Here is a 57,671-nt window from a genome sequence, read left to right as displayed (position 1 = left end):
GATCCGCACCGGCGGGCCACTCCCCGGCGACACCCGCACCGACGACGAACTCATCACCTCCTTCGCCGCTGACATCACCGACTTCACACGCCGTCACCACCTGGCCCGCACGGTCGTGGTGAACGTGGCCTCCACCGAACCGGCCCCCGCGCCGCACGACCCGCGCCTGCCGGCCAGCTCCCTGTACGCCGCCGCCGCGCTGCGGGCCGGCTGCCCCTACGTGAACTTCACCCCCTCCACCGGGCTGCGCACCACGGCCCTCACCGAGGCGGCCACCGCCTGCGGACTTCCCCACGCCGGGCGGGACGGCAAGACGGGCCAGACGCTTCTCCGCTCCGTCCTCGCCCCGATGTTCACGCAGCGCGCTCTCACCGTCCGCGCGTGGTCCGGCACCAATCTGCTCGGCGGCGGGGACGGAGCCGCCCTCGCCGACCCGGCCGCCGCCGCGGCGAAGAACGCCGGCAAGGAACGGGTCCTGGCGGACGTGCTCGGCCACGTCCCCGAGGGGCAGGTCCACATCGACGACGTCCCGGCGCTCGGCGACTGGAAGACCGCCTGGGACCACGTCGCCTTCGACGGCTTCCTCGGCTCCCGGATGGTCCTCCAGACGATCTGGCAGGGCTGCGACTCGGCGCTCGCCGCCCCGCTGGTCCTGGACCTCGCCCGCCTCCTGGCCCGCGCCCACGAGACCGGACTCTCCGGCCCCCTTCCCGAACTCGGCTTCTACTTCAAGGACCCGGACTCCGGCCCCGCCGCCCTGCCCGACCAGTACGCCGCCCTCCTCTCCTTCGCCACCCGCCTCCAGGGCCCCCGATGACACCGGGCACCTCCGGAACCCGCCGTCGCGCCTGGGCGGAACTCCTGCGCGTCTCAGCCCTGTTCACCGTCCCCGGTGACGCACTCGCCGGCGCGGCAGCCGCCGGGCTGCGGCCGAACCGGCGCACCGCCCTCGCGATCGGCTCGTCGCTGTGCCTGTACGAGGCGGGCATGGCGCTCAACGACTGGGCCGACCGCGACGAGGACGCGGCCGACCGCCCGCACCGCCCCATCCCCTCGGGCCGTGTCACCCCGCCCGCCGCCCTGGCCGCCGCGACCGCCCTGACCGCCACGGGCCTGACGCTCGCCGCACGGGCGGGCCGCGCACCCCTGGCGGTGGCCACCGCCCTGGCCGGCACGGTCTGGGCCTACGACCTCCACCTGAAGCACACCCGCGCGGCCCCCGCCACCATGGCCACGGCCCGCGCCCTGGACCTCCTGCTGGGCGCCGCGGCCACGGCGCACGCCGCGCCGCGCCGCGCCGGTGACCCCAAGCGCGGCGCACACCGAGCGGCGGGGGCAGCCGCACCCGCCCCGGTGCGTGGCACCACGGCGCCCACCGCCGGACACGCGGGGCTCTCCGCGCTGCCGTCCGCCGCCATGCTCGCGGCGCACACGTACGCGGTGACAGCGGTCTCCCGCCACGAGGCGCACGGCGGCTCGACGGCCGTCCCCCTCGCCGCCCTCGCGGCCACCGCCGCCCTCGGCGCCCTGGTGACCCGGGCACGCCCGGCCGAACGGCAGGCAACCGCCCGCCCGGCAACCGCCCGCCCGGCAACCGGCACCGGGGGGAGCACCGGCACGTGGGGCGTCCGGGGGACGGCGGGCACCCGGGGGAGCACCGGCACGGGGGGCGCCATCGGTGTGCCACCGTCCGCCGGGCGCCGCAGCCGGCGCGCCCGTGGTGTCCCGGCCCGTCCCGCGCGCCGCGCCCGTGGTGGCCCGGTCCGCCCCGCGCACCGCTCACCGGTTCGGCTTGCCGAGGGCGCGGGGCGCGCGGTGACCGCCCTCGCCGCGACCGCCTACCTCCGTACCGCCGGCGTTCCGTTCCTGCACGCAGCCCTCAACCCCTCCGCGCCGCTCACCCAGCGCGCCGTCGGCGGCGGTATCCGCGCCATGATCCCGCTCCAGGCCGCCCTCGCCGCCCGTGGCGGAGCCCCTGCCACCGGGCTCGCCGTCATGGGGCTCGCCCCGCTCGCCCGTACGCTCGCACGAAAGGTGAGCCCCACATGACCACCGCCTCCATGTCCACACCCACTTCCGGTCTCCGTTTCGGCTACGGCACCAACGGCCTCACCGACCTCCGCCTCGATGACGCCCTCGCCCTGCTCGCCGACCTCGGGTACGACGGCGTCGGCCTGACCCTCGACCACATGCACCTCGACCCCCTCGCCGCGGACCTGGCCGCCCGCACCGGCAAGGTCGCCCGCCGCCTGGACGAACTGGGCCTGGGTGTCACCGTCGAGACCGGCGCCCGCTACGTCCTGGACCCCCGGCGCAAACACGGCCCGTCCCTCCTGGACCCCGACCCGGACGGCCGAACCGCCCGCGCCCGGCTGCTGCTGCGCGCCGTGCGGGTCGCCGCGGACCTCGGCGCCCACGCCGTGCACTGCTTCAGCGGCGTCACCCCCGACGGCACGACCACGTCCACCGCGTGGAAGCTGCTCGCGGAATCACTCACCCCCGTCCTGGACGCCGCGGCCGCCGCCCGCGTCCCTCTCGCCATCGAACCCGAACCCGGTCACCTCCTCGCCACCCTCGACGACTTCCACCACCTTCGCCACACCCTCGGAGACCCCGCCCCCCACCTCCTCGGTCTCACCCTCGACATCGGCCACTGCCAGTGTCTTGAGCCCGCACCGCCGGCCGACTGCGTGCGCGCCGCCGCCCCCTGGCTGCACCACGTCCAGATCGAGGACATGCGCCGCGGCGTCCACGAACACCTCCCGTTCGGCGATGGTGAGATCGACTTCCCGCCCGTCCTGGAAGCCCTCACCACCATCGGCTACCAGGGCCTGACCGTCGTCGAACTGCCCCGTCACTCCCACGCGGGCCCCGAACTCGCCCGCGCCTCCATCGAGTTCCTCCGCGCGAAGGGAGCCCCGGCCCGGTGACCACAACCCGCGAGGAACTGGACGACCGGCTCGGCGGCGCCGCCCGCGCCTGGCTCCACGAGGCCCTCGCCGAAGCCGCGCACGCCGCCGGCACCATGCCCGTCGGCACCACCCCCTACGCCGCACCACCCTCCTGGGAGACACGGTTCGCCTCCGCCGGCCGCCACTGCGGCCAGGAACACGCCGATTCCGTGCGCACCCTCCTCCTCCACGAGGCCCGCGCCGACACGGACACCCTCACCCGCCTCTACCACCACGGCACCGCCGCCGAGCGCCGCGCGGTCCTGCTCGCCCTCCCCTCCCTCGTACCGGGACCACAGGCCCTGCCCCTGGTCGAGGACGCCCTGCGCAGCAACGACACCCGACTGGTCGCCGCCGCCGTCGGCCCGTACGCCGCCGCCCACCTCGGCCCGCACGCGTGGCGCCACGCCGTCCTCAAGTGCCTCTTCACCGGCGTCCCGCTGGACGCCGTCGCCGCCCTGCCCGAGCGGGCGCAGGGGGACACGGAACTGGCACGGATGCTCGGCGACTACGCGGCCGAACGCACAGCCGCCGGCCGCCCGGTCCCCGCCGACCTCCACCGCGCCCTCGCCCTGACCGTCCCCCCGGAGGAGTCCTGATGCGCATCTTCGACCCGCACATCCACATGACCTCCCGCACCACGGACGACTACCAGGCCATGCACGACGCCGGGGTCCGCGCCGTCGTCGAGCCCTCCTTCTGGCTCGGCCAGCCCCGCACCTCGCCCGCCAGCTTCTTCGACTACTTCGACGCGCTGCTCGGCTGGGAACCCTTCCGCGCCGGCCAGTACGGCATCACCCACCACTGCGCCCTCGCGCTCAATCCCAAAGAGGCCAACGATCCCCGCTGCACCCCCGTCCTGGACGCCCTGCCCCGCTATCTCGTCAAGGACTCCGTCGTCGCCGTCGGCGAGATCGGCTACGACTCCATGACCCCCGCCGAGGACACCGCCCTCGCCGCCCAGCTCCAGCTCGCCGCCGACCACGACCTGCCCGCGCTCGTCCACACCCCGCACCGCGACAAGCTCGCCGGGCTGCGCCGCACCATCGACGTCGTCCGCGAATCCCACGTCCCTCCGGAGCGGGTCCTGCTCGACCACCTCAACGAGACCACCGTGAAGGAGGCCACGGACAGCGGCGCCTGGCTCGGCTTCTCCATCTACCCCGACACCAAGATGGACGAGGACCGCATGGTCACGATCCTGAAGGAGTACGGGACAGAGCGCGCACTGGTGAACTCCGCCGCCGACTGGGGGCGCAGCGACCCGCTCAAGACCCGCAAGGTCGGTGACGCCATGCTCGCCGCCGGATTCACCGACGACGACGTCGACCAGGTCCTGTGGCGCAACCCCGTCGCCTTCTACGGCCTCAGCGGACGCCTCCAACTCGGCCTTCCCGCCCCCGGCACCCTCCACGAGGGCAACTCCGTCCTCCGCGGCGGAGAGTGAGAGGAGCCGGCCATGCGCTTCCGCCACCCGGACGGCACCACCGTCCACCTCGCCTACTGCACCAACGTCCACCCCGCCGAAACACTCGACGGAGTACTCACCCAGCTCCGCGACCACTGCGAACCCGTCCGCAGACGCCTCGGCCGTGACCGCCTCGGCATCGGCCTCTGGCTCGCCAGGACCGCCGCCCACGCCCTGATCACCGACCCCGCCGCACTGCGCCGGCTCCGCGCCGAACTCGACCGCCGCGGCCTCGAAGTGGTCACCCTCAACGGCTTCCCCTACGAAGGCTTCGGCGCCGAAGAGGTCAAGTACCGCGTCTACCAGCCGGACTGGACCCGCCCCGAACGTCTCACCCACACCACCGACCTGGCCCGCCTCCTCGCCACGCTCCTCCCCGACGACGTCACCGAAGGGTCCGTCTCCACCCTCCCCATCGCCTGGCGCACCCCCTTCGACGACTACGCCGCCACCACCGCCCGCACCGCGCTGACCACCCTCGCCGAGCGGCTCGACGCCCTGGAGGAACTCACCGGCAAGTCCGTCCGCATCGCCCTCGAACCCGAGCCCGGCTGCACCGTGGAGACCACCGCCGACGCGATCGGCCCGCTCACCGCCATCGCGAGCCCCCGCATCGGCATCTGTGTCGACACCTGCCACCTCGCCACCTCCTTCGAAAACCCCGGCACCGCCCTGGACGCCCTCGTCGCCGCCCGCGTCCCCATCCCCAAGGCACAACTCTCCGCGGCCCTCCACGCCGAACACCCACACCTCCCCGAAGTGCGCCGAGCCCTCGCCGCCTTCGCCGAACCCCGCTTCCTCCACCAGACCCGCACCAGCACCGCCGCCGGCCTGCGCGGCACCGACGACCTCGCCGAGGCCCTCGCCGGTGACACGCTCCCCGACGGCGCCCCCTGGCGCGCCCACTTCCACGTCCCGCTGCACAGCCCGCCCGCCCCGCCGCTCACCTCCACCCTGCCCGTACTCCGCGACGCCCTGGCCGGCCTCGTCGGCCGCCCCGCCCCGCTCACCCGACACCTCGAGGTCGAGACCTACACCTGGCAGGCGCTCCCGCCCGAACTGCGCCCCCGCACCCGCGCCCGGCTCGCCGACGGCATCGCCGCCGAGCTCGCCCTCGCCCGCGACCTCCTGACCGACCTCGGCCTCAAGGAACTGCCATGACCCACCCCACCCCCCTCCTGGTCCTGGACGTCGTCGGCCTCACCCCCCGCCTCCTCGACCACATGCCGCACCTGAAGAGCCTCGCCCTGTCCGGCTCCCACGCCCCGCTCGGCACCGTCCTCCCGGCCGTGACCTGCACCGCCCAGTCCACGTTCCTCACCGGCACCCTCCCTTCCGAGCACGGCATCGTCGGCAACGGCTGGTACTTCCGCGAACTCGGCGACGTCCTCCTGTGGCGCCAGCACAACGGACTCGTCTCCGGCGACAAACTGTGGGACGCGGCCCGCCGCGCCCACCCCGGCTACACCGTCGCCAACATCTGCTGGTGGTACGCGATGGGAGCGGACACCGACATCACCGTCACCCCCCGCCCCGTCTACTACGCCGACGGCCGCAAGGAACCCGACTGCTACACCCGGCCCCCGGAACTCCACGACGAACTCACCGACACACTCGGGACCTTCCCCCTCTTCCACTTCTGGGGCCCCGGCGCCGACATCGTCTCCAGCCGGTGGATCGTCGACGCGACCCGCCACATCCTCCGCACCCGCACCCCCGACCTCGCCCTCTGCTATCTCCCGCACCTGGACTACGACCTCCAGCGCTACGGCCCCGACGACCCGCGGGCCCACCGGGCCGCCGCCGACCTCGACGCCGTCATGGCCCCCCTCCTCGACGACGCCATCACCGAGGGCCGCATCGTCGTCGCCCTGTCCGAATACGGCATCACCCGCGTGAACCGCCCCGTCGACATCAACCGCGCCCTGCGCCGCGCCGGACTGCTCGAGGTCCACACCCAGGACGGCATGGAGTACCTCGACACCATGGCCTCCAGGGCGTTCGCCGTCTCCGACCACCAGATCGCCCACGTCTACGTGCGCCACGCCGAGGATCTCGACGCCACCCGCGCGGCCCTCGCCGACCTCCCGGGCATCGACCAGCTCCTCGACGACGAGGGCAAGAAGGCGCACGGCCTCGACCATCCCCGCTCCGGTGAGCTCGTGGCCGTCGCCGAGCCCGACGCCTGGTTCACGTACTACTACTGGCTCGACGACGCCCGCGCCCCCGACTTCGCCCAGCTCGTCGAGATCCACCGCAAACCCGGCTACGACCCCGCCGAGCTGTTCATGGACCCGCTCGACCCCTACGTACGGCTCAAGGCGGCCACGGCGATCGCCCGCAAGAAACTGGGCATGCGCTACCGCCTGGCGGTCGTGCCCCTCGACCCCTCACCTATTCGAGGCAGCCATGGCCGCCTCCCCGCGAGCGATGACACCGATACCGGGCCGCTCATCCTGTGCTCCACCCCCCGCGCCGACCTCTCCGGATCTCCCGGTGGCCGCGTCGCGGCCACCGAGGTGAAGTCCCTGCTGCTGCACCTCGCCGGTCTCCACTGACTCACCTCAGTGAAGCAGACGCCACTGACAACGAGGAGTTATCCACATGCCCCGCACGACCAGGACCACCGACCCCGAACTCGCGCACAGGCTCAGCAGACGCGACATGCTCGGCGTAGCCGCCGGCGCCACCGCCGCCGCCCTCCTCGGCGGCCCGGCCACCGCCGCCTCGGCCGCGGAAGCCACGAACCGGGGCCACGGCCGTCCCGTCCTGCCCCCCGGCCGCCTCGGCATCCAGCTCTACTCCCTGCGCGACAAGGTCTCCACGCTCGGCTTCGGACCGGTCTTCGAGGAGCTCCGGCGCCACGGCTACGACGAGGTCGAGTACGCCGGCTACACCCAGGGCTCGGCGGGCCCGATCACCCTCGCCCAGCTGCGCAGACTGACCCGCGACCACGGCCTGCGGGCCATCGGCAGCCACGTCGGCCACTACTCCTCCGACTCCGGGGCGTACACCTTCGCGCAGAACCTCACGCAGGTCCTCGACGACGCCCAGGCCCTCGGCCTCGCCCACATAGGCACCGCCTCCGGTCCCTGGCGCTACGGCGCGACCGTCGACGGCTGGAAGCGGTGCGCCGAGGAGTTCAACCACTACGGCGCCGAGGCGAAGAAGCGCGGCATGAAGTTCTACCAGCACAACCACGCCGAGGAGTTCTCCTTCGCCACCGACCGGCCCGACGTGCGCCTCTACGACGTCCTGCTCGCCGAGACCGATCCCGACCTGGTCTACCTGGAGATGGACATCTACTGGGCGTACGCCGGACAGTTCCGGTTCGGCAAGCGCCCCGACGGCACGCCCGCGCCCTTCGACCCGCTCGACTACGTGCTCAGGCAGCCGGACCGGTACCCGCTCTTCCACGTCAAGGACGGCGACCGTGACGACTCCGCCCGCGACGGTTACCGGATGGTGGACGTCGGGGACGGGGACATCGACTACCAGCGCTTCATCTCGGCGGTGACCCGTACCCGCGGTGGCCGCCGCGACCACCACTGGCAGGCCGAACACGACAACCCCGCCGAGTCGTTCACCTTCGCCCGCAAGTCGAGTGCGCACCTGCACGCGCTGCGTGAGAAGGGCTGCTGAGGCCCGTCCGGAACGGACGAGGGCCCCGCCCGCCCCCGCCACCGCGGGCGGGGCCGTCCCGCGTCCAGCACACCGAAACTTCCCGCTACTCACCAGTAGATGGAATGTGGCCTTCCGTACATCATTGAGCGCGAGCATGCCAAAGCCGTTCGCCCCTCGGGCGCGGCTGCCCTGAGTCACACCCACACCCAGGAGACCCCCCATGCATGCACGCATCCGCAGAACGGCCACGGCCGCGATCCTCACCGCGGCGGTTCTGACGACGGCCGCCCCGGTGGCCTCCGCCACCACCGCGCCCACGGTGGCCGGGGAGTACCGGCCCACGGAGGCCGTGCGGACCACGGCCTCCGTCGACTACCGCACCTGGCAGCGTGATGTGGCCGCCGTGATCGGCGTCGCCCGCCCCTACCTCGAGCAGCGGACCTCCCAGCCCTCCGGCGAGAAGCGCGCGATCGTCCTCGACATCGACAACACCTCGCTCGAAACGGACTTCCACCCCTTCTGGGAGTACCCGACGCCCGCCGTCAAACCGGTGCTCGACCTCGCTCGGTTCGCCGACTCCCGCGGCGTGGACGTCTTCTTCGTCACCGCCCGCCCCGGGATCATCCACTCCCTCACCGACTACAACCTGAGGAAGGCCGGCTACCCGGTCGACGGTCTGCACGTGCGGGACCTTCCCGACCTCTTCGAAGAGGTGAGCGTCTACAAGACCGCCCAGCGGGCCGCGATCGAGGCCAAGGGCTACACGATCATCGCCAACATCGGAAACAAGGAGAGCGACCTCGTGGGCGGCCACGCGGAGAAGACGTTCAAGCTGCCCGACTACGGTCAGCTGTCCTGACGACGGCGATGGCCGCGGAGCCCGTGCCGTGGGCTCCGCGGCCACGCCGCCGACCGAACGCCACCCTCCCGTGGCGCCCCATGCCTCGAAGCGCCGGAGCCCCGCCGGGCCCGCCCGGTACGGACCGTACCGGAGCGAAAACGGTCCGTAGAGGGTCGGTCGCCGGTCCCGTGCGGCCCGCCTCACGGGCGTCTGACCACGGGATATACGGGTGAGGGCCACCTCGAACCCCTGGTAGAGTTATCCATGTCGCCGCGGGGAACACGCCCGCGAGACGACAGACACCTTGTCCGGGTGGCGGAATGGCAGACGCGCTAGCTTGAGGTGCTAGTGCCCTTTATCGGGCGTGGGGGTTCAAGTCCCCCCTCGGACACCACGGAGCGGTCCTGGACTGCTCGCGAGTGCCGGTTGAGATTCCTCTCAACCGGCACTTTTCGTTGCCCCGTCCATCCACCCCGGACCGGCTCATCCACCCCAGACCGGACCGGACCCGTCCGGGCGGGGTGGGTGGGACCCGCCGGGGCGAGAGCGCAGGGGCCTCGCTCCCGGTGGCTTCCCGGGCGGCATGCGGAGCCAGGGGTTCGTCCCGGCCCGTGCACCGGTGCGCGCGGCGTGGAGACGCCCCCTTTCGAGGGCGGCCCGGTCAGCTCATCTGACGATGTACCAATTCGTACAGATGGCCCCTCGGGTCCGCCAGGAGGGTGGCCGGCGGACCCTGCTCGACGATGCGACCTCCGGACATGACGATCACCCGGTCGGCGTCCATCACCGTGGAGAGGCGGTGGGCGATCACCAGGCGGGTGGCTTTCAGCCGGCGGGTGGAGTCGATCACGGTGCGCTGCGCCTCGTTGTCCAGCGCGCTCGTCGCCTCGTCGAAGAACAGGATCCGCGGGCGGCGGATCAGGGCCTGCGCGATCATCAGGCGCTGGCGCTGGCCGCCCGAGATCGCACCACCGCCCGCGATCATCGTGTGCAGGCCCATCGGCATGCGCCTGATGTCCTCCGCCAGGCCCGCCATCTCGGCGGCGGCCCACACCTCCTCCTGGGAGAACGCCTCGGCGCCGCAGATGCAGTCCATGATCGAACCCGTCAGCGGCTGCGCGTTCTGCAGGACGACGCCGCACTGGCGCCGCACCGCCGCCTGGTCGAGGGCGGCCAGGTCCTGACCGTCGTACAGCACGCTGCCCGAGGCGGGCCGGTCGAAGCCGATGAGGAGGCGCAGCAGTGTGGACTTGCCGCAGCCACTCGGCCCGACGATCGCCACGAACTCGCCCGGCCGGATGGCGAGCGACACGTCGTCGAGGACGAGCGGCGCGTCGTCGGCGTACCGGAAGGAGAGGCCGCGGGCCTCCACGGCCCCGGACAGGACCCCGGGCTGCGCCGTGGAACCGCGGACCTCCGGAGCCTCGTCCAGCACCGGTTTGATCTGTTCGAACAGCGGCAGCGCGGCCGCGGCCGACACCAGCGCCCCGGTGAGCTGGGTGACCGATGTCAGCAGCATCGTCACCGACGTGCTGAACGTCAGGAACGCACCCGCCGACATGGACCCCCGCGCCGGGCCCGCCAGCAGCATGAACATGATCAAGGTGCAGAGCGGGAGGTACACGGCGTCGAGGACCGTGGTGATGTTCCTGATACGGCCCGCCCGCTGCTGCAACTCCCGCGAGCGGGCGAACTCGCGCGCCCACGCCGCGTACGCGAAGCTCTCCGCCGCCGCCACCCGCAGCTTCGGCAGTCCGCGCAGGGTCTGGAAGGCCTGGTTGTTCAGCTTGTTGTTCAGCTCGACGAGCCGCCGCTGCCAGCGCACCTGCCACAGCCCCAGGCCGAGGAAGACGGCCCCGATCACCAGCAGCATGACGATCGCGGCCAGCGCGAGCGGCACGCTGTAGCAGAGCAGCAGGACCAGGTTCATGGCGCCGATGGTGGTCGCCTGGAGAGCCACCGGCCCGACACCCGTCATCACCCGGCGGATCGCGCTGACGCCCATGGCGGCGCTCGCCAGCTCACCGGTCGACCGCTCGGCGAAGAACCTCGTGGGCAGCCGCAGCAGCCTGTCCCACACGGCCGGCTGCAACACGCTCTCGATCCGCCCCTCCATCCGCAGCAGCGTGAGGTTCTGCAACAGCATGAAAGCCGCGGAGACGATGCTGGTGACCATGACGGCCAGCGACACCTGCGCGATCAGGCTCGTCTCGGCCGCCGGTACGTACGAGCCGAGGATCCGCCCGGTCGCGACCGGCACCAGCGCGCCGAGGCAGACGGTCACCAGCCCGGCCAGGACCAGGTTGCGTACGTCGTCGGCGGTGCCGCGCAGGCTGAAGCGCAGCAGCCGCCACGCGGTCATGGGCCGCTCAGGCAGCGGACGGTAGAACATCACGGCCCGCGGCTCCAGTTCGGCCGCCTTCTCCGCGTCGAGCCGGATCCGCAGCCCGCTGGCCGGGTTCACCGCCTCGTACCGGCCGCGCCGCCACAGCAGGGCCACCGGTGCCCCGGATCTCGCCCAGTGGCCGACCAGGGGGCCGGAGTCGGTACGCCACCAGCGCCCGTCGAGCCGGACCGCGCGGGTGCGGATCCGGGAGGCGACCGCGATGCGCTCGACCGGGCCGATCCGCTCGTCGACCGCGTCGCCGCTCCTCACCGGCTCGGTGAGCGTGACACCGGCCGCCCGCGCCACCCGGCGGCACACGGCGAACGTCGCGTCGTCGCTCTCCGCACTCCGGCCGCCGCCCTTGCGGCCCACGCGGTCCGGCCCGCCGATGGACGCCAGCAGCGCCTGGTCCGCCCTGGCGCGCACGGCCTCGCCCGCCTTGATGCCGGCCGCGGCCCGGTCCTCGTGCGCCCGCTCCAACTGCTCGATCCAGCGGTCCACCGCCGACAGCAGCCGGAACTGCTGGTTGACCATCCGCTGCCACAGCGCGCCGTCCACCAGCAGATCGGCAGCCGCGTCCGCGCCGTAGGCCGCGCCGTACCGCACGCTGCCCGCGGGGACCGGCATCCACAGCATGTCGTCGTCGGCGACCGCTCCCGTCTCGTCGGCGCCGGGGCGGCCGTCCAGCGGCGCCTCGAACAGCACGCCGAGGCTGCGCGCCGTACCGAGCGCCACCGCGTGCTCCAAGGGCGTCGGCTCACCCGGGTTGGTGTACGGGTCGTACGGGTCATACGTGCCCTGTCCGCCGTACGCGCCGTATGCGTCGTACCCCGTGCCCTGCTCCGGGTACAGCTGACGCAGCGCGATCCGGCGCAGCGCGCAGTCCTGCGTCGGCCTGCCCACCAGGGTGTGCTGCGGGCCCTCGACCGGCCCCAGGAGGAGGGTGCCCGCCTCCAGCCTGCCCAGGAAGTGCCAGTTGCCCTGGTGCGCCGCGTCGACCGCGAAGAGGTCCAGTCCGCCGCCGACGACGAGCCACAGCACGTGCGGCCCCTCCAGGTGGACGCTGCGCAGTCCGGCGCAGTCGACGGGTGTGCCGAGTCCGCCGAGGGCGTGGGTGACGGGGTCGTGGGTGACGGGGCCGTGGCCGACCGTGGGGGGCTGGGTCATGTCAGCGCTCCCGTACCAGCTCGGCGTACGCGCCCCCGGCGGCGATCAGGTCCTCGTGCCGGCCGCGTTCGACGACCGTGCCATGGTCCAGGACCACGATCTCGTCGCTGTCGCGCACCGTGGACAGCCGGTGGGCGATGACGACGCACGCGCACCCGCGTCGGCGGAGGTTGTCGATGATGATCTGTTCGGTCTGCGCGTCGAGGGCGCTCGTCACCTCGTCCAGGACGAGGATGGACGGCCGCCGCACCAGGGCGCGGGCGATCTCCAGCCGCTGGCGCTGCCCGCCCGAGAAGTTGCGCCCGTCCTGCTCGACGCGGCTGTGGATACCCTCCGGCCGCCGCGCGATCACGTCGTCGTACAGCGCGGCGTCACGCAGCGCGGCCACGATCGCCTCGTCCGGTATGGACGGGTCCCACAGCGCGACGTTGTCGCGGACGGTGCCCTCGAAGAGGAAGACGTCCTGGTCGACGAAGGAGACGGAGGCGGCCAGCGCGCTGCGCGGTATGTCCTCCAGCCGCTGCCCGTCGATGCGGATGGTTCCCTCCCAGGGCGCGTAGAGCCCGGATATGAGCCGTGAGACGGTGGATTTCCCGCTGCCGGACCCGCCGACGAGCGCCACCTGCTGCCCGGGACCGACGGTGAGGGAGAAGCCGGTCAGCAGCGGCTCGTCGAGCGGGCTGTAGCCGAAGGTGATGTCGTCCAGCTCCACATGGCCGGTGAGTCGCCGGGTGCTCGCATCGGCCTCCACGCGCGCGTAGAGCGTGTCGGCGGGGAAGTTCTCGACGTCCTTCAGCCGGGCCACATCGGCCGCGAAGTCCTGGATGCGCCCCGCCACTCCGTTCAGCCGGGTGATGGGGGCCGTGAAGCGTGTCACGAGTGCCTGGAACGCCACGAGCAGGCCGATGGAGATGTGTCCCTCCACCGCGCGCAGTCCGCCGATCCACAGGATGAGCGCGCTGTTGAGTGTGGCGAGGGTGGGCGCGACGACGGCGAGGGCCGCGGTCGGCACGCCGAGTCGCTGCTGCACCTCCAGGGTGGTCGCGTGCTGGCCGGCCCAGCGCCGGAAGTAACCGTTCTCCCCACCGGTGGCCTTCATGGTCTCGATCAGCTGCAGACCGGTGTACGAGGTGTTCGTCAGCCGTGCGCTGTCGGCGCGCAGCTTCTGCGTGTGGGTCGACCGCAGGCGGACGACGATCCGCATCGCGACCACGTTGAGCAGGGCGATGAGCACGCCCACGACCGTCAGTTGGGGGTCGTACGTCCACAGCAGGAGCGCGTACAGGACGACGACGACGCCGTCCACCCCGGCGGCGGCGAGGTCACGGGCGAGGATCTCGGCGACCGCGTCGTTGGACTGCAGCCGCTGCACCAGGTCGGCCGGGCTGCGCTGCGCGAAGAACGTGACCGGCAACCGCATCAGGTGCCGGAAGAAGCGGGCACTGCCGAGCGTGGACGAGATGATCCGCCCGCGCAGCAGGTTGGCCTGTTGAAGCCCGGTCAGTACGGCGGTGAGCGCGACCATAGCGGCCATCGACGCGAACAGCGGCCCCAGCACCGACGTCTGCCCGCCGATCAGGAACATGTCGATGTACGTACGGCTCAGCGCGGGCACCGCCGCACCGACCGCCACCAGCATGAGGCTGGCGAGCAGCGCGGCCAGCAGGGTGCCGGTCGTGCCGCGCAGCCGCGCGGGCACGGAGCGCAGCACGCCGGGCTTGCGCCCGCCCGGGCGGAAGGATTCACCCGGCTCGAAGACCAGGGCGACACCGGTGAAGCTGGTGTCGAACTCCTCCATCGGCACGAAGCGGCGGCCTTTGGCGGGATCGTTGATGTGTACACCGCGCCGGCCGAAGCGGCGTCCCATGCCGTCGTGGACGACGTAGTGGTTGAACTCCCAGAAGAGGATGGCGGGCGCCCGCACCTCGGCGAGCGCCGCCGGTTCCATCTGCATGCCCTTGGCCCGCAGACCGTAACCGCGCGCCGCCTTCAGGACGTTGCTCGCGCGCGAGCCGTCCCGGGAGACGCCGCACGCGATCCGGAGCTCCTCCAGCGGTACGTGCCGTCCGTAGTGGGCGAGCACCATGGCCAGGCAGGCGGCACCGCACTCGACGGCCTCCATCTGGAGCACCGTCGGGGTGCGCACGGCCTTCGGCTTCTTCGGCCGGGCCGGGGGCGGGGCGGCGCGGCGGCGTCCGCCCGGCGCGTCGGCCCCGGCCCGGCGGCGTCCGCTCGGCGCGCTCACGGCAGCAGCCAATCGACCGGGCGCTGTTCGGCCAGGTGGATGGAGCCGGACGCGAGGGTCATGGAGTCGATGGAGAACGCCGGGCCGTCCGAGGTCGACCAGGCGTAACCGGTCTTCGTCGATGACGACCGTTCCAGGCGGACGAGCACGTTCACCGGCGGGCCGTGCTGCGAGAACTGCTCGGCGAGCTGGGTGCTGCCGAGGAAGGCGCCGATCCGCTGCCGGGTCTGCGCCGTGCGGCCGACCGCCTTGACCCGGCCGCGCAACACGCCGTACCGCTGGGCGGGCACGGACTGGACGGTGAGGTCCACCGAGGCGCCGACGGGAATCTCCGCTCCACGGTCGGCGGGCACGTACAACATCGCCATCAGGGGGGCGTCCTCCTTGTCGGCCCGCTCCACGGCCGCCACGTCGGCGCCCGTCGTCACCACGGAACCGATCGTGGCGACGAGGGTGGTCAGCCGGCCGGCGGCGATGGTGCGGACGACGGTGGTGCCCTGAGGAGTGCTGACCCTCACCAGCGGTGCGTCGGCGGGAACGTGGTCGCCCTCGTCGGCGAGTACGTCGACGACCTGGCCGGTGACGGGGCTCTGCAGGATGTAGCTGCCCTGGGCGTGGGTGAGGACACCGGGCGCGGAGAGCGAGGAGGAGACGGTGCCGGTCACCGCCCACACGGACGCGGCGAGCACGGCGAGAACCGTGACGGTCAGGACGAGAAGGCCCTGCGGCCGGGCGAAACGCACCGGCAGGTCTATTTCCTCGGGGGATTGCAGCTTGGAAAGGGCCTTTTGGCGGAACTGCACGTAACTCTTCCCTCGGCTGCGAATGTCCGGGTTTCCGGATCCCGGGGTGTTCCAGGGGTGTTCGGACGGTGCGCGGGCGTCTTCCCGAATGGCTCGGGGATGCTTTCGTCCCGGCTTCGGAGGCTGTTTCCCGGGAAAGTTGAGCGGATGCCGGGCGGATGCGGACGGATGCCGGGCGGGCGCCGGGCGGGTGGCGCGGTCAGCGTGGCGAGCCCCGGAACGCGTACGTCCCGGGGCTCACGCGAGCGGTCTCAGAGACCGGCGACGAAACCGGTGACGGCCGAGGTGTTGAGGCCGGCGAACGACTCGACAGCGCCGACGGCCGAGGTGGCGACGCCGGTGACCGGGGCGATGGAGTCGAGGGTGGCGGTCGCGCTGCCGACCACACCGCTGGCGACGGCGCTGTGCAGACCACCCGACACGTTGTCGAGGTCGCTGTCGGAGATTTCCTGGGTCTGGATCTCGGGGGTCATGCGGAGGTTCCCTTCACACGGATAACTCGAAAGAACTGCGGACCGAGCCTTTGTGCGACGCGTCGCAGTGCGAAGGATCAAAGCACGCGGGTGTGTTGGTCAGCCAATCGGTCAACTGCCTTCAGGGGCACGATCGCGGGTCCGAATTACCTTTGCGTGCAGGGGCATTCATGAATTGGTGCCAGCTTCTTCACAGGTCTCGTCCCACCGGTCCGCCCGCGCCGCGGCCTTCCCGGATGCGGAACGGGACATTCCGGCATCAACGGGTGGGCCTGCCCGGCAGCGTGGTGCACGGCCGTGGGAGAAGGTGTGACGCCTGTACATTCGCTGTGCAGATTCGCTGGCATCGCGCCAAAAGGGACGCGGCGGCATCCTTCGGAAGGGTCCCGCCGCGCGCCGGTGCGGTGAGCCGGTCGCCGCCCTGGGTGTCCCCGGAAGCCCGGGGTGACCGTGTGCCCCAGGGAGGCCAGGGACGAACCGGAGGGGCGGTGCCCGCGCCCGGCGACCGCTGGAAGGCCGGCCGCGCGGCGGCGGAGCCCGGACCGGTGGGGCCCGGACCGGTGGGGCCGGTGGGCAGCCCCGACGCCTTCGGCGCCCCCCGCAGAGGAGGGGCGAGGCGGCTACGCGCGCACGGACTTCGACGTTCTCGTCGATGCCGATGGCATCGGGGACCATGATCGCGGCCGAGTAATAGGTGCTGACCGGGTACGAGATGATCGCCTTCTCGTCGATCCCCATGCAGCGGAGGTTCAGCCCGGGCTCGTACTCGTCGGGGGGGCGGTCCGGAGGATGCCGATGACGCCCTCGTTGTCCTCACCGGTACGCGTCGCGATGATCGACGACGTGTGGTGCCCGGTGACCGGGATCCTGCCGCACGGGAGGATCGGGACACCGCGCCACGCGGGGATCCGGTGTCCGCCGACATCGACGCTGCCGATGTACAGGCCCCGCTTGTCGCACTCCTTGCCGAACGCCGCGATCGTCCGCGGCGCCCGGATGAAGGCAGCGGGCAGCAGCAGTGCCCCGCCGAGGCATGGTCGAGCCCTCCGCCCGTGCGGACGTGCCACACCCGCGCCCGGCCACCCGGCAGGTGCGGCGCCTACCGGCCGTCGTGCGGGGCGGTGACGAGGATGACGTGGAGCGTGCGCGGGCCGTGGACGCCTTCCACCCGGTCGAGTTCGATGTCGCTGGTGGCGGAGGGTCCGGAGATCCACGTCAGCGGCCGGGTCGGGTCCAGGCGGGGCAGGGCCAGGGGGAGGGAGGCGACCACCTGGCCGGGCGCGCGGACGACGCAGAGGTGAAGGTCGGGCACCAGGGTCAGGGCGCGGCGGCCCTGGCCCTCGGTGCCGTCGAGGACTAGGGTGCCGGTCTCGGCGATGGCCAGGGCGCAGCCGGTGACCACGGCGTCCGTGTCGTCGAGCCGACGGGGCGGGAGCGGGGCCTCCGGGGTGTCGTGGCGCTGCTCGGCGTCGACGGCGGCCAGCCACGCGGCGGGCAGACCGGGTGGTACGGCGACGGAACGCACCTTGTGACGGGCGCACAACTCCGCGATGACCGACGGCAGGCGCGTCTCCGTCGTGCGGTGGACATGGGCGCGGTAGTCGGTGAGGTTGTGGTCGAGGAGGTCCAGGAGCGCGGCCGGGTCGTCGGAGGGGGTGTGGGCGGTGAGGTAGCCGCGGGCGGGCTCCGGCGCTTCGGGCGCGTCGGCGACGGCCGCGCGGACGCGGGCGAGGATCCGGTCGCGGGCGCTCACGCCTGGTTCTCCTTCCACCAGTCACGGAAGGACCGTTCGGGTACGTCGGGCAGGTCGCGGCTGTCGGTCCAGGCCCCCGCGCCGGGTGGCCTCGACGGGTGCGCCCGGCGTGTCGCGCCGGCGACGCGCTCCGCGGCGGCGAGCGCGGAAGGGTGGTCGAGCAGCCAGGTCGCCGCCTTGACGGCCGCCTTCTCCAGGCGGTGCCCTTTGCCGCCCTGGCCGGCGACGCGCTCCCGGAGGTGGACCAGCACCTCCGGGATGTCGATGGCCACCGGGCACACCTCGTAACACGCGCCGCACAGCGAGGACGCGTACGGCAGCGAGGCGTCGACCGCGCTCGCCGTGCCGCGCAGTTGGGGGGTGAGGATCGCGCCGATCGGGCCCGGGTAGACCGAGCCGTACGCGTGGCCGCCGGCCCGCTCGTACACCGGGCAGACGTTGAGGCACGCCGAGCAGCGGATGCAGCGCAGCGCCTGACGGCCCACCTCGTCGGCGAGCGCGTCGGTGCGGCCGTTGTCGAGGAGCACGAGATGGAACGTCCTCGGGCCGTCCCCGTCGCTCGTGCCGGTCCACATCGAGGTGTACGGGTTCATGCGCTCCGCCGTCGACGAACGCGGCAGCGTCTGGAGGAAGACCTCCAGGTCGCGCCAGGTCGGCACGAGCTTCTCGATGCCGACGACCGAGATCAGTGTCTCGGGCAGCGTCAGACACATGCGCCCATTGCCCTCCGATTCCACCACGACCAGCGTGCCGGTCTCGGCGACCATGAAGTTCGCCCCGGAGATCCCGACCTTCGCGCGCAGGAACTTCTCCCGCAGGTGCAGCCGGGCCGCTTCGGCCAGCTCCGCCGGCGTGTCCGTCAGGTCCTCCGGCGCGGGCCGCCCCCAGGCCGCCATCCGGTCACGGAAGATGTCGCGGATCTCGGCGCGGTTGCGGTGGATCGCCGGGACCAGGATGTGGCTGGGCCGGTCGTCGCCCAACTGCACGATCAACTCGGCGAGATCCGTCTCGTACGCCGCGATGCCCTCCGCCTCCAGGGCCTCGTTGAGCCCGATCTCCTGCGTGGCCATCGACTTGACCTTCACGACCTCGCGCTCGCCGGTCGCCCGGACCAGCGCGGTCACGATCCGGTTCGCCTCGGCGGCGTCCGACGCCCAGTGGACCGTGCCGCCCGCCGCCGTGACGGCCTCCTCCAACCGCACCAGATACGTGTCCAGATGGCGCAGCGTACGGTCCTTGATCCGCCTGCCCGCCTCGCGGAGCTCGGCCCAGTCGGCCAGCTCCGCCACAGCCCTGGCCCGCTTGTCGCGAATCGTGTGCGTCGCGTGCCGGAGGTTGGCCCGCAGCCTGTCGTCGCGTACGGCGTCGGCGGCCGCTTCCGGGAACGCCGGCATCCCGACGAACGTCCTGGTCCCACTCACCGCAGCGGCTCCTCTTCCGTACTCGCCAGGATCTCGGCGATGTGCACCGCGCGCATCCGCTCACCTTGCCGCCGCAGAATCCCGCCCAGATGCATCAGACAGGAATTGTCCGCCCCGCACAGCACCCCGGCACCGGTCCCCACCGCGTTACGGACCTTGTCCCGGCCCATCGCCACCGACACGGCCGCGTTCTTCACCGCGAACGTCCCGCCGAAACCACAGCACTCCTCCGCGCCGGGCAACTCGACCAGCTCCAGCCCCTTGACCGCTTCCAGCAGCCTGCGCGGACGCTCCCCGAGCCCCAGCATCCGCAGTCCATGACAGGACGGGTGGTAGGTGACGGTGTGCGGATAGTACGCGCCCACATCGGTCACCCCCAGCACGTCGACGAGGAACTCGGTCAGCTCGTACATCCGCGGCCCCAGCTCCGGCGCCCCCAGTTTGGGGTAGGTGTCCCGCACCATCGCCGCGCACGAACCGGACGGGGTGACGACGTGCGCGTACCCCTCGAAGGCCCGTACCGTGCGACGCACCAGCGGCTGTGTCTCCCGCCGGTAGCCGGTGTTGAACTGCGGCTGGCCGCAACACGTCTGCTCCGCCGGGAAGTCCACCTCGACGCCGAGACGTCGCAGCAGCCTCACCGTGGCGATGCCGGTGTCGGGATACACCGCGTCATTCACGCAGGTGACGAACAACGCGACACGCATCGCGGCTCCTTCCGTCAAGTCGAGCGGTCCGGGTCGGCGGCGGCCTCGTGCCGAGCCTGTGGTGCCGGGCGAGGGCCGCGCCGCGCGGAGTGTAGTGGTACGGCATCAGGCTTTTCGTGAGGCGGCGCGCTCGGCCTCGATCTGTTCCAGGGACTTGCCCGAGGTGTCCGGCATGAAGGCGCCGAGCACCCGCAGGCCAGCAGGCGTGCGAGCGCGACGATGGAACCGGCGTCCAGGTAGGAGGCCATCCGCCAGGGCGGTCCACCTGCACTGCCGGCGCGTCGCCGCGCCGCTCGGGGCAGGGGGTGTGCCCTGGGCGGTGGTGGGCGGGCTCGGCACGTGCGTCACCGGGGCTCCTCGGCGGCGGGGACGGGGACGGGGTCGGCGGTGCGGGTCTGCGGTGCGACCCCGTGTCACGGATTGAAACGTATTAAAGAGTGGCTCTCTGTCAGGCGTAGGTCAAGACCTGAGGGGATGGGATCCCTTGGGTGAGGGGCTCATGGGCTGATTGAAAGCACTTTGAAAGCATTCAGAACTTCGCGACGGCCGACCGCGCCATGGGCATCGGAGAACCAGCGTGGACGGGGCCCGGGCTCAGGGAAGGAGGGCGGGCGGGGCCGGGCGAGGCGGTGCCCGCCCCCGCCGGGGTCCTCTGCCCCGCCCGGTCCCGTGTCGGCCCGTCCGCCCTCCGTCAGGCCGCGGGGTCGAACTGTTCGAGCATGCGCTCCAGGTACTCCAGCACCCGCGAGGCCTCATCCGTGTCCATGGCGGCGACCTCGGCGCTCAGGGCGCGCAGCCGGGCGGTCGCCGCGTCGCCCTGGCCCAGAGCCCGTTCGGTCCAGGCCGCGCGCATGGCGCACCGGACGCGCTCGTCCAAGCCGTCGGTCCCCAGAGCGGCGAACGCCGCCCCGGCCCGCTCCAGAAGCGTCACCGCCTCCCGCCGGACCAGCGCCGCCCCGGCGTCGCCCTCGCCGCCCTGACTCTCGCCGCTCCGGTTCTCCTCGCCGCTCCGGTCCTCCTCGTCCTGCTCCTCGTCGTCCCCCTCGTCCTTCTCCGCGTGGTCGTCCTCCTCGGCCAGCCCGTCGAGCAGCAACTCGGCCGTCTGCGCCCAGGTACGCGCCCGTTCCACCAGGAGTGCGTCGCCTTCGCCCTCGACGGCCGCGAGCGCCTTCGCCATGTACTCCCCGGCCACCTCCGCGTCGCCCCGGTGGGCCTCCAGCCAGGCCAGGGAGCGCAGCGCCCGGGCGAGCGGGACGGGATCACCCACGTTCCGCCAGAGCTCGACGGCCCGCTCGTACGCGGCGACCGCCTCGTCCCGCAGGCCCGCGGTCGAGAGGCACTCGGCGGCCAGCGTCGCGAAGTGGGCCTGGGGCCCGGGGCGCTCCCAGCCCTTGGCCACGTCGGCGGCCAGCAGGTACTGCTCCGCCGCCCCACGCTGGTCACCCAGCGCGCGCAGATTCCGCGCGAGGGTGTCCCGTGCCCGTACGGCCTGTTCGTCGCCGTGCTCCAGCAGATCGGGCAGTGCGGACTCCAGCACCTCCGCCGCCTCGGCCGCCCGGCCCGTCTCGCCCAGGGCCTGGGCGAGGGCCAGCCGGGCGTACGCCCCGGCGCCGGCGAAGTCCCCGGCGGCGTCGAACCAGTGCGCCGCCTCAAGGGCGTGCTCCACCGCCTCGGCCTCCTTGCCTTCCTGCTGGTACAGGACTTCCGCCAGGGTCAGCCGGATCGAGCCCAGTTCGTGCGCCGCCACCAGTTCGGCGCCGTGCGTGAGAGCCGCGCGCGCCGCTTCCTCGGCCTCCGTCAGGCGGCCCAGCCGCATCAGCAGCCGGGCGCGCCGGGCCAGCGGCTCGGCCGCGTCCCAGGGGCGGCCGGCGGCCAGGGTGCGCTGCGCGGCCAGGGCCAGGAGGGCGTCGGCCGTCTCCCCGTCACCCGCCCGCCAGGCAAGGTCGGCGCGCATCTCGTCCGCCTCGGCGAGCAGGTCCTCCACGCCGCCGGCTGCCCCGTCCGCGAACTGCGCGAACTGCTCGATGAACCCGGACAGATCGGTGGCCAGGCGCGCATCGCCGTGGCCGTCCCGGTCGGCGGGGCTCCGATGTCCGTCCTCGGCGTGCCGGAGCATCGCGTCGACCTTGATGCGCGTGAGGGCTGCCGTCGCCATCCGCCGCGTCCTCATGGGGTCATCCAGGTCCAGCGCCTGCGCCGAAGCGGAGGCCGTCGCGAGGAGGTCCCGTATCTCGTGCGGCTCCGCGCCCTCCCGCGCCGCGGCGGAGACCAGCCGCAGTTCGGCGAGCGCGGCCCGGCTCGGCTCACCGGCGGCCCGGTAGGCCGTGACCACCTCCTCGAAGAGCTCACGTGCGCCGTCCTCATCCGCGCGTCCGGCCCGGAGCGCCCGGTGGTCCAGCAGGTCCGCGGCCAGCAGCGGATCGGTCGCCTCGCCGCCGGCGGCGGCGACCAAGGCGTCGATCCGGTCCCAGACGACCGACGCGCGCGGATGCCCCTGGGCGCGCAGCTCGCGCGCCTCGGCGACCAACTCGGGCAGGCCGTCCCGCTCCGCCACCCGGGTCGCGCCACCGGGTACACCGTGCGTCGCGCCGCCGGTCGCGCCGTGGGGGACGTCGCCCGTGGGCGCGGGGGAGGGCGTCGTGAGCCGCGCGGCCCGTACGCCCAGGGGGAGGGCGGCCAGCAGGGGCTCGCGTTCCAGCCTGAGCTTGAGCCGGCCGGACACGACGTCGCTGCCGTTGCGCTCGTCGAACCGCGCGGCGATGGCCACCGCCTCCGCGTCCATCAGGTCGTGCAGTTCACGCACCGTGCGCAGCCGTCCGTCATAGGCGACCGCGGGCCGGTCCCCGACGCCGAGGGCCAGCAGTCGGCGGAGCAGGACCAGCGTCCCCGTGAAGAACTCCAGCCGGGCCCATGGGTTGCCGTCGGAGGCGAGGTGCGACGCGTGCTCGGAGAGCAGCTCCAGCCCCCGGCCCTCATTGCCGGTCAGCGCGCAGAACTCCAGGTGGAGGCCGATCGACGGCAGCAGGCTCTCATTGCCGCGCGCCATGCGGTAGCCGCGCAGATGGTTGGCCCGGGCCTCGTCCGGGCGGCCCGTCCGCACCAGCGGGAGCAGGGACTTGGCGAGGACGCGGTGCGGCTCCTCCATGCAGCTGGAGCTGCCGTCGAGCACCGGCGCCCAGGTCCGCAGCGCCTTGTCGTCCTGCCCCTGGCTCAGCCAGTAGGCGCCCTGGTCGTTGAGCTCGCAGGCGTGGCAGTTGGCCATCGGGTCGCGCTCCGCCGCCGTCCACGCGGCGAACGCGCGCGCCGCCCGCCCGGTGTCCCCGGTGTCGTCGGCCAGTTCGAACTCCGCCTGCCGTACGGCCCGCTCGGTGAAACCGGCCACGCGGTACCGCCGCTCCATCTCGACGAGCCACTGTTCCATGGTGGCGAGCGGGATCTCCGGGAGCGTCAGCATCCCGGAGGTGACCCACTTGAACATCCAGTGGAAGGTGTGGCTGTCCGCGGCGTCGAACGCGGACGGGTCGCGGTCCCACTCCTGCATGAGCCGGGCGAACGGCACCAGCATCCTGCCGCGCTCGGTGCTGTACTCGTACGCCCTGATGAGGCCGAACAGCGCCTGCCTGAGCAGATCGCGGTCACCGGTCGATTCGGCGGCGGTGACCAGCTCCTCCGCGCGGGCGTTGCGCAGCAGTCCGTTGGGCGCCGAGTTGTTCTCCCACAGGGCCCGGCGGATGTCCTCCGGTGCGTACTCCGGGGTGGTCACTGGTCGCCCTCCTGAGGGGTGGTGGTCGTACCGCCGACCGGGTGCGTGGCCCACTCCAGCAGCCCGAGGAAGGCCCGGTTGAGCAGAGAGGTGTCGGCGGGGCGCAGCGGGCGCTGCGCCATCAGCAGGGCCTGGCCGTACAGCGACTCGACCGCCGTGCCCGCCAGTTCGGTGTCGGGGATGGCCGCGATTCGGCGCACCAGGGGGTTGTTGTGGTTGAGGACCAGACGGGCGCGCGGGGCGGAGCCGCGCAGCGCGCCGAGAATGTCGCTCCACAGGGTGTCGGCGCCCTCCTCGGCCGCCGCGCGGTCCCGCTCGTGGCGGGCCTCGCGGTCGTCCAGGTACAGCGCCGGCACGGTCACCGGCTGGAAGGCGCGCAGCGCCACGTCGCAGCCGAGGGCGTCGAGCCGGGTCCGGGCGGTGGCGAGGAAGCCGGCGAGGGCCAGCTCCTGCTGGGGCTCGACCGGGTCGAGATGGGCCGTGACGGCGCCCGCGTCGAGTTCGCCGACCGTGACACCGTCCCGCACCTGCGGGAGGAGGGCGATGAGATCGGCGTCGTACGTGTATCCGCCGTTGACGATGCCCAGGCCGTGGGCGGCGGCGATGGGGGAGACCTGCCGGAACTCCTCCACCGTGCGCGTGAAGTGCACCCGGGGATGGGCGCGTACGAACTCGTCGAGGGTGACCCGTCCGTCGCTGGTCTCGAACGGCAGCCACGGCAGCATCAGCCGGAACAGCTCGGCGTCGTGCCGCGCCAGGGACTTCACGCCCAGGTGGTGCACGGTGAGGAACGCCGCCAGCCGGTCGGGGTCGCCCGCGGCCAGTTCGGCGAGCCAGTCGCGGATACGGGCGCCCAGCGCGTCGCGCACGGCGGCGAGCGTCTCGTCGTCGTACAGGTTTTCGCGGGACGCGGTGGGGCGCAGCGTGTCGGTGTCCAGGACGACCCGGACGAAGAACGCCCAGTCCGGCAGCAGGTTGTCGGCCCGGTCGGTGAGCAGCATGCCCTTCAGGTAGACCCGGTGGGCCGCCCGGGTGGCGGGGCTCGTCGCGGACGGCAGGACGTACGCGACACCGCGCACCCCGGCGACCGGCAGGTCCAGGTCGATGGAGTCGAGCGGGGTGAACCCGAAGACCCGCGCGCAGTGCCCGGCGAGCGCGACCCGGCGGGCGGTGGGCGTCGGGTGGGCCCGGTCCCACACCGCGGGCCGCTCGGTCAGGGGGCGGTCGGTGGCGTCGGGTCCGGTGAAGGTGACCTCGTGCGGCAGCAGCGACCCGAAGTCCCGGGCGAGCTCGGCCACGCGGTCGGGCTCGGTCCACTCCTCGGCGCCGGGCCGTGGCTCCAGCCGGACCGTGGTGCCCGGTTCGGGCCGGGCGTCGTGGGGGAGTGTGCGGACCGTGTACGAGCCGTCGTCGCTCGCCAGCCACTCGACGGGCGGTTCGCCGGGTTCGCGGGCGGAGCGGGACACGACGCGGATCTGCCGGGCGACGACGAAGCAGGCGAGCAGCCCGATGCCGAACTGGCCGAGGAACTCCTGACGGGCGCTGTCCAGGGCGTCGCGCTTGGAGCTCCGGCCGATGGTGGCGAGGAGCGTGTGCACCTCGTCGGAGGTGAGGCCGATGCCGGTGTCCTCCATGGTGACGGCGTCACCGGTGGCCGTGAGGCGGATGCCCGTGGGCGCGGACGGGTCATGGGCGAGGCGGGCCGTGACCGCGTCCACCGCGTTCTGCAGCAGCTCGCGGACGTATACGCGTGGGCTGGAGTAGAGGTGGTGCGACAGCAGGTCGACCAGGCCGCGCAGGTCCACCTGGAAGGCGTTGACCGAGGGTTCGGACGACGAGGACGACGTAGAGGTGGACAACGAGGACGACGTAGAGGTGGACGACGAGGTGGACATGGAGGAGGACGTCGAAGGCGTGGAGGGTTCGGAGGAGGAGTCGGGTGAGCGAAGGTTCATGGGTACGAGGGGGCACCCTCACGGCCCCGGACGGCAGCCGCAGGTGCGGGTCGGGCGATCGCGGGGTCCCCCCCTCACGAATCGCGATGGGCCCGGTCTGGCCTCGGTGCCGTGTCCGGGCGCAGCCGGACGACACCGAGAAGGACTCGGAATTGACGACCATCGTAGGGACCACCACTGACAATGCCCAGGTGGTTTCCCCACGACGGTGATCAAGGTGCCGAGGAGACGCGTCCGGCCGCCGCGGCGAGACCCGGTGCCGGGTTGCGCAGGCCCTCCGCCGCGTCCGAGACCCGGCGCAGCAGCTCCAGGAACACGGTCTGCTCGGCGGCGTCCAGCGGGGCGAGGAAGATCTGGTTCATCCGCGCCGTGCGGACCGCCAGTCTCTTGTGCACCCGTACGCCCTCGTCGTTGAGATGCAGCACCGAGCGGCGGCCGTCGCTCGGGTCACGCACCTTGTCGATCAGGCCGCGGTCGGCCAGCCGGCGGACCACCTCGGCGATGGTGGAGCGGTCCAGCCCGACCCGCTCGCCGACCGTGCGCTGGTCCAGGGCGTCCTCGCCGACCAGGGTGTTGAGCACGGCGAACTGCGGGGAGGTGACCTCCTCGGAGACCATCGTGGTCCACAGCAGGGTGTGCGCCTGCTGCAAGCGCCGGGCGAGATGGCCCGGATGGCTGTTGAGGTCGAGTGCGGGCACGGTCCACTCCTCTCTTCCCCCATGCGTCCCTGAGCCGGACCAGTGTCTCATGGGCAGGCCTCCGGCCCGTGGGTGCACTGAGGGTCTTGACGGGTATTGCTCCCGGTGTCAGGCTGCTCCCTCGACGAGAGTTGCTCAGTGCACTGAGTATCTCTGGGTGCCGAGGAAGGGGACGGATGGACAAGGTGGTGGCCACGGCCGCGGAAGCCGTGGCCGATGTGTACGACGGAGCGTCGTTCGCGGTCGGCGGCTTCGGCCTCAGCGGCGTACCCGACACCCTCATCCAGGCGGTGTACGCGACCGGCGTCCGCTCCATCGCCGTCGTCTCCAACAACTGCGGGGCGATGGGCTCCGGGCTCGCCGTCCTCCTGGCGGCCGGCCGCATCGCCCGCGTCACCGGCTCGTACATCGGCGCGAACAAGGAGTTCGCCCGCCAGTACCTCGCCGGCGAACTGGAGCTGGAACTCATCCCGCAGGGCACCCTCGCCGAGCGGCTCCGCGCCGGCGGCGCGGGCATCCCCGCCTTCTACACCCCCGCCGGCGTCGGCACGCAGGTCGCCGACGGCGGACTGCCCTGGCGGTACGACGGCGACGGCGGCGTGGCGCTCGCGTCCCCGCCCAAGGAGGTCCGCGAGTTCGACGGCGTACCGCACGTCCTCGAACACGGCATCCGCACCGACTTCGCGCTCGTGCGCGCCGCCAAGGGCGACCGTCACGGCAACCTGGTGTTCGCCAAGTCCGCCCGCAACTTCAACCCCCTCGCCGCCATGGCCGGGCGCGTCACCGTCGCCGAGGTCGAGGAACTGGTCGAACCCGGCGCCATCGACCCCGACCACGTCCACCTGCCCGGCGTCTTCGTCCAGCGCGTGGTGGCCCTCACGCCCGAACAGGCCGCCGACAAGGGGATCGAGAACCGCACGACACGAAAGGAGCGCGGCTGATGCCCTGGACCCGCGACCAGATGGCCGCCCGCGCGGCTGCCGAACTGCGCGACGGCGAGTACGTCAACCTCGGCATCGGTCTGCCGACCCTGATCCCCGACCACCTCCCCGACGGCGTGCACGTCGTCCTCGCATCCGAGAACGGCATCCTGGGCACCGGCCCCTACCCGTACGAGGACGAGGTCGACCCCGACCTGATCAACGCGGGCAAGGAGACCGTCACCGTCCTGCCCGGGGCGTCGTTCTTCGACTCGGCGCTCTCCTTCGCGATGATCCGCGGCGGGCACATCGACGTCGCCGTCCTCGGCGCGATGCAGGTCTCCGCCCGCGGCGACCTCGCCAACTGGGCCGTCCCCGGCAAGCTGGTCACCGGCATCGGCGGCGCCATGGACCTGGTGCACGGCGCCCGCCGCGTCCTCGTCACCATGACCCACACCGCCAAGGACGGCAGTCCGAAGATCGTCGAGGAGTGCGCCCTGCCGCTCACCGGGCGCGGCTGCGTCCAGCGGGTCATCACCGACCTGGGCGTCCTCGACGTCACCGACGACGGCCTGGTCCTCGTCGAGACCGCCCCCGGCGTCACCGAACGGGAGATCGCGGACCGGACCGCCGCCCCCGTCCGCACCGGTCCGGTCGCCGCCCGCTGAACCCGCCGCTCCGCCCGGCCCCTGACCCGGGTCAGCAGGCGCCCGCCGAACCCGCCGCCGCCCGCCGGACCCGCTGCGGCCCGCCGCCCGCGCGGACCCGCTCAACCCGTAGATCCCCGCAGGAGGTCCCCGCCCATGGCACTCACCCAGCAGGACATCGACGTCGAGATCGTCCGGCAGCGCACCGCCTACGAGCAGTCCGTCGCCGACGGCGCCCCACGCGCCGACCATCCACCCCGGAACTACCCCCCGTACCGCTCCAGCCGCCTGCGCCACCCCCGCCGGCCGCTCGTCGCCGTCGCCGCCGCACGCGACCCGGAAGCCGTCGAACTGGCCTCACCCGCCTTCGGCGAGACCGACGTGACCGAGCTCGACCACGACCTCACCCGGCAGCACCACGGCGAACCGCTCGGCGAGCGCATCACCGTCACCGGACGGCTCCTGGACCGCCACGGCCGCCCGCTACGCGGCCAGCTGGTCGAGGTGTGGCAGGCCAACGCCTCCGGCCGTTACGCCCACCGGCGCGACCAGCACCCCGCGCCGCTCGACCCCCACTTCACCGGAGTGGGCCGTACCCTCACCGGCGACGACGGCGGGTGGACCTTCACCACGATCAAGCCCGGCGCGTACCCCTGGCGCAACCACACCAACGCCTGGCGCCCCGCCCACATCCACTTCTCGCTCTTCGGGTCCGCGTTCGCCCAGCGGCTCGTCACCCAGATGTACTTCCCGAACGACCCGCTCTTCCCCTACGACCCCATTCTCCAGTCCGTCACCGACGAGACGGCCCGGCAACGGCTGGTCGCCACCTACGACCACAGCCTGTCGACGCCCGAATGGGCCCTCGGCTACCGCTGGGACATCGTCCTCGACGGCCCCGCCGCCACCTGGTTCGAGGAGGGCCGGTGACCACTCCCCACCCCACCCCGTCCCACACGGTCGGCCCGTTCCACGGATACGCCCTGCCCTTCCCCGACGGCGGCGACATAGCCCCGGCCGGCCACCCCGACACCGTCACGGTCCACGGGCGGGTCCTCGACGGGGAGGGAATGCCCGTCCCCGACGCGCTGATCGAGATCTGGGGACCCGGGCCCGACGGCGTACTCCCGCACAAGGGCGGGTCCATGCGCCGGGACCCGGTCACCGGCGGCTTCCTCGGCCGCAACGGCACCGACTTCACCGGATTCGGGCGCGTACCGACCGACGCCGACGGCCACTGGGCGGTGCGCACCCTGCGCCCCGGCCGGCGCGGTGAACACGCCCCCTACCTGAGCCTGTGCGTCTTCGCCCGCGGGCTCACCCACCACCTCTTCACGCGCGTGCACCTCCCCGAGCCCGCCGACGCACTGGCCACCGACCCCCTGCTCGCCTCGCTCCCGCCCGAGCGCGCGGCGACCCTGGTGGCCCGGCCCGAACCGCACCGCACGTACCGGTTCGACATCCGGTTGCAGGGCGAGGACGAGACCGTCTTCCTGGAGTTCACATGACGTACGAGGACGCCGGCCTGCTCGCCCCCGGGCACGCCGGCGCACCCGCCGAGGCAGCCACCTCCGACGCGGCGTTCCTGCGGGCGATGCTCGACGCGGAGGCCGCCCTGGCCCGGGTCCAGGCACCGCCCCGGGCAGCCGAGGCGATCACGGCCGCCTGCGCCCGCCCCTACGACGCGGCAGGGGTACGGGACCTGGCGCTGCGCGCCCGCTCCGGCGGCAACCCGGTCATCCCGCTCGTCGCGGACCTCACCGACGCCGTACCGGAGCACGCGCGCGTGCACGTCCACCGCGGCGCCACCAGCCAGGACATCCTCGACACCGCCGCCATGCTCGTCGCCTCCCGCACCCTCGCCCTCGTACTCGCCGACCTGGAGCGCACGGCCGACGCCCTGCGGACCCTGGCGGCCGCCCACCGGGACACCGTCATGCCCGGCCGCACCCTCACCCAGCACGCCGTCCCCACCACCTTCGGCCTGAAGGCGGCGGGCTGGCGCGCCCTGGTCCTGGACGCCCGCGACCGCCTGCGCGCCCTCCGCGACCGGCTGCCCGCCCAACTGGGCGGCGCGGCCGGCACCCTGGCCGCCTCCGAGGCGTACGGCGCGGAACCGCTCGCCCTGGTGGCCGCGTACGCCCGCGAACTGGGCCTCGCCGAGCCCGCGCTGCCCTGGCACACCCTGCGGACCCCGGTCGCCGACCTCGCCGGCGCCCTGGCCTTCACCGCCGGGGCGCTCGGCAAGGCCGCCGCGGACGTCCTCACCCTCTCCCGCACGGAGACCGCCGAGGTGAGCGAGGGCAGCGGCGGGGGCTCGTCCGCCATGCCGCACAAGGCGAACCCGGTCAGGTCCACCCTGATCGCCGCGGCGGCCCGCCGCGCACCCGCCCTCGCAGCCGTCCTGTACGGCTCGGTCGCCGCCGAGGACGAACGGCCCGCCGGTGCCTGGCACGCCGAATGGGAGCCGCTGCGCGACCTGCTGCGCCTCGCCGGCGGAGCGGCCCACCACGCCGTCCACCTCGCAGAGGGGCTGCGCGTCCACCCGGAGCGCATGCGCGCCCACCTGGACCTCACCGACGGGCTGATCGTCTCCGAGCGCCTGAGGACCCGTTTCCCGAAGGACGTGCTCACGCGCGCGGCGGAGGAGGTGCGGACGACCGGCAAGCCCCTGGCCGACGTCCTCGGCGTGGACCCCGGACTCACCGATCCCACCCACTACACCGGCGCGGCCGGCCGTCTCACCGACCGCGCACTGGAGCGCCGATGACTCTCCTCCACCGTCTCGTGGAGGGCCCCGAAACCGCCCCCGCTCTCCTCCTCGGCCCGTCCCTGGGCACGTCCACCGCCCTGTGGGACCGCGTCGCGCCCGGACTGCCGTTCCGCCGCATACGGTGGGACCTCCCCGGTCACGGCGCGAGCCCCGCCGACCTCATCGGCCCCGGCGCCACCGTCGCCGACCTCGCCGCGCACGTCCTGCGGCTGGCCGACGCCCTCCACCTGGAGCGGTTCCACTACGCGGGCGTCTCCCTCGGCGGCGCCGTCGGCCTGTGGCTCGCCGCGCACCACCCCGGTCGGCTGAACCGGCTCGCCGTGGTGTGCTCCTCCGCCCACTTCGGCGACCCGCAGGCGTGGCGCGAACGGGCCGCCCTGGTACGCCGGGAGGGCACCGCCCCGGTCGCCCGGACGGCGCCCGACCGCTGGTTCACGCCCGGCTTCACCGACCGGCGGCTGGTCGACGACCTGCGCCGGGCCGACCGCGACGCGTACGCCGCCTGCTGCGACGCCCTCGCGGCCTACGACGTGCGCGCCGCGCTGCCCGCCATCATCACGCCCACCCTGGTGCTGGCCGGCCGCGACGACCCGGCCACCCCGCCCGCCCACGCCCACGAGATCGCCGGCGCCATCCCCGGCGCGACCGTCACCGTGGTCCCCGGCGCCTCCCACCTGGCCCCCGCCGAACGGCCCGAGGAGGTCCTGGCCGCCCTGCGCCGTCACTTCGGCGGGTAGACGACCACCGGACCCGCCCGGACGGACCCGCCGACCGGACCCGCCGACCGGACCCGGTGGGCGGAACCGGTCGGCGGGGGCGGGACGCGGGCCGCTCAGGCCGGGGGCACCAGTTCGCCGTCGACCGGCAGGCCCTCCACCCGGCGGTTGTGGACGACCGCCAGTTCGTACGGATGCGCGCGGCCCCGCTGCCACTGGCCGCCCGCCAGCCGCACCGTGGCGATGTTCTCCACCGGGCCGGACGTCCAGTCCAGCGGGCCCGCGATGGTCTCCAGCCGGGTCGCGGCGAGCGCCGCCGCGACCGCCGCCGGGTCCGTGGGGTCACCGGCGGTCGCGAGGGCGTGCGCGGCCACTTCGAAGAGCGCGTACGCCAGGCCGAGCGGCTGCAGCCACTGGTTGCCCGTACTCCGCTCGTACGCCTCGGCCAGCTCCGCGGCCGTCATGCCGTCGATGGAGGAGCGGTAGGGGTGGGCGGGCGTCCAGTAGACCAGCGTCGCCACGTCCGCCTGGGGCGGTTCCCCGGTGGCCGTGGGGACGGGCGGATAGGCCAGCCAGCGCGAGCAGGTGATCAGGCGGGGCCGCAGGCCCTGTTCGGCCGCGGCCCGGCGGAACAGCCCCAGGTCCGTTCCGGTCGCCGCGCTCGTGACGACGTCGACGCCCTCGTCCCGGAACGCCGACAGGTGGCCGTCGAAGCCGGTGGACGGCTCCCGGTAGCCGGCCGGGTCCACCAGACGGTGCCCACGCGCGCGTGCCGCGGGCAGGAAACCGTGCTCCTCGTGGCGTGACCAGGTGCCCTGCGGACCGTCGTTCCACAGGCACCCGACGGTGCGGCCGGTGCCGCCCACCGCCTCCCACAGGTCCGCGAAGGTCTCCGCGATGTCGTCGAGCCCCCAGCAGAAGTGGTACGTCCACCGGAACGGGCGCTGAGCCGTCGCGCCGCGCCCGTAGTAGTACACCTGCCAGGGGAAGGTGCTGGACAGGCAGGGGATCCCGGCCTCCTCGCAGGTGTCGGCGACGGCGGGCAGCACTTCGGTCCCCGCCAGCGTGAGCATGATCCGCGCCCCCTCGTCCTCCACCAGTTCCCGGACGGCCCGGCGGGCGCCGTCGGCGGTGGAGGCGCTGTCGCGGCCCACCAGCCGCAGTCCGGGCAGTTTCGGCGCCAGCAGTTCCATGGCGTACGCCAGCGGGTCGCCCAGCCGCGCCAGCCGGCCCGTGCGTGCGATCACCACGCCCACGGTCGCCGTCCGTACCTCTTCGCTGTTCTTCCTCGGTCGTTCCATGCCCCGGTCAACGCCGTGGCGGTGGAGGTGTCACGCTCTTCCCGTCGTACGGCCGTCCTCCCGAGCCGTCCACCCCCGTGAATCGATTCATGACAGCAGGGCGCACCACCTCCTACCATGAGGCCTCCGGTCCGGCGGGCGGAGCGGGTGACGCGGGGGCCGAAAGGGGTGCGTGGCATGACGCGCATGGTGGGCATCAAGGACGTGGCGCAGCGGGCGGGCGTCTCCGTCGGCACCGTCTCGAACGTCATCAACCGCCCCGGAACGGTCGCGGAAGCCACCCGCGAGCGCGTCCAGGCGGCCATCGAGGAGCTCGGATACGTACGCAGCGAGTCGGCCCGCCAGCTGCGCGCCGGCCAGAGCCGGATCATCGCGCTGCTCGTCCTCGACATGGCCAACCCCTTCTTCGTGGACCTCGCCACCGGCGCCGAACGCGCCGCCCGGGAGGCCGGCCTGGGGGTGATGCTCTGCAACAGCGCCCAGGACCCGGCCGAGGAGGCCGAGTACCTCGGACTCTTCGCCGAGCAGCGGGTGCGCGGCGTGCTGGTGACGCCCGCCGACGCCGAGGGGCGCACGCTCAAGGCGTTCGCACGCCACGGCATCCCGTACGTCTTCGTCGACCGCACGGCGGCGGCCGGCGACGCCTGCTCGGTCTCCGTCGACGACGTCGAGGGGGGTGCGCTGGCCGCCCGCCACCTGCTGGAAGGCGGCCACCGGTCGCTCGTGTTCGTCGGCGGGCCGATGCACCTGCCGCAGTGCCAGGACCGGTTCACCGGCGCCCTGGGCGCGCTCACCGAGGCCGGGCTGCCCGCCGGGGCCCTGTCGCGCGTGGAGACCGAGCGGCTCGACGTCGCGTCGGGGCGGGACGCGGGCGCCAGGCTGTTGGGCATGTCGCCGCGGCCGACGGCGGTCTTCTGCGCCAATGACCTGCTGGCGCTCGGGGTCCTGCAGACGCTGTTCGCCGCCGGGGTGTCCGTGCCCGGTGACATCGCGCTCGTCGGGTACGACGACATCGAGTTCGCGGCCGCCGCCGCGGTGCCCCTGACCTCGGTGCGTCAGCCCGCCCGGCGCATGGGACGGATGGCCGCCGAGCTGCTGATCGAGGAGACCGGTGAGGGCGCCGGCGGGCATGAGCACCAGCGGATCGTGCTCCAGCCGGAGCTCGTGGTCCGCGCCTCCAGCATGGCGTCCCGGCGCCGCTGACCGCACCCGCGAGGTTCGCCGGATCTCGTCCGAACCGTTGACGTACCCGGCGGGGGTCCTTACGTTGTCCCGGCAAGCGCTTGCCTAAAACGATTCAAAGCGCGGCTGGAGGACGAACTGTGCGTACGAATGGGACTGTTGACCGGCGCGGCCTGCTGAAGATGGCGGGCGGCTCCCTGGCCGCCCTCGGCCTGACCGCGGCCGGCTGTGGCGGCACCGGGAGCGGCTCCGGCGGGGACGGGACCGTCACGATCCGGTACGCCTGGTGGGGCTCCGACGACCGTGCCAGGCGGATCAACCGGACGATAGCCCTCTTCGAGAAGAAGTACCCGAAGATCAAGGTCAAGACCGACTTCCAGCCCTACCTCGACTTCTGGAAGAAGTTCAACACCCAGGCCTCCGGGGGCAACCCGCCGGACGTCTTCCAGAACGCCATCGGCTTCCTGCGCAAGTACGACCGGAAGAACGTCCTCCTGGACCTGCGGGAGCAGGTGGAGGCCGGCCACCTCGGGCTGGACGGCTTCCGCGCCGGACTGGAACGGTTCGGCGAGGTCGACGGCAAACTGCTCGGCGTCCCGGTCGGCTCCAACTCCATGGCCCTGGTCATCGACAAGCCCGTCTTCCGGAAGGCCGGCGTCGCCCCCGCCCCCGGCTGGACCTGGGACGACTTCCACGCCGCCTGCGCCAGGATCCGTGACACCCAGGGCCGCGCCGGCGACAGCGGCCACTACGGCGTCATGTACCTGTACGACCTCTACCTGCGCCAGCACGGCAAGGCCTTCTTCACCGCCGACGGCCTCGGCTTCACCGAGGCCGACCTCACCGACTGGTGGACCAAGGCGTACGCCGGTGTGAAGTCCGGCCTCTACTCCGACCCGAAGAAGGTCGCCCAGATCAAGCCCAAGTCGGCCGTGGCCGCCGAGGTCGCCGCCTCCGAGTTCACCTGGGACAACTTCACCATCCGCTACACCTCCGAGGGCAAGAGCCAGTACGGCCTCGCCCCCATCCCCACCACGGACGGGAAGAAGACGGGTCAGTACCTCGGCTCCCTGATGCTCAGCGCGTCCCGGCGCACCAAGCACCCCGAAGAAGTCGCCCAGTTCATCAACTTCATGGTCCACGAGCCCGAGGTGGCCCGGATCATGGGCTACGACCGCGGCGTCCCGGCGACCACCGCGCAGTACGAGGCGTTCCGGCCCACGGACGAGGTCAACAAGCAGATCGCCGCGTACGAGAAGCAGCTCATCGACAGCGGTGCCCTGGAAACCATCACCCCCCATCCGGCCGGCGCCGACATCGCCGAGGCGGCCTTCCTGCGCGTCGCCGAGGACATGGCCCTCGGCAAGCGGTCCGTCGCCGAAGCCGTCGATCAGTTCTTCACCGAGTCGAAGACGGCCCTCGGCTCCTGATGGGAACCACCGTGACACACCCCCAGACCGCAGCTCCGCACCCGGCGGACCAGGCTCCCGGGCCGCGCCACGGCCCCGCCCCGCACGGCGGCGGAGGAGCCGCCCACCGCCCCGCCGCCCGGCGCCGCGCCCGGCGCGAGAACCTCGCCGGCTACCTCTTCCTGTCCCCCTGGATCGCCGGATTCCTGCTGCTCACGGCCGGACCGATGGTCGCCTCGCTCTACTTCGCCTTCACCGACTACAACCTCTTCGACACCCCGCAGTGGGTGGGCCTGAAGAACTTCACCGACATGTTCGCCGACCCGCGCTGGCGCCACTCCGTCGACGTGACGCTCTGGTACGTGATCGTCGGCACCCCGCTGAAGCTCGCCGCCGCCCTCGGCGTGGCTCTGCTGCTCAACCAGAAACGGCGCGGCCAGGCCTTCTACCGGGCCGCCTTCTACGCACCCTCCCTGATCGGCGCGAGCGTCTCCATCGCCATCGTCTGGAAGGCGATCTTCTCGGACGACGCCATCGTCGACCGGACGCAGCGGGCCCTGTTCGGCGTGGACGTCGGCGGCTGGACCGGCGACCCGGACTGGATCATCTACAGCCTGGTGGCGCTCACCGTCTGGCAGTTCGGCGCGCCCATGGTCATCTTCCTGGCCGGCCTGAAGCAGGTGCCGCGCGAGCTGTACGAGGCGGCCGAGGTCGACGGCGCGGGCCCCTGGCGCCGGTTCTGGAACATCACCCTCCCCATGATCTCGCCCGTCCTGTTCTTCAACGTCCTGCTGGAGACCATCCACTCCTTCCAGATCTTCGGCTCGGCGTACATCCTCGGCGGCCAGGGCGGCACCTGCGGCCCCGCCGACGCCACGCTCGTCTACACCTGTTACCTCTACGTCCAGGGCTTCGAGAACAGCCGGATGGGCTTCGCGTCCGCCATGGCCTGGATGCTGCTGCTCGCGGTCGGTCTGGTGACGGCGGCGCTGTTCTGGTCCCAGCGGCGCTGGGTGCACTACGAGGAGGCCGCCCGATGAGCGCGCTCACCCCTGTCCGCCGGCGCGGCGCCGCGTCCCTGGCCTGGCACCTCGGCTCGCTCGCCGTCCTCGCCGTGGTGCTCTACCCCGTGGTGTGGGTGCTCGGCGGCTCGTTCAAACCGAACGACGAGATCGTCGGCAGCCTGGAGCTGTTCCCGGCCGACCCGATCACCGAGAACTACCGCCGCCTCGCCGACGGCATCGCCGACATCCCCATCACCACCTTCTTCGGCAACTCCCTCTTCCTCGCCCTCGGCTCGGTCGTCGGCGTCCTGGTGTCCTGCTCCCTGGCCGCCTACGCCTTCGCCCGGGTCCGGTTCGCGGGGCGGGGCCTCCTCTTCGGCCTCATGATCGGCACGCTCCTGCTGCCGTACCACGTCCTGCTCATCCCGCAGTACGTGATGTTCCAGAAGCTGGAGCTCATCAACACCTACACGCCCCTGCTGCTCGGCAAGTACCTCGCCACGGACGCCTTCTTCGTCTTCCTGATGATGCAGTTCATGCGCGGACTGCCGAAAGAGCTGGACGAGGCGGCCCGGCTGGACGGCTGCGGACACGCGCGCATCTACTGGTCGATCGTCCTGCCGCTGTGCCGCCCCGCCCTGATCACCAGCGCGATCTTCACCTTCATCCACGCCTGGAACGACTTCATGGGCCCGCTGATCTACCTCAACGACCCCGAGAAGTACACCGTGTCCCTCGGCCTCAAGATGTTCGTCGACCAGGACGGCGTCGCCAACTACGGCGGCATGGTCGCCATGTCGCTCGTCGCGCTCCTTCCCGTGCTGCTCTTCTTCCTCGCCTTCCAGCGGTACCTGATCGACGGCATGGCGACCTCCGGGCTGAAGGGCTGAGCCGCCGATGAGCACCCGTACCGGTACGGAACGGATGGCCCGCTTCGGCGTCTTCGCCGAGTGCCTCCTCACCGGCGTGTGGATCACCCTCGCGGCGCTCCCGCTCGTCACCGGGCCCGCCGCGGTCGCCGCCGGCGCCGCCCATATGCGCCGCCACCTGGCCCACGAGCGCGGCGGCCTGCGCGAGTTCGCCGCCGACGTACGGGCCGCCGCCCGCCACGGCGGCCTGCTCACCGGGCTGGCCGGCTGGGCGGTGCTCACCCTGGTGTGGGCCGACCTCGCGGTCGTACGAGCCGGGGGCCTCCCCGGCGGGCCCCTGGTCGGCGCCGTCGGCGTACTGGCCCTGCTCGGCCTGACCGTCGCCGGACTGCGGGCGGCCACGGCATGGCGGCCGGGCAGCTCCTGGCGCTCCCTGCTCAAAACGGCCACCCGCCGCACGGCGGCGGACCCGGCCGGTTCGCTCGTGCTCGTGTGCGGCTTCGGCGTGATCACGGCGTCGGCGTGGCTCGCCCCGCCCCTGGCGGCCCCCGCGCTCGGGATGCTCACGGCGGCGGCGCTGGCGGTCGACCGGCGACACGCCCGGCGCCGAGACGTCATCTGATCCGCGTACCGGGGCCGCCTCGGCCCCCTCGTCCCGGTGCCCCGCGGCGCCGCCCCGCAGCGCCTGTCGGCGAACCGAGCCCTCGAACACAGCAGAAAGGTCCTCATGTCTCCGCTTCCTCGTAGATCCCTTCTCAAGGCCGCCGCGGCTGCCGGGGCCGCCGCCCAGTTCAGCCGCGCGATGGGCGGTGGCACCGCGCGGGCCGCCGGGCCGGCCGCGCCCGCCCGGTCGCCGGTGGCCGACGGGCCGGTGACGGTCCGGTGGCTGGAGTCCGGCGGGCTGGGAGCCGCGCCGGGTTCGACGTTCGGTGTGCCGTGGCCCAGGGGCGCCCATCCGCGGGACACGTCCTTCGCCCTGGCGACCGCCGACGGCGAGGAGGTCCCCGTGCAGACCTGGGTCACGGCGCGCTGGCCCGATGGTTCGCTGAAGTGGACCGCTCACGCGGTGGGCCCGGCGGCGGCCGGCGCTGAGGCGTTCACGCTGGCCGCCGGGGCGCCGGCGACCGCCGCGCAGCGGGTCACGGTCACCGCGACCGGCCGCAGGATCACCGTGGACACGGGCACCGTCAGGGTCGTGGTGTCCAAGGACGGCGAGAAGCTGGTCGAGTCCGTGACCCGGGACGGGACGAGGATCGCCTCCGACGGCCGGCTCGTCCTGCTGCGCCAGAGCGATGTGGACGACGGTGACCGGGGCAACGCCACATGGGAGCGGTTCGACGGCACGATCAGCGGCGCCACCGTGGAACAGCGGGGCCCCATCCGCGCGGTGGTGCGCATCGACGGCAAACACCGCAAGGGGAGCCGCAGTTGGCTGCCGTTCTGTGTCCGGCTCTACTTCTACGCGGGTGCCGAGTCGTTCCGTATGGTCCACACGATCACCTACGACGGCGATCAGAACAAGGACTTCATCCGGGGCCTGGGCGTCCGTTTCACCGTGCCGATGCGCGATGCCGCGTACGACCGTCACATCCGCGTCGCGGGGGAGGGCAAGGGCTTCCTCACGGAGGCGGTCCAGGGCATCACGGGTCTGCGCCGCGATCCGGGCGCCGCGGTGCGTGCCGCCCAGGTCAAGGGCGAGAGGCTGCCCGACCCGTCGACCTGGGACCAGCGCGTCACGTCCCGTCTGCGGTACGTCCCCACCTGGGGCGACTACACCCTCTCCCAGCTGTCCGCGGACGGGTTCACCCTGCGCAAGCGCACCAAGCCGGGCCATGGCTGGATCCCGGCGGGCGGCGGCGGCCGGGCGAGCGGTTTCGGATACGTCGGCGGGGTCAGCGGCGGGCTGTCCTTCGGGCTGCGGGACTTCTGGGAGAAACACCCCGCCCAGCTCGACATCCGTGGCGCGGCCGGTGACGAGGCCGAGGTCACCCTGTGGCTGTGGTCGCCGGAGGCGCAACCGATGGATCTGCGCTTCTACCACGACGGCATGGGCCAGGACACGTACCCCGAGCAGCTGGAGGGCCTCAACATCACGTACGAGGACCACGAGCCGGGCTTCGGCACCCCGTACGGCATTGCCCGCACCAGCGAGCTGATGTTCTGGGCCAACGCCGCGACGCCGGACGCCGCCACGCTCGTCGCCCAGGCCGCCGCCGTCCGTACCCCGCCGCAGCTCGCCGCGTCCCCGCGGGATCTCACCAGGGCGGGGGTGTTCGGCGGCCTGTTCGCGCCCGTCGACCGGTCCACCCCCGCCAAGGCGAGGATCGAGGACCAGCTGGACTTCCTCTTCACGTACTACAAGGACCAGGTCGAGCAGCGCCGCTGGTACGGCTTCTGGGATTACGGCGACATCATGCACACCTATGACGAGGACCGGCACCAGTGGCGCTACGACGTCGGCGGTTACGCGTGGGACAACTCCGAGCTCTCACCCGACCTGTGGCTCTGGTACGCGTATCTGCGCTCCGGCCGCGCGGACGTCTTCCGCTTCGCCGAGGCGATGACCCGCCACACCGGTGAGGTCGACGTCTACCACCTGGGCACGTGGGCCGGTCTCGGCACCCGGCACGGCGTCCAGCACTTCGCCGACAGCGCCAAGCAGCAGCGGATCTCCACCGCCGTCTACCGCCGGCCCTACTACTTCCTCACCGCCGACGAGCGGGTCGGCGACCTGATGCGCGACCTCGTCGACTCCGACGAGACGTTCCTCGTGCTCGACCCCATCCGCAAGATCCGCACCGAGCCGTACGAGCCGGACCGCCACGCCCTGTCCATCGGCTTCGGCACCGACTGGAGCGGCCTGGCGGCGGCGTGGCTCACCGAGTGGGAGCGCGGGGGGCCGAAGGCGGCGAAGGCGGAGGCACGGCTGCGCTCCACCATGGAGACGATCGCCGCCCAGCCGAACGGGTTCGTCCAGGGCACCGGGTTGTACGACCTCGACACCGGCAGGTTCGCGGTGGCGGACAAGCCGGTCGTGGGCGTGTCCCACCTGTCCGCCATGTTCGGGCTGGTGGAGATGTGCGCCGAGCTCATCGACCTGATCGACATGCCGAAGTTCAAGGAGGCGTGGCTGGACTACTGCCGTTACTTCAACGCCACCAAGGCGGAGCAGGCGGCGCGGTACGGATCGAACTTCGGCAACCTGCTGCTGTTCCAGGGGCATTCACGGCAGGACGCCTACGCGGCGGCGCAGCTGAAGGACGACGGGCTGGCGGCGCGCGCCTGGCGGAAGTTCTACGCGAGCGACGGCTACACCACCGCGATGAAGTGGGAGAGGACCCGGTTGGAAGGCCCGGCCGTGCTCGAACCGGGTGACGAGCACCTGGCCATCAGCACCAACACCACGGCGCTGTTCGGCCTCGCGGCCATCCAGAACCTGGCCCTGGTGGGCGACAAGATGCCGGGCTGAGCGCAGTGTCGTCGGGCGCCGGGGTTCGTTGCACATATCCGTAGGAACCTTTCTCTTCCTCTCACCCCGTGCAAGGAGACAGATATGAGCATGCGCCCCGGTATCCGGCTGATCACCGTCTGCGCCGGCATCGCGGGTGCGGGCATCGCGGCGGTCGCCCCGGCCGCCGCCGATGCCCCGCCCGCCTCGGTCGGCACCCCTGTCATGACCGACCTCAACAGCACGGGACTGCTCGCCTCCGGCCCGCAGTCGCAGGGCCGGCCCGGCCAGGCTTCGCCCCTGCCGGTGGGCGGCGGCCTCCTCGGCGGGGTCCCCGCCGGCCTCCCGCTGGGCGGCTGACCGGCGGGACCGCGCAGTCCGGCGACGTGAGCCGTCCACTCGGTCCGGTGACGTGAGCCGTCCGCTCGGGCCGTCCGCGCGGGCCGTCCGCACAGCCCTTGCCCAGGGCCGTTCACCGCACCGTGAGCACCAGCTTGCCGGCCGTGCGGCCCGTCTCGCCCAGCGCGTGGGCCCTGGCGGCGTCCGCCGGCGGGAACGTGCCCGCGATGGCCGCGCGGAGCTCGCCCGCCTCGGCGAGGGCGGCGATGGCGTTCATGCCCGCGTGGTCGGCCTCGACGAGCAGCGACTCCGCGCGGACGCCGAGCCGTTCGGCCTGCGCGTGGAGCTCGTCGCGGCCCATGGGGAGGATGGAGACCAGCAGGCCCCCCGGGCGCAGTGTGCGCAGTGAGCGGGCGCGGTAGTCGTCGGTGCCGACGGTGTCCAGGACGACGTCGATGTCGCCGGCGGCCTCGGCGAAGTCCACCTCCCGGTAGTCGATCACCTCGTCGGCGCCCAGGTCGCGCAGGAAGGCGTGCTTGTCCGAGCGGGCCGCGGGTGGCGCTCGATCCGGACGTGCTCTTCGTCGACGACGGCGACCTGCTCACCTCGGCCGGGGCGGCGTCCGGAGTCGATGTGTGCCTCCACGTCCTGCGCGGCGACCACGGCAGCGCCCTGGCCAACCGGGTCGCCCGGTTGTGTGTGGTGCCGCCCTGGCGGGACGGCGGCCAGGCCCAGTACATCGAGCGGCCGGTCCCGGGCCCGTCGACGGCCGGGACGGCCGCCACGCGCGCGTGGGCCCTCGAAAACCTCCACCTGCCGCTGACGCTGGCCGACCTCGCGGGCCACGCACGGATGAGCCGGCGCACCTTCGCCCGGCGCTTCGCCGACGAGGTGGGCATGAGCCCGGGACGCTGGGTCACCCAGCAGCGGGTCGCGCGCGCCCGGCACCTGCTCGAAACGAGCGACCTGCCGGTGGACCGGATCGCCGGCGAGGTGGGCTTCGCCACCGCCGCCTCGCAGCGCCAGCACCTCCACGCCGCGATCGGCGTCTCACCGCTCGCGTACCGCCGCACCTTCCGGCCGGCCGGCGCCGCCCGCTAGTGCCCGCCCGTCCGCGCCGGCGCCGTGGTCACCGTGACCGTCACCGGTGAGAACGCGACGCGCGTGAGGGCGCCGTCGTCCGCCCACCGCACCTCCACCGCGTCGTCGTCCGCGTGCTCCACGGACGCCACCTCGGCGAGCGGGGAGGGAGCCCTCGTGCCCGTCAGCGAGGCGAGGGCGACCAGCAGCACCGTACCCCGCTCACAGGGAGCGGTGCTCAGCCGGGGCAGCGTCGCCCAGCGCGTGAACGCCGTGCCGTGCGGGGCGCGCGCCTCCTCGGCGTACGCCCAGCCCCGCAGCCCGTGCAGGTGCGAGGCCGTCGGCTCGTCGGGGCCCGTGGCCCAGCCGGAGAGCCGTACGCGCGCGCCGTGCGGCAGGCCCGTCACCCGGTGCACCCGCAGCTCGTACCGGCCGCGTACGACCGTGACGTGTTCGACCCGCAGGCCCGGCACCATCGGCGGGCCGGAGGGGAACACCGGCCGGTGCCAGGAGGCCGCCCACCCCCAGCCGTCGCCGTGGCCCGCGCCCAGCGGGTGGACGCGGCAGCGCACCGAGGGCACGCCGTCGACCTCGACCGACAGGTGGTTGTCGGGCGTGTTCGCGGCGGAGGTCGGCCCCGTCCGGGTGGAGTAGGCGAGCCGACCGTACAGCACGTCGTGGTGGCCGGCCGTTTCGCCCTCGAACGGGCGGAGGTGATCGCTGCCGTGGTTGTGCAGCCGGGCGATCCCGTCCGCGCCGGTCGTCTGGATCAGCAGTCCGGGCGCCGGCAGCGCCAGCACCCGGTCGGCGCCGCTCTCGGCGGGCGCCGCCTCCTCACGTACCGTCCACAGCGGGTGGTCCGTCGGGGCGAGCAGCGCCACGAACGCCTTGGACGCCCAGTACGGCGACGCCGGGCCCGAGTACGGCTGGAGCGTCGGCTCGTGCGGACCGTGCCAGCCGAGCGTCAGCAGACCGTCGCGCGCGTCCACCGCTCCCCGGTCCAGGAAGTACCGCAGACAGCCGCTCAGCAGTCGCCGTGACGCGCCGGGCGTGAGCGGCGTGTGCCCGGTCAGCGCGCCCGCGCCGACCGCCGCGCCCGCCGCGAACCGGTACGACAGCGACCGCCCGAAGTGGACCGGCGCCCCGTCGCCGCCGAACAGCAGGGAAAAACCCTCCAGATGCTCCCGCAGCCGAGGCCCGTACACATCCAGCAGTGGCTTGTCGCCCGCGAGATGGGCGTGCAGCACCGGATACAGGTGCAGCGCCCAGCCGTTGTAGTGGTCGAAGCCCCGGCCGTCGCCGTCCGCGTACCAGCCGTCACCCCGGTACCACGTCTCCAGCAGCCCGAGGCCCCGCTCGATCGCCCGCGCCGTCTCCGTGTCGCCGCGCCCCACCGACTCCAGGAACCCGGCGACGGTGAAGGGGAACAGGTACCAGTTGTTCGGCGCGGGCGTGTGCCGCAGCGCGCCGCGCAGCCACTCCTCCGCCCGGTCCCGTACGTCGTCGTCGAGCCGGTCCCACAGCCAGGGACGGGTCAGCCGCAGCCCCAGCGCCACGGACGCGGACTCCACCATCGGCTGGCCGCCCACGTGGTGATGGCGGATCAGCGGCCATGACTCGGTGTCCTCGCGCCCGGGTGCGCGCGTCCCGGCGGCCAGCCCGTCCGCATACCGGCCGAGCAGCCCGTACGGATCCTCCCCGGCCGCGCCCGCGACGCGCAACGCCGCCGCCAGGAACGTACGCGCGTACCCCTCCAGGCCGTCGGAGCGGACCCCGGACAGGGACGGCCGCCCCGGCAGGTGCAACAGCGCGCCGCCCGGGGTGGCCCAGCGCCAGGCCGCCCGGACCAGACCGTCCGCCGCAGCCTCCCAGTGGGCCCGGGTGAAGCCGGTGTACGGGCTGAGCGACCGGTCCTCGGGCGGGAGTCGCAGGTGTTCGCTCATGCCGGGTGCGCCAGCCTCTCTCCACGGTGGGAAACCCCCGTCATGCTGATCGCTCGGCGCCGGCTCGGTCAATGCGCCGATCCGCTGGCGGCCGAAACGATCAAACGCTCAGGGGCGGCCGGGTGCCGTGGTGCGGATCAATTCAGTTGTGCGGCGATGTCGGCGATCACGTCCGGCCCCACCCGGCAGCAGCCCCCGACCAGACGCGCACCGGCCTTACGCCACGCGGTCACCCGCGCCGCCGAGAACGCCCCCGGGGACCCCGCGCGCCACGCCCGCGCCCCCGCGTCCCACTCCTCACCGCTGTTCGGGTAGACCACGACCGGCTTGCCGGTGATCCGGGCCGCGAGCGCGACCGCGCGGTCGGCGTCCTCGGGGGCGCAGCAGTTCACGCCCACGGCGACGATCTCATCGGCGTCGGCCGCCACTGCGAACGCCTCGTCCAGCGGCTGACCGGCCCGCGTCCGGTCCCCGGTCACGGTGTACGACAGCCAGGCCGGTACGCCGAGCCCGCGCACCGCCCGGGCCAGGGCCCGCCCCTCGTCCGCGTCCGGCACGGTCTCCAGCGCCAGGACGTCGGGCCGGGCGGCGGCCAGCACCTCCAGCCGTGGCCGGTGGAACCGCTCCAACTCGGCGACGCCCAGCCCGTACCGGCCCCGGTACTCCGACCCGTCGGCCAGCATCGCGCCGTACGGGCCGGCCGACGCGGCGACCCACAGCGTCCGGCCGGGGCTCCTGGCCTCGGCCCGCCGGGCGGCCTCCCGGGCAAGCTCCACGCTCAGCGCGAGCAGGTACGCGGCCCGGTCGTGGTCGATGCCCCGCCGGGCGAAGCCCTCGAACGTCGCCTGGTAACCGGAGGTGATGGCGACGCCGGCGCCCGCCTCGTAGTACGCGAGGTGCGCCTCGATGATCGCCTCGGGCCGGTCGGCGAGCAGCCGCGCCGACCACAGGGCGTCGCGCAGGTCGTGCCCGGCTGCCTCCAACTGGTTGGACAGCCCGCCGTCGAGAACGAGGGGGGAGCCGGCGGCGAGGGCGTCGAGGAACGTGGGCGCGGCGCTGTGCATGCGCCGAAGGTAGCGGAACCCTCCGATCGGCGCGTGCGTGACCGTACCGGCTCCGACGGACCGCCGGCGGGGCGGCGGAAGGCCGTCGAAGGGGCCGAGGCGGCCAGGGCTTCGACCCCGGGCGCTTCAGCCGTTCGGGAAGGGCGTCACCGTGCCGCGTCACGGCGGGCGTCGTGCCCGGATCCCCGTCCTTCCCGACCCGTTGACCTCTTCCCCGCGCACCCTTACCGTTTCGCTGTTCGGTATTGCAGATGACGTTCGACATGTCGAACCGAGCTCCGAAGGGGCCACCGCATGAGCCGCAGTGAGCAACCCCCCAGCCGCAGAGTCCTCCTGAAGGGCGCCCTCGCCGCCGGCGCCCTGACCGCCGCACCCGCCGTCGGGCCCGCGGGCGCCACGGCCTCCGCCGCACCGGCCGCGTACGGCAACCCGCTCGTCCGCAACCGCGCCGACCCGCACATCCACCGCCACACCGACGGGCACTACTACTTCACCGCCACCGCGCCCGAGTACGACCGGATCATCCTGCGTCGCTCCCGCACCCTGCGGGGGATCTCCACGGCGGAGGAATCGGTGATCTGGAAGAAGCGCTCAAGCGGCGACATGGGCGCCCACATCTGGGCACCTGAGATCCACCACATCGACGGCCGCTGGTACATCTACTTCGCCGCCGCTCCCGCGAACGACGTGTGGAAGATCCGCATGTGGGTGCTGGAGAACCCCAGCCGCGACCCCTTCAAAGGCACCTGGACCGAGAAGGGCCGGATCACCACCGCCTGGGACACCTTCTCCCTCGACGCCACCACCTTCACCCACCGCGGCAGCCGCTACCTCGCCTGGGCGCAGCACGAGCCCGGCATCGACCACAACACCGGCATATTCCTGTCCCGGATGGCCAACCCGTGGACGCTCACCGGCCCCCAGATACGGCTCACCACACCGGAGTACGACTGGGAGTGCGTCGGCTTCAAGGTGAACGAGGGCGCCTCCTTCATCGAGCGCGACGGCCGCGTCTTCATGACGTACTCCGCCAGCGCCACCGACAGCAACTACTGCATGGGCCTGCTCACCGCCGCCTCCGACAGCGACCTGATGGACCCCACGTCCTGGACCAAGTCGCCGAAGCCGGTCTTCACCAGCGACGCCACCACCGGGCAGTACGGCCCCGGCCACAACTCCTTCACCGTCGCCGAGGACGGCCGCACCGACGTCCTCGTCTACCACGCCCGCCCGTACAAGGACATCACGGGCGACCCGCTGCACGACCCCAACCGCCACACCCGCGTCCAGCGGCTCGGCTGGAAGGCCGACGGCACCCCCGACTTCGGCATCCCGGTCGCCGACCGGCCCCGGCGCCCCGCGACGAAGGCCGCCCGCTACACGATGACCGCCTTCACCAACACCAGCGAGTCGAACCTGTACGTGTACGAGTCGACCGACGCCACCACGTACACCCTCCTCAAGGGACCCGCCTACACCCCGCCCTCCGGCCTCATCCGCGATCCGAGCCTGATCCGGCACACCGACGGCCACTACTGGATCGTGTACACCACCGGCTGGACCGGCGACACCATCGGGTTCGCGCGCAGCAAGGACCGCCTGAACTGGCAGTTCGTCGCCGACCACACCCTGCCGACCGCCCCGCTCGCCCGCACCTGGGCGCCCGAGTGGTTCGTCGACGAGGACGGCTCCACCCATGTCATCGTCTCGCTCGACACCACCGGCACGTACACCTTCCGGCCCCACCTGCTCACCGCCACCGACCGCACGCTGCGCTCCTGGACCACGCCCCGGCCCCTCGCGGGCCTCGACCGGTCCAACCACATCGACACCTTCGTCGTACGGCACGGCGGCACCTACCACGCCCTCACCAAGCAGGAGACGACCAAGTACCTGGAGCACGCCGTCGCCGACCGTCTCACCGGCCCCTACACCCTCGTCGGCACCGGTGACTGGGCGGGCTGGGGCAGTTGGCGCGAAGGGCCCGCGCTCGTGCGCCTCCCGAACGGCGGCTGGCGCGTGTACTTCGACGGCTACGCCGAGCAGAAGTACTACTACAGCGACAGCCTGGACGGACTGCGCACCTGGACCCCGATCCGCCAACTGCCCGGACTCACCGGCTTCGCCCGCCACTTCACGGTGCTGAGGGAGGACGCGTGAGGTTACGTGGGGGGATCACCGCGACCGCGAACAGGAGCCCGCGCATGAACCGCCCGAGACGTTCCACCCTGCTCGTCACCACCGCGCTCACCGCCGTCATGGCCCTGCCCGCGCTGCCCGCGCTGCCCGCGCCGCCCGCCCACGCGGCGACGCCGTACGGCCAGGGACTGGAACACTGCGCCGGCACCGCGCCCGTCGTCTGCGACATCGACGTCCCGCCCGGTACCTACCACGTCACCGTCACCCTCGGCGGTGAGAGCGCCGCCGTCACCTCCGTCACCGCCGAGACGCGCCGCGCGCTGCTCGCCGACACCGCGACCGCGCCCGGCGAGCGGGTGCACCGCTCCTTCACCGTGGACGTACGCACCCCCGAGGGCGAGCCCACCGGCCCCGACGGGACACCCGGCCTCCAGCTCACCTTCGACGGGCCCGCCCCCGCGCCGGCCGCCCTGCGGGTCACACCCGCCCCACGCGCCCGGCAGATCGTGCTCATCGGCGACTCCACGGTGTGCGACCAGCCGGGGGAGCCGTACGCCGGATGGGGGCAGCGGCTCCCCGCCCTGATCGGGCGCGGCACGTCCGTCGCCAACCACGCCGACTCCGGCGAGAGCACCGTCACCTTCCTCACCGACCCGGCCCTGTTCCCGACCGTCCGTCAGCGCATCCGCCGGGGCGACCTGGTGCTCATCCAACTGGCCCACAACGACAAGCGGACCGACGCCACGACCTACCGCGCCAACCTCACGGCGCTCGTCGACGGCGTACGCGCCGAGGGCGGCCGGCCCGTCCTCGTCACGCCCATCGTCCGCCGCTGGTTCAACCCCGACGGCACCCTCGACAACGGCACCGCCCTGCTCGTCAACGGCCTCGGCGTGGACCATCCGGCGGAGATCCGCACCCTGGCGACGGCCCTTCGCACCCCGCTGGTCGACCTGACCGCGCTCACCAGGGCGCGGGTCGAGGAGCTCGGCGTGGAGGCGTCGAAAGCCCTGTACCTGACGAACGAGAAGCGCGACAACACCCACACCTCGGTGCGCGGCGCGACCGAGTACGCCGGGCTCGTCGCCGGCGCACTGAGGGGCCAGGGGCTGATCGGCCGATCGACGCACGGCTGACGCCGGACCTGCCGGCTGCGACACCCCGGCAGGCCCGCCGTTCAGGCGCCGGCGCGGCACGCGCGCAGGGCCTCCAGCGCGGGCCACGCGGAGTCGCGGGGGAACGGGCGGGGCGCGGCGGGCCTGCCGGGGGCGAGCAGCGCGTAGTGGCGCGGCAGGAAGGAGGGCCCACCCCACGGCTCCACGGTGTGCGCCCGGGCCAGTACCTCGCCGCAGCGCCCGCAGCCGATCCACGGGATCAGGACCTCGCCCGGTTCGGGGGAGGGGAGCGGCCGGGCATCCGGGTGCTCGATGAGCCGGAGCGGGGTTCCGCCTGGGCCCGGCCTCGTCGCGGCGCACCGCAGGAGCCGGGGCGTGAGCACCTCGCCCATGCCCCACTCCCGCGCCGTCACCGCGATCTCGGCGACGGTCGTCTCGCTGAGCACCACCTGGTGCGCCTGGAGGCCGGACACGAGCACGTCGAGCCCGGCCTCCTGTTCCCCCATGGCCCAGCAGTCCCGGACCGTGGTGGCCTCGGGCTCGGGCAGCAGGGCGGCGAACCTGTACCAGTGAGTAACTTCATCGTTCACCCGCAGAGGCTACCGGGGCGGCGGCAAGGGGAGCGCGGCGCGTGCCCGCGACGAGGCCGCGCCGGACCGCCGGGCACCATGCCGTCCGTACGCGGCGCCGTACGCCGTGCCGTACGCCGTGCCGTCAACGCGAAGGCGCCCCGGCGGCGTTGAGCACCGTGGCCAACTGGGCGCGGGAACGCACGTCCAGCTTCTGGTAGATCCGGGTCAACCGCGCCTCGACCGTCTTCACGCTCAAATACAGCCGGGCCGCCGCCTCCTGGTTGCTCGCGCCCTCACCGACCAGCCGGGCCAAGTGCATCTCCGACTCGGTCAGCCGGGAGAGGGCCGCGCCCGCACCCCCCGGCGCCGGCTCGGCGTACGAGGGGCTCTCCGCGGCCAGACCCAGCCAGGGCACCGCACCGGCCCGTTCGAACACGGCCGTCGCCCCGTGCAGCGCCTGCTGCGCGGCCGACCGCCGGCGCCGCCGGCGCTCCACCCGCGCCAGCGCGATCAGGCAGCGCCCCTGCTCCAGCACCAGCCCGTGCGCCGCGAACCGCTCGGCGGTCTCGGCGAGCAGCGCGACCGCCTCGTCGGTCTTCCCGCCCGCCGCCAGGCACAGCGCGTACACCCGGTCGCACCCCAGCAGCACCGTCGTACGGCCCAGACGTTCCGCGACCGGACCCACATCGGCGAGGAGCGCCTCCGCATCCTCCCGGGCGTCGTTCGCCAGCAGCGCCTCGGCCAGCTCCTCGTGCCAGCGCAGCATCGACGGGTCCACGGCGCACTGGGCGTTCTCCGCCTCCTGCACCCGGCGCAGCGTCTCCAGCGCACCGGCCACGTCTCCCGTCACCAGCTGGACCCGGCCGAGCGCGTACAGACTGCGCGAGAGGAAGACGTGGTCGCCCTCCTCCTCCGACGCCTGGACGCTGCGCCGGGCGTAGCCTGCGGCCCGCGCGAAGCTGCCGCCCGCCGTCTCGGCCAGCGCGAGGTGGTACCAGGCCGGCCCCGGTGACAGGCCCGCCTCCAGCGTCAGCGCGAGCGACCGTCCGGCGTGGGCGAGGGCCGCCGCGCACTGGCCGCGCCGCGCGTCGACCTGGGACAGCGTGTTCAGCAGCTCGATGGAGTCCTCGACGGGGCCGCGCCGCTCGACCAGCGGCAGCAGGGCGTTCAACTGGTCACGGGCCTCGGTGAGCCGGTCGTCGAACAGGGCGTGGCGGATGGTCAGTATCTGCGCGGCGTTGCGCACCCCGAGCGGGCGGTCGGCCATCTCCAGGGCGCGGGCCTCCGCGAGCGTCCGCTCGGCGTCCGGCGAGCCGAGCGCCCTGTCCATCCGGGCCTGCACCGTCAGCGCCTTGGCGGCCGTGTGCCGGTCGCCCACCGACGAGGCGAGCGCCGCCGACTCGACCGCGGCGGCCCGGGACCGTACCGGGTCGCCGTCCGCGAGGACGTGTTTCACCGCCAGCCGCAGCAGCACGGCCGCGCGCAGCGCCGGGTCGCCGTCGGAGTCCTCCATGGAGTGCACATACAGCTCATCGAGGTCGGTCAGCCCCTGCCCCGCCGTGTCCAGGACCGCGAGCCGGGCGCGGACCCGGTCGGCGGGCGCGGCGTCGCGGGCCAGCAGGTCGGCGGCGGCGCGCATGGCGAGGTCCGCGCGGGCCGCCCGGGCGGCCTCCCCGGCGGCGTCCACCAGCCGCGCGATCCGGCGGGCCCCGAGCCGGACGGGCGTCGACTCGGCGGCGAGCAGCGCCAGTTCCGCGGCGAGCGCGCTGTTGCCGCGGCGCCGGGCGGTGTCCGCGGCGTCGGCGACCTCGGCGGCCAGGTCCTCGTCGGGCACGTCCGTGGCCAGCGCCCGGTGCCGTACCGCCTCGACCGGGTCGTCCACCACGCGCGCGAGCGCCGCGTGCCCCTGGCTGCGCTCGGTCCAGCAGGTGTCGTGGACCAGCGTGGAGGGCAGCAGGCCGGCCGTGAACGCCACCGTCCCGTCCTCGGTCACCGAGATCAGCCCGGCCCGCTCGGCGGCGGCCAGCTCCGCCTCGGCGGTCGGGCGGCCCGCCCGGCGGATCAGGGCGGCCGTCGGGCGCAGCGCCAGGGCCGCGAGGAGCAGGGTGGCCCGGACGGCGGGGGAGGCCGGGGCGAGCATCCGGCGCGCCAGGTCCCGGGCCCGTCCCGACAGCGGCAGCGCCTCGGCGTGGTGCACCGGTGTGCTGGCGTCGGCGAGGGACCGGCCGACGGCGAGCGCGAGCCGTGGGTTCCCGCCGCTCGTGCGGTGGATGCGGCCGGCCATCCGGGACGGCAGCCGGTGCTGGACGAGGAGCTCGGCGATCTCGTCGGCCTGCAAGGGCGGCACGAGAAGCACGTCGGCCTCGGACGGCACCCACAGGGGGAGGGGCGCGGGGTCACCGGCGTACGGGGCCGGCGTCTCGACGGCGAGGACCCGCAGGGCGGGCGGGGCGAGGTGGAGGGCGAAGCGCAGCAGGTCCGCGCTCTCCTCGTCGGTGCGCTGGGCGTCGTCGACGACGAGGAGGACCGGGCCGCGCTCGGCGAGGGTGCGCAGGATACGGGCGATGCCCAGGCGCAGCGCGACCGGGTCCCAGCCGGACTCGGGGGCCGCGGACTCGCGGCACAGCACGGCGACGGCGGATCGTTGGGGGGCCGGCAGCCCGTCGAGCGCGGCGGCGGGCACGGAGGAGACGAGGGCCGCGGCGGCGGCCCCGGCCACGTCCCGGTCCGAGGGGTGCGGGGAGAGCCACAGCACGGTCTCACCCCGGCCGGCGGCCCGGTCGGCGGCGGCCTGGGCCACCTCGGTCTTGCCGATGCCCGCGGGGCCGGTGAGCAGGGCACGGCCCCGGCCCTGGAGGACCTGGTCGAGGCGCGTGAGGAGATCCTCCCGGCCGACGGGCGTGGAGGGGTACGGAACCGACCTCACATGCACCACCGCCCTTGCGACCGGCGTGTGCGACCCCCTGCCCGCGCACCCGCCTGGGAGCAGAGAATACGAAGTCGGCCACCGGAGTCCAGGTGTCGTGTCCGGCATGTGGACGGACGGACGCCGGACGCACCGCGGGGCGCGCCCGTGGCGAAGTGCCACGAACACGCCCCTGACCAGCGCAGACGCGGGTCACGCGAGAGGATCAGAAGGTGAGACCCCAGGAATCGATGTAGCCGGTGTCACCCGAGGCCACGTCCTGCACGCGCAGCTTCCAGACACCGTTGGCGGCCTCGGTGGAGGCGTCGACGGTGTACGTCGCGAGGACGTTGTCGGCCGAGTCGTTGCCGCTGGAGTTCTTCAGGCGGTACGCGGTGCCGTCCGGGGCGACCAGGTCGACGACCAGGTCGCCGCGCCAGGTGTGCTTGATGTCCACGTCGACCTTGAGGGCGGCGGGGGCGTTGCCGGTGCGGCCGGTGACGGAGACCGAGGACGTCACGGTGGCGTTGTCCACGATGGTCACGTCGGTGGCGTTGGTGAACGCCGCTCCGGTACCGGGGGTGGTGGTACCGGTCACGGCGTTCACGGTCTTGGTGGCGTCGGCGATGCCCGTACCGCAGCCACCGGTGCAGGTGCCGGGCAGCGGACGCGCGTTGGCCTTGATCGCGGACTCGATGTCGGCCGGGGCGAGGGTGCTCTTGGCGGCCTTCATCAGCGCGGCGAGGCCGGCGATGTGCGGCGCGGCCATCGACGTGCCCTGGTAGGGCTTGTAGTTCTCCGCCGCCTGCGTGGTCGTGCCGGAGTTCAGCGTGGAGAGGATGCCGTTCTCGGGCGTGGTGACGGTGCCCGGCGTGTCGGTGGCGCGGCGGGTCTCGCCGCCCGGAGCCGCGACGTCGACGATGGAGCCGAAGTTCGAGTAGTACGAGCGGTTGCCCTCACGGCTGGTGGACGCCACGGTGATGACGTTCGCGCAGTTGGCGGGGGTGAAGCCGGAGGCGTTGGCGTTGCTGTTGCCCGCGGCGACGACCACGGTGGTGCCGCGCGACACCGCGCCGTTGATGGCGGTCTGGTAGACGCTGGGGCAGGTGGAGCTGGCGCCGCCGAGGCTCAGGTTGATGACCTTGGCCGGGGTCGCGTTCGCCGGAACGCCCGGGACGGAGCCGCCGGAGGCCCAGGTGATAGCGTCGGCGATGTCCGAGGACGAACCGCCGCACTTGCCGAGCACGCGGACGTGCTGGACCTTCGCGCCGTACGCGATGCCCGCGATGCCCTTGGTGTTGTGCGTGGTCGCGCCGATGGTGCCCGCGACGTGCGTGCCGTGCCACGAGGAACTGCTCGCCTTGGAGCCGGTGCCGCACTCGCCGTCGGTGGCGTTCCAGTCGCCCTCGTCGTTGGGGTTGGCGTCGCGGCCGTTGCCATCGCGGGCGTCGGTGGAGGTGGAGATGAAGTCGTAGCCCGAGACGAGGTTCCCGCTCATGTCGGAGTGGTTCGTCTGGCCGGTGTCGATGACGGCGACGGTGACGCCGCTTCCGCTGGTCTTGTCCCAGGCGCCGGGCACGTTCATGCCGCCGGTGGCCTCGAAGAGGTCCCACTGCTTGGCGTACTCGGTGTCGTTGGGGGTGACCGCCATCGCGTAGGCGCGGATGTCGGGCTCCACGGACGCGACGGCCGGGTCGGCGCGGAAGGCGGCCATGACGTCCGTGACGTCCTGCTTGGTCGCCGTGTCACCGAGGTCGACGAGCGCGGCGCCCCCCGCGAGACGGCGCTCGAACGACAGGCTCTCGCCGGTCTTGCGGGCCTTCTCGGCCGCGTCGCCCCGGGCCGCGCTGTTCGACGTGGCCTCGGGGGAACGGGACTTGTAGGTGACGATGACCTTCTCGACGGGCGCGCTCGGCAGCGTGCCCGGGGCGGCCTGGGGAGCCGGGAGGGGGGTGGCCTCTGCGGCGAGCGCCACCGACGAGGTGGCGGCCACGCCGATGATCGTGGCGCTCGCGGCCACGACGGATATGAGTCTCCGCCTGGAACCGTTCAAGGTGTTCCCTTTCAGGGCGGCTCCGGCGACTCCCGGAGCAGCTGACGGTGCGGGGCGCGGCGGGCGGACGCGGGGACTGCGGACGCGACGTGGGGGTGAGGCTCCGCAGTCCCCTGGGCCGGGTTTGCCCATGCGCCGCCGCCGGCGCGACGGACCCCGCGGCGGGGGCCGTCACCGGTGGCGCTCGGAGTTACATGCACCTGACACTCGGGTCAGAGGTTGAGAACCGCCGGTGCGGCAGACAGTAGGGAAACGGGAGGTGAACCCGATACGGGGGAAACCCTTGTCCTCCCCGCGAGCCCTCCCCTGTCGCCCTCGCACCGCCGGCGCCGGGCGGTCTCCCCGCCCCGGGGAGCCGGGTGTCCGGCGCGGCGCGGACGCCCCCTCCGAGGTGCGGTCGGGACTGCGTGCCGGCATGACGGTGTGGGGCGTGAACACCGCGGCGGCGGTGGCCGGGGTGCGCCGTCACCTGTCCGGAGCCCGCACGAGGCGGCCCCGGACATCAGCGCCCTCGCGCCGGGCGCCATGCGCCGGAGCGGCGGCTCCGGCGACATGACCGACCGGCCGGGTGCGGGGCGTGCGTGGCGAGGTGGCGCCGGTCACCCCCGCACCCGGTAAGGGCTACCGCTCGCTCAGGTCGGGTGCCGTGGCGCCGAACCGGGCCATGTTCCCCTCGGCGCCCAGCCGCTGGAAACCGGCTTTCTCCAGGACGCGGACCGAAGCCGGATTCGAGAGTTCCACGGTGGCGCACACCGTGTGGACGCCCGGTGCGGTGAGGGCGAACCGCGTCAGGGCGCGGGTGGCCTCGGCGGCGTAGCCGCGGCCCCGCCGGCCGGCGACGACGCCGTACCCGATTTCGAGCTGGCCGTCGGTGGGCGGCCAGAACAGGCCGATCGAGCCGACCACCAGGCCGCTGTCGCGCTCGACGATCAGACGGTGGCCGAAGACACCGGACCATCCGGGGTGCTCGGTGAAGAGCCCGGCGATGACCTGGTCGCCCTCGGCGGGGAAGTCCTCGGCCCAGTACGAGAGCCGCGTCCCGCCGAGGACGGCGTCGACGTCCCCGGCGGTCCACGACCGCAGGACGAGACGGTCGGTGGGCAGGTCGTCGGCGCCGGCCGGGAAAGCGTCCCGGGAAGAGAGAGAAGACACGTGACACTCCTGGTCGTGTGAGGCGACCCGGACCGCGCTTCAGCCGTGCGTGGTCCGGATGAGGGCATGCTGAACACCGCCGACGGCAGCCATATTCATCAACCCCCTGTGTCCCGCTGTCTTCACGCGCCTTTCGCGCCGGGCGCACGCTATCCACGCGCGCGTCGCCGGGGCAACCCGTTTGTTCCCGGCCGCTTCGCCGGCTCCGGGCGTCGAGCAGATGGTGTGCGGTCGCGAGGGCGGGGGAGGCTTCGCGGTTCCCCGGGGCGTGTCGGCCGTTGGCGTAGCCGAGGAAGGCGCTGCGCCAGGGCTCGTTGAGGGTGATCCACCGCGGGACACGATCGGCGAGTGCGTCGGCCACCACGGATGCGTGCGACGCGAAGCGCGGCGCGGTGTCGCGGTCCCGCCGGCCCCTGGTCCTCCAGGGCATGGGGGAGGCCCCAGTGGTAAAGGGTCAGCGCGGTTCGACGCCCGCGTCCAGCAGCGGCGTGCCGAGCGGGCGAGCCGCTGGACCGTGCGGTCTCAGAGCCGGGATTCGAGCCCGGGCCCCGGCCACGCCGGCGCGATGCCGGTGAGCTGGCAGACCATCAGGTAGAGCGGGATGGGCGGCGTGTACGGGGAGGTGGTGTCCGGCCGGTGGATCAGCCGGGGCCGCCGGTCCGGCACGTACGCGCCCGTGGCGTAGCACGCGGGCAGCGGCCAGCGCAGATCCGCGTCCGACCCGGCCGGCACGATCCACCACCACCAGTCGGAGTCGGCGAAGACGCAGCCCGTGGCGGGCAGCCGGGACAGCAGCCGGAACCCGTGCCGCGCCGGCACTCCGACCGCGTCGCAGCCCAGCGTGGTCGGCAGGGACGGCGGCAGCGTCAGCCGCACCTCGCCGGGTGTGCCGCCGCGGTGTTCACGACGGCCGCGTCCCGAGGCCAGCAGCGTGGCCATCGTCCTCAGCATGGACCCGCCACGCCGTGGGCCAGTTCCGCCCAGACGACCCGCCCGGCGCCGTGCCGGGCGTCATGCGCTCCCCAGGCGCTGCACATCGCGTCCACGAGAAGCAGTCCCCGCCCCCGCTCCTCGGCGTCGACGTGGCGCAGGCGCGGCTCGGCGGCCGGACACCCCTCGTCCAGCACCGCTATGCGCAACTGCTCGCCGCAGTCGCGCAGTTCGCATACGACCCGGCCGCTCGCCGTGTGCACCACGGCGTTGGTGAAGAGCTCCGAGACGACGAGAGCCGCCGCGTCGCGCACGGGCTCCTCGACGCTCCACCGTACGAGCCGGTCCTCGATGAGCCGTCTCGCCCTGGCCACCGACTCGGCCCGCGCGGGCAGTTCGAAGGCGAAACGACGAACGTCGTCGGTCTGCGGTCGCGGGGCCTTGAGCTGGGGGGTGAGCGCACTACCAGGGACCACGACCGATTTCCTCACGTGGGGCAGCAGTGCCGCACCTCGGCTCTCCCGGGGGCAGAGCGCGGCAGCTGCGTGAACTGGTTCACCGCAATACTTTCCTCCCGACACCCGCACTTGGCAAGGGGCACTCTGAAAATTGCAGAGTGCAGTGTTCTCTTTGGCCTTCACATGGCACACTCGTCGAAACAGAGCGTGGGAGGTCTGAAGTGAGCGAGCCGCGGTCCGCCCCCACGGTCGGACAGGTCGTCCTCGGCAAGCGTCTGCAGGACCTGCGGGAACGAGCGGGCCTGAAGCGGGAGGAGGCGGCCAAGGTGCTCCGCGTGGCCCCGGCCACGATCCGGAGGATGGAGACCGCGGAGGTCTCCCTGAAAATCCCCTATGTGCAACTGCTGTTGCGCGAGTACGGAGTCCCCGCCGACGAGGCCGACAGCTTCGTACGACTGGCCGAGGAGGCCAACCGGCCCGGCTGGTGGCAGCGCTTCCACGACGTGCTGCCCGCCTGGTTCAGCATGTACGTCAGCCTGGAGGGCGCGGCAAGCCTCATCCGCGCCTACGAACCGCAGTTCGTCCCCGGCCTCCTCCAGACCGAGGACTACGCCCGGGCCATCCTGCGCGGCGGTGCCGTGGGCCAGGTCAGACCCGAGGACATCGAACGCCATGTGGCCCTGCGCATGGCCCGGCAGCCCCTGCTCACCCGTCAGGACGCGCCGAAATTCTGGGTGATCATGGACGAGACGGTGCTGCGCCGGCCCGTCGGCGGCAGCCCCGCGATCATGCGGGCCCAGATCGACCGGCTGCTGGACGCCACCACCCTGCCGAACGTCACCCTCCAGATCGCCGAGTTCGCGACGGGCCACCACCCCGGCACGTACGGACCGTTCGTCCTCTTCCGGTTCGCCATGCCCGAACTCCCGGACATGGTCTACAGCGAGTACCTGACCGGCGCCGTCTACCTCGACTCGCGCCCCGAGGTGGCCTCGCACCTCGAAGTCATGGACCGCATGGCGGCGCAGGCCGCCTCCGCACAACGTACGAAGGACATCCTCCGGGATCTCCGCAAGGAGCTGTGAATGGATCGCGTATACAACGGCATGCCCGCCGCCGAGCTCGGGGTCGAGGGGTGGCACAAGCCGTGGAGCGGCGGAAACGGCGGCAACTGCGTCGAGGCCATGAAGCTGGCCGACGGCAGGGTCGCGGTACGTCAGTCAGCGGACCCGGACGGCCCCGCGCTGATCTACACCCACGGCGAGATCGCGGCGTTCATCCAGGGGGCGAAGTCGGGTCAGGCCGACTTCCTCCTCACCTGATCCGTACTCCCTGATCAGTACCTTCTCGAAAACAGCCCACCAGCCGACCACTGGAGCGCCTCATGACCGGGCAAG

Annotated in this window: 45 protein-coding genes, 1 tRNA gene and 6 pseudogenes (2 of these 52 only partly in view); 30 read left to right on the top strand and 22 right to left on the bottom strand. The window is 73.1% G+C overall.

What is annotated here, in order from left to right:
• The 10 genes from ABZZ38_RS07625 to ABZZ38_RS07580 form a co-directional block, all read left to right on the top strand.
• Positions 1-817, top strand: the 3' portion of a protein-coding gene (locus ABZZ38_RS07625) for an inositol-3-phosphate synthase (protein ID WP_356736768.1). Its footprint begins 299 nt before the window's first position; the window shows 817 of its 1,116 coding nt (coding positions 300-1,116); the start codon falls outside the window, past its left edge; its stop codon occupies positions 815-817.
• Positions 814-2,049 carry an SCO3242 family prenyltransferase gene (locus ABZZ38_RS07620; RefSeq protein WP_356736766.1) on the top strand — a complete coding sequence of 412 codons (1,236 nt, stop codon included), beginning with the start codon at positions 814-816 and terminating at the stop codon, positions 2,047-2,049. Before ABZZ38_RS07625 ends, ABZZ38_RS07620 begins: the two co-directional genes overlap by 4 nt.
• The gene (locus tag ABZZ38_RS07615; protein ID WP_356736764.1) at positions 2,046-2,930 is read left to right on the top strand and encodes a sugar phosphate isomerase/epimerase family protein; all 885 of its coding nucleotides are present in this window, start codon (positions 2,046-2,048) and stop codon (positions 2,928-2,930) included. The genes ABZZ38_RS07620 and ABZZ38_RS07615 overlap by 4 nt, the downstream gene beginning before the upstream one ends.
• Positions 2,927-3,550 (top strand): EboA domain-containing protein, encoded by a 624-nt coding sequence (locus tag ABZZ38_RS07610; RefSeq protein WP_356736762.1) that lies wholly within the window; start codon positions 2,927-2,929, stop codon positions 3,548-3,550. The genes ABZZ38_RS07615 and ABZZ38_RS07610 overlap by 4 nt, the downstream gene beginning before the upstream one ends.
• A complete protein-coding gene (locus tag ABZZ38_RS07605; RefSeq protein WP_356736760.1) occupies positions 3,550-4,398 on the top strand; it encodes a TatD family hydrolase in 849 nt (282 codons plus the stop codon). Before ABZZ38_RS07610 ends, ABZZ38_RS07605 begins: the two co-directional genes overlap by 1 nt.
• Positions 4,399-4,410: 12 nt before the next feature.
• Positions 4,411-5,580: a metabolite traffic protein EboE gene (eboE, locus tag ABZZ38_RS07600; RefSeq protein WP_356736758.1), complete on the top strand. Its 1,170-nt coding sequence runs from the start codon at positions 4,411-4,413 to the stop codon at positions 5,578-5,580.
• Complete coding sequence (locus tag ABZZ38_RS07595; protein ID WP_356736756.1) at positions 5,577-6,977, top strand: nucleotide pyrophosphatase/phosphodiesterase family protein; 1,401 nt, start codon at positions 5,577-5,579, stop codon at positions 6,975-6,977. The genes eboE and ABZZ38_RS07595 overlap by 4 nt, the downstream gene beginning before the upstream one ends.
• A gap of 46 nt (positions 6,978-7,023) precedes the next feature.
• A complete protein-coding gene (locus tag ABZZ38_RS07590) occupies positions 7,024-8,061 on the top strand; it encodes a sugar phosphate isomerase/epimerase (protein ID WP_356736754.1) in 1,038 nt (345 codons plus the stop codon).
• A gap of 202 nt (positions 8,062-8,263) precedes the next feature.
• On the top strand, positions 8,264-8,902 hold the full coding sequence (locus ABZZ38_RS07585; RefSeq protein ID WP_356736752.1) for an HAD family acid phosphatase: 639 nt from the start codon (positions 8,264-8,266) through the stop codon (positions 8,900-8,902).
• Between the two features lie 288 nt (positions 8,903-9,190).
• Positions 9,191-9,278: transfer RNA gene (locus ABZZ38_RS07580), tRNA-Leu, on the top strand.
• 267 nt (positions 9,279-9,545) lie between these two features.
• Here the strand turns inward: ABZZ38_RS07580 and ABZZ38_RS07575 are convergent.
• The 11 genes and pseudogenes from ABZZ38_RS07575 to ABZZ38_RS07525 all read right to left on the bottom strand — a co-directional run bounded on the left by ABZZ38_RS07575 (position 9,546) and on the right by ABZZ38_RS07525 (position 26,255).
• Positions 9,546-12,437, bottom strand: a complete 2,892-nt coding sequence (locus ABZZ38_RS07575) for an NHLP bacteriocin export ABC transporter permease/ATPase subunit (protein WP_356736750.1) — start codon at positions 12,435-12,437, stop codon at positions 9,546-9,548.
• A gap of 1 nt (position 12,438) precedes the next feature.
• The gene (locus ABZZ38_RS07570; RefSeq protein ID WP_356736748.1) at positions 12,439-14,682 is read right to left on the bottom strand and encodes an NHLP family bacteriocin export ABC transporter peptidase/permease/ATPase subunit; all 2,244 of its coding nucleotides are present in this window, start codon (positions 14,680-14,682) and stop codon (positions 12,439-12,441) included.
• Positions 14,679-15,485 (bottom strand): HlyD family efflux transporter periplasmic adaptor subunit, encoded by an 807-nt coding sequence (locus ABZZ38_RS07565; RefSeq protein WP_356736746.1) that lies wholly within the window; start codon positions 15,483-15,485, stop codon positions 14,679-14,681. The genes ABZZ38_RS07570 and ABZZ38_RS07565 overlap by 4 nt, the downstream gene beginning before the upstream one ends.
• Before the next feature lie 251 nt (positions 15,486-15,736).
• On the bottom strand, positions 15,737-15,958 hold the full coding sequence (locus ABZZ38_RS07560) for a type A2 lantipeptide (protein WP_356736744.1): 222 nt from the start codon (positions 15,956-15,958) through the stop codon (positions 15,737-15,739).
• Between the two features lie 633 nt (positions 15,959-16,591).
• Positions 16,592-16,959, bottom strand: a pseudogene (locus tag ABZZ38_RS07555) (Crp/Fnr family transcriptional regulator); the annotation flags it as partial.
• A 98-nt stretch (positions 16,960-17,057) separates the two neighbouring features.
• On the bottom strand, positions 17,058-17,711 hold the full coding sequence (locus ABZZ38_RS07550) for an LUD domain-containing protein (RefSeq protein ID WP_356736742.1): 654 nt from the start codon (positions 17,709-17,711) through the stop codon (positions 17,058-17,060).
• Positions 17,708-19,132 carry a LutB/LldF family L-lactate oxidation iron-sulfur protein gene (locus tag ABZZ38_RS07545; RefSeq protein ID WP_356736740.1) on the bottom strand — a complete coding sequence of 475 codons (1,425 nt, stop codon included), beginning with the start codon at positions 19,130-19,132 and terminating at the stop codon, positions 17,708-17,710. The genes ABZZ38_RS07550 and ABZZ38_RS07545 overlap by 4 nt, the downstream gene beginning before the upstream one ends.
• Positions 19,129-19,839: a (Fe-S)-binding protein gene (locus ABZZ38_RS07540; protein WP_356736738.1), complete on the bottom strand. Its 711-nt coding sequence runs from the start codon at positions 19,837-19,839 to the stop codon at positions 19,129-19,131. Before ABZZ38_RS07540 ends, ABZZ38_RS07545 begins: the two co-directional genes overlap by 4 nt.
• 691 nt (positions 19,840-20,530) lie before the next feature.
• On the bottom strand, positions 20,531-23,602 hold the full coding sequence (locus tag ABZZ38_RS07535; RefSeq protein WP_356736736.1) for a tetratricopeptide repeat protein: 3,072 nt from the start codon (positions 23,600-23,602) through the stop codon (positions 20,531-20,533).
• The gene (locus ABZZ38_RS07530; protein ID WP_356736934.1) at positions 23,599-25,497 is read right to left on the bottom strand and encodes an HSP90 family protein; all 1,899 of its coding nucleotides are present in this window, start codon (positions 25,495-25,497) and stop codon (positions 23,599-23,601) included. The genes ABZZ38_RS07535 and ABZZ38_RS07530 overlap by 4 nt, the downstream gene beginning before the upstream one ends.
• 272 nt (positions 25,498-25,769) lie before the next feature.
• Positions 25,770-26,255, bottom strand: coding sequence for a MarR family transcriptional regulator (locus tag ABZZ38_RS07525; RefSeq protein WP_356736734.1), 486 nt, complete (start codon positions 26,253-26,255; stop codon positions 25,770-25,772).
• A gap of 176 nt (positions 26,256-26,431) precedes the next feature.
• Between ABZZ38_RS07525 and ABZZ38_RS07520 the strand changes: the two genes are divergently transcribed.
• The 6 genes and pseudogenes from ABZZ38_RS07520 to ABZZ38_RS07495 form a co-directional block, all read left to right on the top strand.
• Entirely contained in the window at positions 26,432-27,196 is a 765-nt protein-coding gene (locus ABZZ38_RS07520; RefSeq protein WP_356736732.1) for a CoA transferase subunit A, read from the top strand.
• Entirely contained in the window at positions 27,196-27,843 is a 648-nt protein-coding gene (locus tag ABZZ38_RS07515) for a CoA transferase subunit B (RefSeq protein ID WP_356736730.1), read from the top strand. The genes ABZZ38_RS07520 and ABZZ38_RS07515 overlap by 1 nt, the downstream gene beginning before the upstream one ends.
• 135 nt (positions 27,844-27,978) lie before the next feature.
• Positions 27,979-28,752: a protocatechuate 3,4-dioxygenase subunit beta gene (gene pcaH / locus ABZZ38_RS07510; protein WP_356736728.1), complete on the top strand. Its 774-nt coding sequence runs from the start codon at positions 27,979-27,981 to the stop codon at positions 28,750-28,752.
• Entirely contained in the window at positions 28,749-29,330 is a 582-nt protein-coding gene (gene pcaG / locus ABZZ38_RS07505) for a protocatechuate 3,4-dioxygenase subunit alpha (protein WP_356736726.1), read from the top strand. Before pcaH ends, pcaG begins: the two co-directional genes overlap by 4 nt.
• The gene (pcaB, locus tag ABZZ38_RS07500) at positions 29,327-30,592 is read left to right on the top strand and encodes a 3-carboxy-cis,cis-muconate cycloisomerase (RefSeq protein WP_356736724.1); all 1,266 of its coding nucleotides are present in this window, start codon (positions 29,327-29,329) and stop codon (positions 30,590-30,592) included. The genes pcaG and pcaB overlap by 4 nt, the downstream gene beginning before the upstream one ends.
• Positions 30,589-31,329: pseudogene (locus ABZZ38_RS07495) on the top strand (alpha/beta fold hydrolase); the annotation flags it as partial. The gene pcaB and the pseudogene ABZZ38_RS07495, both read left to right, overlap by 4 nt.
• Positions 31,330-31,427: 98 nt before the next feature.
• Here ABZZ38_RS07495 and ABZZ38_RS07490 read toward each other — a convergent pair.
• Complete coding sequence (locus ABZZ38_RS07490) at positions 31,428-32,612, bottom strand: ABC transporter substrate-binding protein (protein ID WP_356736722.1); 1,185 nt, start codon at positions 32,610-32,612, stop codon at positions 31,428-31,430.
• Positions 32,613-32,789: 177 nt separating this feature from the next.
• Here ABZZ38_RS07490 and ABZZ38_RS07485 point away from each other — a divergent pair, with 177 nt between their 5' ends.
• The 7 genes from ABZZ38_RS07485 (at position 32,790) to ABZZ38_RS07455 (ending at position 40,884) form a co-directional block, all read left to right on the top strand.
• The gene (locus ABZZ38_RS07485; protein ID WP_356736721.1) at positions 32,790-33,815 is read left to right on the top strand and encodes a LacI family DNA-binding transcriptional regulator; all 1,026 of its coding nucleotides are present in this window, start codon (positions 32,790-32,792) and stop codon (positions 33,813-33,815) included.
• Positions 33,816-33,934: 119 nt separating this feature from the next.
• On the top strand, positions 33,935-35,224 hold the full coding sequence (locus ABZZ38_RS07480) for an extracellular solute-binding protein (RefSeq protein WP_356736719.1): 1,290 nt from the start codon (positions 33,935-33,937) through the stop codon (positions 35,222-35,224).
• On the top strand, positions 35,224-36,243 hold the full coding sequence (locus ABZZ38_RS07475; RefSeq protein ID WP_356736717.1) for a sugar ABC transporter permease: 1,020 nt from the start codon (positions 35,224-35,226) through the stop codon (positions 36,241-36,243). The genes ABZZ38_RS07480 and ABZZ38_RS07475 overlap by 1 nt, the downstream gene beginning before the upstream one ends.
• Positions 36,240-37,097 (top strand): carbohydrate ABC transporter permease, encoded by an 858-nt coding sequence (locus ABZZ38_RS07470; protein WP_356736715.1) that lies wholly within the window; start codon positions 36,240-36,242, stop codon positions 37,095-37,097. Before ABZZ38_RS07475 ends, ABZZ38_RS07470 begins: the two co-directional genes overlap by 4 nt.
• Before the next feature lie 7 nt (positions 37,098-37,104).
• Entirely contained in the window at positions 37,105-37,698 is a 594-nt protein-coding gene (locus tag ABZZ38_RS07465; protein WP_356736713.1) for a hypothetical protein, read from the top strand.
• 105 nt (positions 37,699-37,803) lie between these two features.
• Positions 37,804-40,545 (top strand): Tat pathway signal sequence domain protein, encoded by a 2,742-nt coding sequence (locus ABZZ38_RS07460; RefSeq protein ID WP_356736711.1) that lies wholly within the window; start codon positions 37,804-37,806, stop codon positions 40,543-40,545.
• Positions 40,546-40,629: 84 nt separating this feature from the next.
• The gene (locus tag ABZZ38_RS07455; protein WP_356736709.1) at positions 40,630-40,884 is read left to right on the top strand and encodes a hypothetical protein; all 255 of its coding nucleotides are present in this window, start codon (positions 40,630-40,632) and stop codon (positions 40,882-40,884) included.
• A 112-nt stretch (positions 40,885-40,996) separates the two neighbouring features.
• Here ABZZ38_RS07455 and ABZZ38_RS07450 read toward each other — a convergent pair.
• A pseudogene (locus tag ABZZ38_RS07450) lies at positions 40,997-41,413 on the bottom strand (zinc-binding dehydrogenase); the annotation flags it as partial.
• Between ABZZ38_RS07450 and ABZZ38_RS07445 the strand changes: the two are divergent.
• Positions 41,413-41,964 (top strand): annotated as a pseudogene (locus ABZZ38_RS07445) (helix-turn-helix domain-containing protein); the annotation flags it as partial. The pseudogenes ABZZ38_RS07450 and ABZZ38_RS07445 sit on opposite strands and share 1 nt — an antisense overlap.
• Here the strand turns inward: ABZZ38_RS07445 and ABZZ38_RS07440 are convergent.
• Positions 41,961-43,886, bottom strand: a complete 1,926-nt coding sequence (locus tag ABZZ38_RS07440; RefSeq protein WP_356736707.1) for a DUF2264 domain-containing protein — start codon at positions 43,884-43,886, stop codon at positions 41,961-41,963. The pseudogene ABZZ38_RS07445 and the gene ABZZ38_RS07440 sit on opposite strands and share 4 nt — an antisense overlap.
• Before the next feature lie 137 nt (positions 43,887-44,023).
• Positions 44,024-44,950: a homocysteine S-methyltransferase gene (gene mmuM, locus ABZZ38_RS07435; RefSeq protein ID WP_356736705.1), complete on the bottom strand. Its 927-nt coding sequence runs from the start codon at positions 44,948-44,950 to the stop codon at positions 44,024-44,026.
• Between the two features lie 294 nt (positions 44,951-45,244).
• Here mmuM and ABZZ38_RS07430 point away from each other — a divergent pair, with 294 nt between their 5' ends.
• The gene (locus ABZZ38_RS07430) at positions 45,245-47,110 is read left to right on the top strand and encodes a family 43 glycosylhydrolase (RefSeq protein ID WP_356736703.1); all 1,866 of its coding nucleotides are present in this window, start codon (positions 45,245-45,247) and stop codon (positions 47,108-47,110) included.
• A 44-nt stretch (positions 47,111-47,154) separates the two neighbouring features.
• Positions 47,155-48,225: a rhamnogalacturonan acetylesterase gene (locus ABZZ38_RS07425; protein WP_356736701.1), complete on the top strand. Its 1,071-nt coding sequence runs from the start codon at positions 47,155-47,157 to the stop codon at positions 48,223-48,225.
• A gap of 41 nt (positions 48,226-48,266) precedes the next feature.
• On the opposite strand, the gene ABZZ38_RS07420 is transcribed toward ABZZ38_RS07425, so the two are convergent.
• The 3 genes from ABZZ38_RS07420 to ABZZ38_RS07410 form a co-directional block, all read right to left on the bottom strand.
• Positions 48,267-48,794, bottom strand: coding sequence for a hypothetical protein (locus tag ABZZ38_RS07420; protein WP_356736699.1), 528 nt, complete (start codon positions 48,792-48,794; stop codon positions 48,267-48,269).
• Between the two features lie 124 nt (positions 48,795-48,918).
• A complete protein-coding gene (locus ABZZ38_RS07415) occupies positions 48,919-51,702 on the bottom strand; it encodes an AAA family ATPase (protein WP_356736697.1) in 2,784 nt (927 codons plus the stop codon).
• Positions 51,703-51,907: 205 nt separating this feature from the next.
• Positions 51,908-53,701, bottom strand: a complete 1,794-nt coding sequence (locus tag ABZZ38_RS07410; protein ID WP_356736932.1) for a S8 family serine peptidase — start codon at positions 53,699-53,701, stop codon at positions 51,908-51,910.
• A gap of 409 nt (positions 53,702-54,110) precedes the next feature.
• Here ABZZ38_RS07410 and ABZZ38_RS07405 point away from each other — a divergent pair.
• Positions 54,111-54,290 (top strand): annotated as a pseudogene (locus tag ABZZ38_RS07405) (hypothetical protein); the annotation flags it as partial.
• 65 nt (positions 54,291-54,355) lie between these two features.
• Here the strand turns inward: ABZZ38_RS07405 and ABZZ38_RS07400 are convergent.
• The 4 genes and pseudogenes from ABZZ38_RS07400 to ABZZ38_RS07385 form a co-directional block, all read right to left on the bottom strand.
• Complete coding sequence (locus ABZZ38_RS07400) at positions 54,356-54,886, bottom strand: GNAT family N-acetyltransferase (protein ID WP_356736695.1); 531 nt, start codon at positions 54,884-54,886, stop codon at positions 54,356-54,358.
• A gap of 214 nt (positions 54,887-55,100) precedes the next feature.
• Positions 55,101-55,370, bottom strand: a pseudogene (locus ABZZ38_RS07395) (family 1 glycosylhydrolase); the annotation flags it as partial.
• Positions 55,371-55,408: 38 nt separating this feature from the next.
• Positions 55,409-55,825, bottom strand: a complete 417-nt coding sequence (locus ABZZ38_RS07390) for a hypothetical protein (RefSeq protein ID WP_356736693.1) — start codon at positions 55,823-55,825, stop codon at positions 55,409-55,411.
• Positions 55,826-55,830: 5 nt separating this feature from the next.
• Positions 55,831-56,292 (bottom strand): ATP-binding protein, encoded by a 462-nt coding sequence (locus tag ABZZ38_RS07385; protein WP_356736691.1) that lies wholly within the window; start codon positions 56,290-56,292, stop codon positions 55,831-55,833.
• Between the two features lie 203 nt (positions 56,293-56,495).
• Between ABZZ38_RS07385 and ABZZ38_RS07380 the strand changes: the two genes are divergently transcribed.
• From ABZZ38_RS07380 to ABZZ38_RS07370, 3 genes are all read left to right on the top strand, one after another.
• Positions 56,496-57,359 (top strand): helix-turn-helix transcriptional regulator, encoded by an 864-nt coding sequence (locus tag ABZZ38_RS07380; protein ID WP_356736689.1) that lies wholly within the window; start codon positions 56,496-56,498, stop codon positions 57,357-57,359.
• On the top strand, positions 57,360-57,596 hold the full coding sequence (locus tag ABZZ38_RS07375; RefSeq protein ID WP_356736687.1) for a DUF397 domain-containing protein: 237 nt from the start codon (positions 57,360-57,362) through the stop codon (positions 57,594-57,596). It abuts the gene before it with no gap.
• Between the two features lie 62 nt (positions 57,597-57,658).
• A protein-coding gene (locus ABZZ38_RS07370; protein ID WP_356736685.1) for an SAM-dependent methyltransferase crosses the window boundary here: on the top strand, positions 57,659-57,671 show its start. The gene runs 809 nt beyond the window's last position; only the first 13 of its 822 coding nucleotides appear in the window; its start codon is at positions 57,659-57,661; the stop codon falls past the right edge of the window.

Origin of the sequence: Streptomyces sp. NPDC006368 (assembly GCF_040612535.1) — a bacterium.
Lineage (GTDB): Bacteria > Actinomycetota > Actinomycetes > Streptomycetales > Streptomycetaceae > Streptomyces.
Note: the sequence above shows the minus strand (reverse complement) of the source record. Positions and strands in the feature narration are given on the sequence as shown.

What these genes read in the sequence shown, in the direction of transcription:
- ABZZ38_RS07620 (WP_356736766.1), top strand. Translation starts at nt 814, where the DNA reads ATGACACCGGGCACCTCCGGAACCCGCCGTCGCGCCTGGGCGGAACTC.
- ABZZ38_RS07615 (WP_356736764.1), top strand. Translation starts at nt 2,046, where the DNA reads ATGACCACCGCCTCCATGTCCACACCCACTTCCGGTCTCCGTTTCGGC.
- ABZZ38_RS07605 (WP_356736760.1), top strand. Translation starts at nt 3,550, where the DNA reads ATGCGCATCTTCGACCCGCACATCCACATGACCTCCCGCACCACGGAC.
- eboE (WP_356736758.1), top strand. Translation starts at nt 4,411, where the DNA reads ATGCGCTTCCGCCACCCGGACGGCACCACCGTCCACCTCGCCTACTGC.
- ABZZ38_RS07595 (WP_356736756.1), top strand. Translation starts at nt 5,577, where the DNA reads ATGACCCACCCCACCCCCCTCCTGGTCCTGGACGTCGTCGGCCTCACC.
- ABZZ38_RS07590 (WP_356736754.1), top strand. Translation starts at nt 7,024, where the DNA reads ATGCCCCGCACGACCAGGACCACCGACCCCGAACTCGCGCACAGGCTC.
- ABZZ38_RS07585 (WP_356736752.1), top strand. Translation starts at nt 8,264, where the DNA reads ATGCATGCACGCATCCGCAGAACGGCCACGGCCGCGATCCTCACCGCG.
- ABZZ38_RS07575 (WP_356736750.1), bottom strand. Translation starts at nt 12,437, where the DNA reads ATGACCCAGCCCCCCACGGTCGGCCACGGCCCCGTCACCCACGACCCC.
- ABZZ38_RS07560 (WP_356736744.1), bottom strand. Translation starts at nt 15,958, where the DNA reads ATGACCCCCGAGATCCAGACCCAGGAAATCTCCGACAGCGACCTCGAC.
- ABZZ38_RS07540 (WP_356736738.1), bottom strand. Translation starts at nt 19,839, where the DNA reads ATGCGTGTCGCGTTGTTCGTCACCTGCGTGAATGACGCGGTGTATCCC.
- ABZZ38_RS07530 (WP_356736934.1), bottom strand. Translation starts at nt 25,497, where the DNA reads ATGTCCACCTCGTCGTCCACCTCTACGTCGTCCTCGTTGTCCACCTCT.
- ABZZ38_RS07520 (WP_356736732.1), top strand. Translation starts at nt 26,432, where the DNA reads ATGGACAAGGTGGTGGCCACGGCCGCGGAAGCCGTGGCCGATGTGTAC.
- ABZZ38_RS07515 (WP_356736730.1), top strand. Translation starts at nt 27,196, where the DNA reads ATGCCCTGGACCCGCGACCAGATGGCCGCCCGCGCGGCTGCCGAACTG.
- pcaH (WP_356736728.1), top strand. Translation starts at nt 27,979, where the DNA reads ATGGCACTCACCCAGCAGGACATCGACGTCGAGATCGTCCGGCAGCGC.
- pcaB (WP_356736724.1), top strand. Translation starts at nt 29,327, where the DNA reads ATGACGTACGAGGACGCCGGCCTGCTCGCCCCCGGGCACGCCGGCGCA.
- ABZZ38_RS07490 (WP_356736722.1), bottom strand. Translation starts at nt 32,612, where the DNA reads ATGGAACGACCGAGGAAGAACAGCGAAGAGGTACGGACGGCGACCGTG.
- ABZZ38_RS07485 (WP_356736721.1), top strand. Translation starts at nt 32,790, where the DNA reads ATGACGCGCATGGTGGGCATCAAGGACGTGGCGCAGCGGGCGGGCGTC.
- ABZZ38_RS07475 (WP_356736717.1), top strand. Translation starts at nt 35,224, where the DNA reads ATGGGAACCACCGTGACACACCCCCAGACCGCAGCTCCGCACCCGGCG.
- ABZZ38_RS07470 (WP_356736715.1), top strand. Translation starts at nt 36,240, where the DNA reads ATGAGCGCGCTCACCCCTGTCCGCCGGCGCGGCGCCGCGTCCCTGGCC.
- ABZZ38_RS07465 (WP_356736713.1), top strand. Translation starts at nt 37,105, where the DNA reads ATGAGCACCCGTACCGGTACGGAACGGATGGCCCGCTTCGGCGTCTTC.
- ABZZ38_RS07460 (WP_356736711.1), top strand. Translation starts at nt 37,804, where the DNA reads ATGTCTCCGCTTCCTCGTAGATCCCTTCTCAAGGCCGCCGCGGCTGCC.
- ABZZ38_RS07455 (WP_356736709.1), top strand. Translation starts at nt 40,630, where the DNA reads ATGAGCATGCGCCCCGGTATCCGGCTGATCACCGTCTGCGCCGGCATC.
- ABZZ38_RS07440 (WP_356736707.1), bottom strand. Translation starts at nt 43,886, where the DNA reads ATGAGCGAACACCTGCGACTCCCGCCCGAGGACCGGTCGCTCAGCCCG.
- mmuM (WP_356736705.1), bottom strand. Translation starts at nt 44,950, where the DNA reads ATGCACAGCGCCGCGCCCACGTTCCTCGACGCCCTCGCCGCCGGCTCC.
- ABZZ38_RS07430 (WP_356736703.1), top strand. Translation starts at nt 45,245, where the DNA reads ATGAGCCGCAGTGAGCAACCCCCCAGCCGCAGAGTCCTCCTGAAGGGC.
- ABZZ38_RS07425 (WP_356736701.1), top strand. Translation starts at nt 47,155, where the DNA reads ATGAACCGCCCGAGACGTTCCACCCTGCTCGTCACCACCGCGCTCACC.
- ABZZ38_RS07390 (WP_356736693.1), bottom strand. Translation starts at nt 55,825, where the DNA reads ATGGCCACGCTGCTGGCCTCGGGACGCGGCCGTCGTGAACACCGCGGC.
- ABZZ38_RS07375 (WP_356736687.1), top strand. Translation starts at nt 57,360, where the DNA reads ATGGATCGCGTATACAACGGCATGCCCGCCGCCGAGCTCGGGGTCGAG.